General features: G+C 46.9%; 41 protein-coding genes and 1 pseudogene (1 of these 42 cut by a window edge). 5 read left to right on the top strand and 37 right to left on the bottom strand.

Annotated elements, in window-relative coordinates:
* The 5 genes from HMPREF3093_RS08765 to HMPREF3093_RS08745 form a co-directional block, all read right to left on the bottom strand.
* On the bottom strand, positions 1-3468 hold a 3468-nt coding region (locus HMPREF3093_RS08765; protein WP_143227698.1), incomplete at its 3' end, for a CshA/CshB family fibrillar adhesin-related protein.
* A gap of 548 nt (positions 3469-4016) precedes the next feature.
* A complete protein-coding gene (locus tag HMPREF3093_RS08760; protein ID WP_070756595.1) occupies positions 4017-5261 on the bottom strand; it encodes a hypothetical protein in 1245 nt (414 codons plus the stop codon).
* A 185-nt stretch (positions 5262-5446) separates the two neighbouring features.
* Positions 5447-6748, bottom strand: a complete 1302-nt coding sequence (locus tag HMPREF3093_RS08755; protein ID WP_070756594.1) for a pyrimidine-nucleoside phosphorylase — start codon at positions 6746-6748, stop codon at positions 5447-5449.
* Entirely contained in the window at positions 6749-7462 is a 714-nt protein-coding gene (rpiA, locus tag HMPREF3093_RS08750; protein ID WP_070756593.1) for a ribose-5-phosphate isomerase RpiA, read from the bottom strand. It lies immediately after the preceding gene.
* Positions 7463-7987, bottom strand: coding sequence for a flavodoxin domain-containing protein (locus tag HMPREF3093_RS08745; RefSeq protein WP_180363302.1), 525 nt, complete (start codon positions 7985-7987; stop codon positions 7463-7465).
* Between the two features lie 184 nt (positions 7988-8171).
* On the opposite strand from HMPREF3093_RS08745, the gene HMPREF3093_RS08740 reads away from it, so the two are divergent.
* On the top strand, positions 8172-8849 hold the full coding sequence (locus HMPREF3093_RS08740; protein WP_070756590.1) for a CpXC domain-containing protein: 678 nt from the start codon (positions 8172-8174) through the stop codon (positions 8847-8849).
* Between the two features lie 55 nt (positions 8850-8904).
* Here the strand turns inward: HMPREF3093_RS08740 and yaaA are convergent, their stop codons facing one another.
* The 8 genes and pseudogenes from yaaA to HMPREF3093_RS08705 all read right to left on the bottom strand — a co-directional run bounded on the left by yaaA (position 8905) and on the right by HMPREF3093_RS08705 (position 15189).
* Positions 8905-9633, bottom strand: coding sequence for a peroxide stress protein YaaA (yaaA, locus tag HMPREF3093_RS08735; RefSeq protein WP_070756589.1), 729 nt, complete (start codon positions 9631-9633; stop codon positions 8905-8907).
* 107 nt (positions 9634-9740) lie between these two features.
* On the bottom strand, positions 9741-10607 hold the full coding sequence (locus HMPREF3093_RS08730; protein ID WP_070756588.1) for a TPM domain-containing protein: 867 nt from the start codon (positions 10605-10607) through the stop codon (positions 9741-9743).
* A 32-nt stretch (positions 10608-10639) separates the two neighbouring features.
* Positions 10640-11206 carry a LemA family protein gene (locus HMPREF3093_RS08725; RefSeq protein WP_070756587.1) on the bottom strand — a complete coding sequence of 189 codons (567 nt, stop codon included), beginning with the start codon at positions 11204-11206 and terminating at the stop codon, positions 10640-10642.
* Between the two features lie 198 nt (positions 11207-11404).
* Positions 11405-11992 (bottom strand): heavy metal-binding domain-containing protein, encoded by a 588-nt coding sequence (locus tag HMPREF3093_RS08720; protein WP_070756586.1) that lies wholly within the window; start codon positions 11990-11992, stop codon positions 11405-11407.
* 196 nt (positions 11993-12188) lie between these two features.
* Entirely contained in the window at positions 12189-12725 is a 537-nt protein-coding gene (locus HMPREF3093_RS08715; RefSeq protein WP_070756585.1) for a GNAT family N-acetyltransferase, read from the bottom strand.
* Positions 12726-13041: 316 nt separating this feature from the next.
* Positions 13042-13309: pseudogene (locus HMPREF3093_RS09635) on the bottom strand (transposase); the annotation flags it as partial.
* A 147-nt stretch (positions 13310-13456) separates the two neighbouring features.
* Entirely contained in the window at positions 13457-14401 is a 945-nt protein-coding gene (locus HMPREF3093_RS08710; protein WP_070756584.1) for a 2-keto-3-deoxygluconate permease, read from the bottom strand.
* A gap of 38 nt (positions 14402-14439) precedes the next feature.
* Positions 14440-15189, bottom strand: coding sequence for an SDR family NAD(P)-dependent oxidoreductase (locus HMPREF3093_RS08705; RefSeq protein WP_070756583.1), 750 nt, complete (start codon positions 15187-15189; stop codon positions 14440-14442).
* A gap of 311 nt (positions 15190-15500) precedes the next feature.
* Between HMPREF3093_RS08705 and HMPREF3093_RS08700 the strand changes: the two genes are divergently transcribed.
* Positions 15501-16595, top strand: coding sequence for a glycerol dehydrogenase (locus HMPREF3093_RS08700; protein ID WP_070756582.1), 1095 nt, complete (start codon positions 15501-15503; stop codon positions 16593-16595).
* Between the two features lie 48 nt (positions 16596-16643).
* On the opposite strand, the gene nrdF is transcribed toward HMPREF3093_RS08700, so the two are convergent.
* Genes nrdF through nrdI form a run of 3 tightly spaced genes read right to left on the bottom strand, consistent with a single transcriptional unit; the run spans position 16644 to position 20202 of the window.
* Positions 16644-17654, bottom strand: coding sequence for a class 1b ribonucleoside-diphosphate reductase subunit beta (gene nrdF, locus HMPREF3093_RS08695; RefSeq protein ID WP_180363301.1), 1011 nt, complete (start codon positions 17652-17654; stop codon positions 16644-16646).
* A gap of 12 nt (positions 17655-17666) precedes the next feature.
* Entirely contained in the window at positions 17667-19844 is a 2178-nt protein-coding gene (nrdE, locus tag HMPREF3093_RS08690) for a class 1b ribonucleoside-diphosphate reductase subunit alpha (protein ID WP_070756581.1), read from the bottom strand.
* Positions 19837-20202, bottom strand: a complete 366-nt coding sequence (gene nrdI, locus HMPREF3093_RS08685; RefSeq protein ID WP_035363895.1) for a class Ib ribonucleoside-diphosphate reductase assembly flavoprotein NrdI — start codon at positions 20200-20202, stop codon at positions 19837-19839. The genes nrdE and nrdI overlap by 8 nt, the downstream gene beginning before the upstream one ends.
* A gap of 273 nt (positions 20203-20475) precedes the next feature.
* Here nrdI and HMPREF3093_RS08680 point away from each other — a divergent pair, with 273 nt between their 5' ends.
* On the top strand, positions 20476-20952 hold the full coding sequence (locus tag HMPREF3093_RS08680; RefSeq protein WP_070756580.1) for a BlaI/MecI/CopY family transcriptional regulator: 477 nt from the start codon (positions 20476-20478) through the stop codon (positions 20950-20952).
* Between the two features lie 62 nt (positions 20953-21014).
* On the opposite strand, the gene HMPREF3093_RS08675 is transcribed toward HMPREF3093_RS08680, so the two are convergent.
* The 14 genes from HMPREF3093_RS08675 to pepA form a co-directional block, all read right to left on the bottom strand.
* Positions 21015-21836, bottom strand: coding sequence for a class A sortase (locus HMPREF3093_RS08675; protein WP_257244580.1), 822 nt, complete (start codon positions 21834-21836; stop codon positions 21015-21017).
* 75 nt (positions 21837-21911) lie between these two features.
* A complete protein-coding gene (locus tag HMPREF3093_RS08670; RefSeq protein WP_070756599.1) occupies positions 21912-22865 on the bottom strand; it encodes a LacI family DNA-binding transcriptional regulator in 954 nt (317 codons plus the stop codon).
* 159 nt (positions 22866-23024) lie between these two features.
* Positions 23025-23423, bottom strand: coding sequence for a PTS sugar transporter subunit IIA (locus HMPREF3093_RS08665; RefSeq protein WP_070756579.1), 399 nt, complete (start codon positions 23421-23423; stop codon positions 23025-23027).
* Between the two features lie 122 nt (positions 23424-23545).
* Positions 23546-23752, bottom strand: a complete 207-nt coding sequence (locus HMPREF3093_RS08660) for a hypothetical protein (protein WP_070756578.1) — start codon at positions 23750-23752, stop codon at positions 23546-23548.
* Positions 23753-23763: 11 nt separating this feature from the next.
* Positions 23764-24702 (bottom strand): primosomal protein DnaI, encoded by a 939-nt coding sequence (gene dnaI, locus HMPREF3093_RS08655; protein WP_070756577.1) that lies wholly within the window; start codon positions 24700-24702, stop codon positions 23764-23766.
* A gap of 12 nt (positions 24703-24714) precedes the next feature.
* Entirely contained in the window at positions 24715-26181 is a 1467-nt protein-coding gene (locus tag HMPREF3093_RS08650) for a DnaD domain protein (RefSeq protein ID WP_070756576.1), read from the bottom strand.
* Positions 26182-26214: 33 nt separating this feature from the next.
* Complete coding sequence (nrdR, locus tag HMPREF3093_RS08645) at positions 26215-26691, bottom strand: transcriptional regulator NrdR (RefSeq protein ID WP_023390995.1); 477 nt, start codon at positions 26689-26691, stop codon at positions 26215-26217.
* 77 nt (positions 26692-26768) lie between these two features.
* Positions 26769-27356 carry a dephospho-CoA kinase gene (gene coaE / locus HMPREF3093_RS08640; RefSeq protein ID WP_070756575.1) on the bottom strand — a complete coding sequence of 196 codons (588 nt, stop codon included), beginning with the start codon at positions 27354-27356 and terminating at the stop codon, positions 26769-26771.
* Positions 27349-28227, bottom strand: coding sequence for a DNA-formamidopyrimidine glycosylase (mutM, locus tag HMPREF3093_RS08635; protein ID WP_070756574.1), 879 nt, complete (start codon positions 28225-28227; stop codon positions 27349-27351). The genes coaE and mutM overlap by 8 nt, the downstream gene beginning before the upstream one ends.
* 44 nt (positions 28228-28271) lie before the next feature.
* Positions 28272-30914, bottom strand: coding sequence for a DNA polymerase I (gene polA, locus HMPREF3093_RS08630; RefSeq protein ID WP_070756573.1), 2643 nt, complete (start codon positions 30912-30914; stop codon positions 28272-28274).
* 158 nt (positions 30915-31072) lie between these two features.
* Complete coding sequence (gene murC, locus HMPREF3093_RS08625) at positions 31073-32404, bottom strand: UDP-N-acetylmuramate--L-alanine ligase (protein ID WP_070756597.1); 1332 nt, start codon at positions 32402-32404, stop codon at positions 31073-31075.
* 36 nt (positions 32405-32440) lie between these two features.
* The gene (locus HMPREF3093_RS08620) at positions 32441-33289 is read right to left on the bottom strand and encodes a hypothetical protein (protein ID WP_070756572.1); all 849 of its coding nucleotides are present in this window, start codon (positions 33287-33289) and stop codon (positions 32441-32443) included.
* 65 nt (positions 33290-33354) lie between these two features.
* Positions 33355-33984 carry a YtpR family tRNA-binding protein gene (gene ytpR, locus HMPREF3093_RS08615; RefSeq protein WP_070756571.1) on the bottom strand — a complete coding sequence of 210 codons (630 nt, stop codon included), beginning with the start codon at positions 33982-33984 and terminating at the stop codon, positions 33355-33357.
* Between the two features lie 60 nt (positions 33985-34044).
* Positions 34045-35124 carry a glutamyl aminopeptidase gene (pepA, locus tag HMPREF3093_RS08610; RefSeq protein WP_070756570.1) on the bottom strand — a complete coding sequence of 360 codons (1080 nt, stop codon included), beginning with the start codon at positions 35122-35124 and terminating at the stop codon, positions 34045-34047.
* A 205-nt stretch (positions 35125-35329) separates the two neighbouring features.
* On the opposite strand from pepA, the gene HMPREF3093_RS08605 reads away from it, so the two are divergent.
* Positions 35330-35662: a hypothetical protein gene (locus tag HMPREF3093_RS08605; RefSeq protein ID WP_070756569.1), complete on the top strand. Its 333-nt coding sequence runs from the start codon at positions 35330-35332 to the stop codon at positions 35660-35662.
* Between the two features lie 93 nt (positions 35663-35755).
* Here HMPREF3093_RS08605 and pulA read toward each other — a convergent pair whose 3' ends face one another.
* Positions 35756-37687: a type I pullulanase gene (gene pulA, locus HMPREF3093_RS08600; protein ID WP_070756568.1), complete on the bottom strand. Its 1932-nt coding sequence runs from the start codon at positions 37685-37687 to the stop codon at positions 35756-35758.
* Between the two features lie 245 nt (positions 37688-37932).
* Between pulA and HMPREF3093_RS08595 the strand changes: the two genes are divergently transcribed.
* Positions 37933-38442 carry an HXXEE domain-containing protein gene (locus HMPREF3093_RS08595; RefSeq protein WP_070756567.1) on the top strand — a complete coding sequence of 170 codons (510 nt, stop codon included), beginning with the start codon at positions 37933-37935 and terminating at the stop codon, positions 38440-38442.
* A gap of 56 nt (positions 38443-38498) precedes the next feature.
* On the opposite strand, the gene HMPREF3093_RS08590 is transcribed toward HMPREF3093_RS08595, so the two are convergent.
* The 6 genes in view from HMPREF3093_RS08590 to HMPREF3093_RS08565 are tightly spaced (each overlapping or abutting the next) and all read right to left on the bottom strand, a layout consistent with a single transcriptional unit that may run on beyond the window.
* Positions 38499-39566, bottom strand: coding sequence for a hypothetical protein (locus HMPREF3093_RS08590; RefSeq protein ID WP_070756566.1), 1068 nt, complete (start codon positions 39564-39566; stop codon positions 38499-38501).
* Entirely contained in the window at positions 39553-42027 is a 2475-nt protein-coding gene (locus HMPREF3093_RS08585; protein ID WP_070756565.1) for a phosphoenolpyruvate synthase, read from the bottom strand. The genes HMPREF3093_RS08590 and HMPREF3093_RS08585 overlap by 14 nt, the downstream gene beginning before the upstream one ends.
* Positions 42027-42926, bottom strand: a complete 900-nt coding sequence (locus HMPREF3093_RS08580) for a UbiA family prenyltransferase (RefSeq protein WP_070756564.1) — start codon at positions 42924-42926, stop codon at positions 42027-42029. The genes HMPREF3093_RS08585 and HMPREF3093_RS08580 overlap by 1 nt, the downstream gene beginning before the upstream one ends.
* Complete coding sequence (locus tag HMPREF3093_RS08575; protein ID WP_070756563.1) at positions 42919-43782, bottom strand: phosphatidylserine decarboxylase; 864 nt, start codon at positions 43780-43782, stop codon at positions 42919-42921. Before HMPREF3093_RS08575 ends, HMPREF3093_RS08580 begins: the two co-directional genes overlap by 8 nt.
* Positions 43775-44404 carry a CDP-alcohol phosphatidyltransferase family protein gene (locus HMPREF3093_RS08570; RefSeq protein ID WP_070756562.1) on the bottom strand — a complete coding sequence of 210 codons (630 nt, stop codon included), beginning with the start codon at positions 44402-44404 and terminating at the stop codon, positions 43775-43777. The genes HMPREF3093_RS08575 and HMPREF3093_RS08570 overlap by 8 nt, the downstream gene beginning before the upstream one ends.
* Positions 44394-44820: the final stretch of a PEP/pyruvate-binding domain-containing protein gene (locus HMPREF3093_RS08565; RefSeq protein WP_070756561.1), read on the bottom strand. Its footprint extends 2066 nt past the window's final position; only the last 427 of its 2493 coding nucleotides appear in the window; the start codon falls outside the window, past its right edge — the gene reads right to left on this strand; it ends in the stop codon at positions 44394-44396. Before HMPREF3093_RS08565 ends, HMPREF3093_RS08570 begins: the two co-directional genes overlap by 11 nt.

Genomic DNA, 44820 nt, shown 5'->3' with positions numbered 1-44820 from the left:
ACCTACACCTGGAACCTTCTTCGTGCTTGAACCGTCTTCGAAAGTCATTGGTTTCGTGTCATCAAGTGGTACTAATGGGTTCCCTTCAGTAAAGGTTGGTGTGCCCTTTTGTGGTTGCCCTTGTACACCATTGGATTCAGCGTTGGTGCTGGTTGGCGTTACTTGTGTAACGTTTGGCTGATAAACTGCATCTGCCGTAGAACCATTGCTGTCTGTTACGCGAAGGCGTGCAGGAGTAGGAGTCCCATAGAAATCTGGAGCTGGTTGGAAGCTGATTTCACCATTTGGTTTAACTGTATAGGTTCCTTGTACCTTGCCACTCGCGTCGCTAACTGTCAAGGTATTACCTTGTTGAACTTGCCCATCCACAACGAATTGTGGCCCAGCTGGGTTCAATGGAACTGTTTGAGTTTGGTTATTAACAGTTGCTTGACCCGGTGTGAAGTTAAGTTGGCTAGTTTGAAGTTGCCCTTGAAGCCCAGTAGTCTGAGTATCTTGGCCTGTAGGGGTTGCAGCCTTGACATCGGCTTGGTAAGTAGCAGTTACTTCTGTCCCGTTCTTATCCACACGTTTAACCGTTTCAGGATTTGGACGACCAGTATAGCCAGGAAGTGGTTGGAAGGTTACACGACCTGTATTATCCACTGTATATGTCCCAACACCTGGAACTTCCTTAGTTGATTTACCATTGTCAAAGGTTGGTGCAACGGCTTCATCAATTGGCACATGGCTATCACCTGGAGTGAAGACTAGGTTGCCGGATTGCTCAGCCCCTTGAATACCTTCAGAGCTTGCGTTCTGACCTGTTGGTACAACTGGCGTCACCTTCGGTTGGTAAGTCGCTCGGTGAGGTTGCCCAGAAGCATCATTTACTTGTAAATTAACTGGATCTACCGTCCCAACAAATGACTTGTTTGGAGTGAAAGTTACACGACCTGTTGCTGGATCTAAGTTAAAGGTCCCGACTTCCTTACCACCAGAAGTTGCTGGAATACTTGTTCCTGATACAGGGTTACCCTCAGCATCTAAGAAAGTAGCTGGATTGCTAGCCGATGGCTGAACAGGTGTGTTGGCTGGATCCCCATCATTAAAGACGATATCTTTTTCTTGTGGTAAACCTTGTGCGTCGGTTGAAACGTTCTCAGTATGCTTCAATACATTTGGAACATAACGAGCGTCCATAGTATTGAGCGTATCACTTACAGGTGCTTCTGCATTGTTCTTAGCGGTCCAGTTAGTGTCTGATCCGTTGGTATCAAAACGACGAATATTAATCCCTGCTGCTTTACCAGTAAAACCTGCCGCAGGCTCAAAAACAACATTAACGTCAGCGCCATCTGCGGTCACTTTATAGCGTCCTTCTGTCGTAGTGTACCATCCCTCACCATTTGGTGTTAGGATCTGCCCTGTATTATCTAAAACGATTGGTGCTTTGTTGGTGTCAATGGCTGCTTTGGCATTCTCATCGTTTTTGTCTACACCACGAGGAGTAAAGTGAAGGGTCGCTTTATGTTGTTGACCTTGCAAACCAAAAGTCTCCTTCTTCTCACCTTTTGGTGGATAGGTTAAGAGCACTTCTAAGTCCTCTACTTCCCCACTAAATGCTGTTCCAGTAGGTTTTTCAATATCCCCTTGATTCAAGGCAATACGAACACGCATCCCAATCTTGTTAACCTGATCATTTGTCATCGGCGGATGATTTCTAAAATTAACAGTGAAGTCGCCTTCACCCGTTACTTCAGTGAAATCACTGGCTTCATTATCATCAAACTTTCCGTTTTGGTTGAAGTCCATCCAAGCACGAACATATGCCTTGGCATTGCCATTGGCATTTGCGTGGAAACGAACGGAGTAATTTCCGTCACGAAGACGATCTGCTCGGAAAAGATTGTGAGTTTGATTAACTAAATCATCAGGCAAGAGTTGCTTGATACCTTCATCGGCGTGATCTGTAATATCATCGTGAGTCCAGTCACCGCCAGAAGATGTGTCAACATCGGCTTTCACCCTACCTAGATAAGGTTGAGGGCTAGGATTCCCTGTCTCTGCATCGTAGCCAGAAATAGCGTGAACTGCTGTCCCATAAGTTTCAGGAGCATCCCCTTCATCGACAACCATAAAACCTATCATAGCCCCTTGTTGACCGGAAGAAGCAATATAAATTCCCACTTCAGAAGCCCCACGACTCATAACAAGTGGCACCGTATAGCCATTTGAAACATTAGGACCAAAAACCTGGGAACCTAGCCCCCCCGTTTTTTGATCTGGATTAGTATAGGCATGCCAATAAACCTTACTCCCTTCTTCCCCGATATATTGACCATCAGTGTTAGGAAGCATTGCATAATAGGTATCCGTAATTTCGGTCCCATCTGGGCGGACACGTTTCCATTCAGCCAAGTGCTCCCAGCCTTGCCCATTTGTAGTAAATATAGCATACTCACCTGGGTTGGCTTCTTCGCCATCGGCCATAACTACAGTCGCCTTAACTGGCTTGTTAAGATAAGTTGCTTCAACTTTGAAAGTCACCCCATAGTTAGCACCGTTGCGTGGCACTTGTAATTGGGTCAATCGCCCTTTAGTATTGATTCCTTGATCTCTAATAGCTGTCCATTGGTTCTGAGCTGCCCCTATAATTTTAGGACGGTAGTCATCTCCATTGTTCTGCTGATCATTGTATTCAGGCGCATATGTCAGCCATGTATTCTTAGCATTCGGATTGTAGCTAGCCGCATGCTCAGTCCCCTGAACACGATTACGATAGATTTCGGTTGAGTTAAAGGGTTTTAAGTCCGTAACCGTCAATTTAACCCGATATCCTGGCGAAATTTCTTTTTCATAGACGGTTCCTACTTTAAGGGAACCATTGTCCAAATTCGAAATTGAATTAGGGTCAGATAAATCTAGCCAATTGATTTGCTTCATTAAATCAGCTGGTCTCTTATTCTCCGAATCAGCCAAGGTAGGCTTCGATACCGTATTATTAGGATTGCCATCCCGCAAACTATTAGATGTAACATCTCGACGTACTCGGCGAGAACGACTAGTCTGTAATGCTTCCACAGAAGGCACTGGTCGATCTTCATTTGTTGCTTGACTAGAAGCAGAATGAATAGGGCCTTCTGAGGATTCTTGGGGCTTATTCAAACTCTCTTCTTTAAGTTTTTCCCTAGATTCTATTGGATCACTTCCTTGATCCGTTGAAGCAAGACTATCTACTTCTGAGGCTTGATTTAGGTTAACCTCGGGGGCTAGCGATTGATCGCTCGCTTCGGCCACTACTTCGTAATCTACACTACTTGTTACACCGCTATAATCTTGGGCCTCCGCAGTTGCACCATTAGCAAAATAAATACCACAGGCTACTGCTACAGAGGCTGCGCCAAAGCTAAACTTCTTAATCGTATAGCGCGTGATTATCTCGCCCTGTTTTTTATCATTCATCTGGCGATTATTCTTACTAAACATAGACTGACTCCTCTATATAAAATATACGATGAAAGAAACAAACTAACGAGGAAGCTACTCTACATGAGAATCTGCACACCAATGGAACTGGAGCCAAGGTAGTGCCCTTGTTAACTTCTTTCATTCACTCCGCCCATTATTATAGTATATATAGAGAGAGATTGCACGATGTTTTTTAGGAAATTTGCTTCTAATCATTTGACAAGCTTTCCATTGATAAATATGTAGTTTTACAGAAATTTATTGCTTCTGACATAGGCTCTTATTATGGCCTAAGAGACAATGAAATTGCCTATTCTACTTAATAATTAAAGATCATTTTTTGGATTCCTCTATATAAATTAACAAAAAGACTCATTTTATCCACTCATCCCTAGACACTAGCTTAAGACTCTCCTCTATCACACCATTCTATATTAGGGACATACGAACACTATTTTGTCATGGGCCTCTGCTATTATTAGCTAATTGGTGCCACAGACATAGGTTCCTAGGCAAAACAAAAAGCCAGTTTACTATCTAGTAAACTGGCAGCCATAAAAGAAATCCTACTCTTTTGGTGTCTGACTTAATATCTTATTTAATATGGATTGATATTCCTGAGCCGAAAGGCGCTTAAGCTCAGTAATATCTGGTAAGTGTTCCTGACTAGGGCTCAACTCATAATCCACTACATAGTCATAAGAGCGTGTATAGGCAGGATTATTATTGAAAAGGTTAAGGTTGGTATCTTCTACCACCCCCAAGAGAGTCATACGATAGCTCTGTTCCTTAGGATTCACTCGCAAGCTAAAACGCTTGAGCTTTTGGAGAACAGGGCTCGTCTTCAATTGCATTGCCTTAAGAAAATCTACCTTGCCCGTCGCGATATCCGCAATGCGGTTGAGGCCAAATTCTCCTTTACGAATCTTAGCTGATACTTCCCCTTGAAGGTCCAAACCGACCCCTTTCCCCACCAAATCCAGATGGGGATTGAGTTTTAGACTAGGGCCTTTGTCACTTGCTTCCCACTCCATCTTAAGACGATAATCCAGATGTAAGTTACGTGTCTGGTCAAAGAGAAACTCCGGTATTTCAGTCAACTCTGCACTGGTCATCACGGTCCCTTTGAACTCATGAATCTTAGCTTCCGGCAACTGATTCAACTTCTTGCGGTTAGGCTCTAAGAAAAGCAGCTGGAAAGCTTCTTGATCTAAGCCAACTTGCTTAAGCTGTTCCTTGCTAAGTTCGATATAATAGTCATCATAGGCTTCTAAGGCCTTGAGCTGCTCCGTTGTCAAAGACAATTCAGGGAAGAAAGTCATGCTTGCTAATAATTGACTATGCTTAATATAGACATGAGAGAGATTATCATAAGTCATCAAATCTAGTTGATACTTAAGACCTTCGCCTTTATCGCCATAATAGGTTAATTGTATCTTAGCAATACCGCGACTACGGTCCCCCACCGCTTGTACTTGGGCAGTATAAGCCCGATCCTTGACGTAGGTAAAGCCATAACGTACCTGGTAGGTTTTTAACTCATGCATAGCATCAAGGGCGGCCTGCAATAGTTCTTGTTTGGATAGTTGTGGTTCAGCCAAACTCTCAGCAGAAGTGGAGACCATTTCGGATTCAGCTACAGAACTAGCACTCTCAGACGAGGTGGCTAGGCCTTCTACTTGGCTTGTTGAGTCTACTTGCTCAGAATCTGATTGGGCACCTACCACCTCTGCGCTCCCTAGTATAAGCGCTAAGCCTAAGGCTAGCACCCCATAAGAAAAAGGCTTGATTGTTCTTGGTTTAATTGACATTTTGTCACCTCATTTCGTTTCCGAAAATCATACAAATTCATCAGTCAGTTTAACACTCTGACTTGCAAAAGTAAACTAAAACCACCCTAGTTAAGACTTTTTTAGAAAAGCTCGTTATAATTCAACAGCCCTCCACCGTTGGCTGATTTTCCAACTGATGGGGGCTGTTTGATTGGTTGATAAACTTACTCCACAATAACTTTGCGAATTAATTCTGGCACCTGAGCGGAGTCGGCAATCGAAACGGCAGCAGACAAGCGAGCCAAGACCTCGCTCACATCTTCTCGGTTACTGTGTAAAATCGCAAGTGGTTGGCCTTCTTGAATAGGATCACCGACCTTGGCGCAGAGTTCAATCCCTACGGCTGGGTCGATAATATCTTCCTTGGTCTCACGTCCAGCGCCTAACATCATAGCGGCTACCCCAACTTCATCAGCCACCCATTGGCTGACTACACCCGAACTTTGGGCTAGGAATGGAATGTGATAGCGAGCTTGAGGTAACAAGTCTAGCTTATCCACAATTCTCGTATCCCCGCCTTGATTAGCAAGGAAGGTCTTGAAGACTTCCAAGGCACGACCAGAATCGATTTGTTCTTGCAAGAGGGCTTTTCCTTCTTCTAGGCTAGTTACTCGATTTGCTGCTAGCAACATTTGACCGCCTAAAACCAAGCAAAGTTCTGTTAAATCTTCTGGTCCTTGGCCTTGAAGGGTCTGGATGGCTTCTTTGACCTCTAAGGCATTTCCAATCATATAGCCTAATGGCTGGCTCATATCAGAAATAACCGCCAAAGTCTTACGGCCCACTTGGTGTCCAATCTTCACCATGGTATGGGCCAGAGCTTCCGCATCTGCCAAGGTCTTCATGAAGGCCCCTTCGCCTGTCTTAACGTCTAAGACAATGGCATCTGCTCCGGCCGCAATTTTCTTACTCATAATGGAGCTAGCAATCAAGGGAATAGATTGGACGGTACCCGTCACATCCCGCAGGGCATAAAGCTTCTTGTCGGCCGGAGTCAGGTTACCACTCTGTCCAACTACGGCAATCTTGTAGCGATTAACATGATCAATAAAATCTTGGGGTGATAGAGTCACGGAGAAGCCAGGAATGGCCTCTAATTTATCAGTGGTCCCACCCGTATGGCCCAAGCCACGACCACTCATTTTAGCAACTGGCACACCACAGGCAGCTACTAGAGGTGCTAGCACCAGGGTAGTTGTATCGCCCACGCCACCAGTTGAGTGTTTATCGACTTTGACACCATGAATAGCGGATAAATCAATCTCATCCCCTGACTTGACCATGGCCATAGTCAAGTAGCTAGCTTCTTCTTCCGTCATGCCTTGGAAATAGATAGCCATGGCTAAAGCGCTCATCTGATAATCAGGTATTGTGCCATCTGTATAACCGGCAATCAGGAAATTGATTTCTTCCTGACTCAAGGCCAGGCCTGCTTGTTTTTTCTCGATTAGGTCTACTACCCGCATTTAATCCACCTCAATTGTCATTGGCTCGGATTGATCTTTCTGATAAAGGAGGATGCTACCGTCAGCACGTCCCACCAAGAAAGTATCACAAACATCTAGGAAGAGGCCATGTTCGACTACCCCTACCGTATTCTTCAATTCATGGGCTAGTTGGTGAGGATAAGAAATTTGGCCTAGCTTTAAGTCGATAATGTAGTTGCCAGAATCTGTCATATAGAGCGAATCAGACCCAACTTTACGGAAGCTTGGTTCTAGGCCTGCCGCCATCAATTGACGGAAAAGATTCCAGGACCCAAACTGCACCACCTCAACAGGCAAGGGAAAAGCTCCTAAAGTATCGACAACCTTGTCTTCACCTACAACCCAGATAGAACGTTTAGCATTCTTAGCCACAATCTTTTCATGCAAGAGGGCACCACCACCCCCTTTGATGCCATAGAAATCACGGGTCACTTCATCCGCCCCGTCAACGACCAAATCAATATGGTTAACCCGATCTAAATCCATGATGGTAATGCCTAACTTAAGGGCTTGTTCCGCTGTCCGACGAGAAGTAGCCACGCCCACAATTTGTTTGAGGCGGCCATCCGCAATACGAGCACCTAATTCTTCAACAAACCAATAAGCTGTTGAGCCGGTCCCTAAACCGACCACCATACCGTCTTTAACATAATTAGCGGCATAACGGCCGACTAGTTCCTTGGTATCTACCATTTATTTTGCTCCTTTCTGAATAGCACGAACCCGAGCCACCAAAGGCTCCAGAGAAGATTCTTCGGTTACATCATAAGTGGTCCCATATGTCTCCAGCATGGAGCGCTCTACGTCACCCAAACTGACTGTATCTAGGGAATGTTCTTTGGTATCTTCTAGTTGCTTAGCTAAGCGTTGCATAAAGTCAAGGCGCTTATAGACAATTGTTCCGCGAAAATGGAATTCAGTGATGCGCTCCAAGACTTCTGGCTTGAAGGCCGCCGCCATGAGAGGATCAAAGTTAGTTAAGTCTGGATTGGAGAGACCAACCGTGTAGAGAATCCAATACTTGTCAGGCCAAGACTCTATCCATTCTTGATAAACAGGAGCACCTTCTAAACGCCCTTCCAAAATACAGGTTCCCAGAATCATAATCTGACTCTCTGCCAGGAGTGTATCGGTGACCTCATTATGGGCACAGACACGGCAATTAAGCACTTTGGCGATTTGCTCAGCATAGCGTTTGGTCGAGCCATAACGTGACATATAGACCACTAAACAGTTCATTACTTCCATCCCTTTCTGCATACATTATGGGTTGCTCGCGACTGACTTACGGGCACCCTTACATTCCTATTGTACCACATTTTTTCTATTCTAAGTAGCTTGAGATAGATTTCGCATTTTTTTTTGATATAATAAAAGAAAGATTGATGAAGGAGGCTTCACCATGCCTGAACTCCACCTGACTTGTCCTGTCTGTCAGACCCAAGTAGATAAAGACTACCCTACTCACCTTAATAGCAAGACCCAAGCGCCTTTAGTGCTTGATCTCTTCGAAGGTCAACTCTTCCGCTTCGAGTGCCCTACTTGTGGTGCTGAGCGTCAACTCACTTATCAATTTCTCTATCATAATCCACAAGCTGCCTATATGATTTTTCTCTTGCCCCATTATCTGGAAGACAAAGATCGTCTAGAAGACGATTTGGAGCAAATCTTGGAAGGCCTCAACTTCTCCCTAGACCACTACCAACTGCGCTTGGTGACAACCGTTCCTGAATTACTAGAGAAGATTCAAATTCTGGAATCCGGTCATGATGACCGCATCATTGAAGCAGTCAAGATTCTGACAGATGGTCTCTTTGCAACCGAGAAGCCTGATACACCAGTTAAGGCACGCTACTACTATCCTAGCAAAGGTGCTGAGCGCATCCTCTATGTAACGGACCAAGATCAAATCCTGGTCGACTTACACCAGAAGCTCATTGACTTCGTCAAAGGCAAATACCGCAAAATCTTGGAAGAGGACTTACGCGGTGACTTCCACTATATTGGCTACCGCTGGGCGCTAGATTTGTTAGAAGGTAAGAAACCTGAAAGCCAGCTTGCTAGTGACAATGAAAAATAGCCTATACTAGCTAAATAAGCCAGCCCCTAAGGGGCTGGCTTATTCCTTTATTTCTCTATTTTTTAACGTAGACCCAGTCTAGTTCACTGGATAAATCTGCCCGGTAGCTGTAGCCATCAAACTTAGCAGCTTGGAGTGCTTCTAGAGTCTGGACTTGATGCTCTATACAATAAGCTAGTAGCTGCCCGCGCCCTTTCTTAGAAATGGTCGAATGGCGTTTGAGTCGGCCATCCACTTCTTCTAGAAACTGAACCCGTAAGAAAAGTCGCCGCAGGGCTGGACTGAATACTTGTTCAAACTCAGATGATAGAAGGGAAACCAATACTTCATCTTGATTGGCGCTTATAGATGTATCATACTGTGCCTTCCAATAGGCTTTTAGGGGCTTGCCATTAACCTTGAGAGATTTCATGAAATCTAATCTATGCGGCGCAATCGGGGCATTAGCCACAATTAAGCCATAGAGCGCGGTGGCAATCAAGACATGCTGACTAGCGAAGGCTCGAGCCTTATCTGACTTAAGCACCGGCTTGAATTGACGATACATTAGGCCATCGTATAAATCCATGGCAGGGTATGACGCCGCTTTTCCTGCCGCCAAAGCCTGCCAGCGTTCCGTCTCGGTTACAGCTTGAGCGTCAGAAATATCATAAAACTTAGCCAATTCTTCAGTTGATAAATCACCTAATTGCGCCAATACAGCCTGGCTAGCTGGCGCTAACTCAACGAACTTGCCATCAGACAAGCCTGACATCTGCTTGGCACTCGGTATAAGAAATTTCATGCTTATCCTCCTTATCTCTTCTTTCCTACTATATCACAGAAGATAGGTTCAATCTAGCCAAACGAAAAAGGCCAGGACTGAGTCCTAGCCTTAGCTATTTGATTACTTTACCAGCCACTGGAAGCACCGCCGCCGCCGAAGCCGCCACCGCCCCAACCGCCGGAACTGCCACTTGAACTACCACTTGAACCGGAGCCAGAGCCGGAACTATCAGAGCTCCACCAACCGCCTAGGATGCCGCCACTACCGCCGCTACCCCAGAATCCGTCGAAGAAATCATCATCGTCATCGGACCAACGGAAGGCGCCACGGCGACGCCGTAAGAGGCGAATACCGAGTGGTATACCAAAAGGCAAAATAACAAAGAGCGGCCAAGCACTGGCAACAAAACGCCAAGGGCTCTTAGACCAGCGCAAGGCTGTCTCATGCTCAGCACGTGCCGAGTTAGTCACCCCAAGTTGGGTCAGTTGGCTATCCGACAATCCTAGATACTGGATAATCCCCTGTATCTGCAGACGCACTGCTCGATCGTAATCCTTAGCTTTAAGTTCACTCTTGGCAGAATCCAAGATTCGTTTGGCCGCCACATCGGGTAAGGCTTCAGCCGCCTTATTTGAGGTCTCAATCCGCATCTTGCGGTCATTAGGCGCAACCACCAACAATATTCCATTGTTAGTACCAGAGAAACCCACTTGCCATTTTTTAGCTACCTTGTTGGCTAGCTCTTCAATACTGAAACCTTTGAGATCAGCTGGCAGATAAACCCCAATTTGATACTGCTCTGAGGTCTGAGCCAGTTGTCGGTTGACCTGGTCAATATAGGCTAAAGTATCCTGAGACAAGACCTTAGCCTCATCTACAACCGACCGCTCTGGTTTATCAGGTAAGTTGTTAGTCTTAGCGCCACAGCCCACCATAAACAAGAAGACACAGCCTAATAAGAGTAGGAATCCTCGCCATTTTTTAGTTTTCATGGTCATGCCTCCTCATAGGACTTACTGTCGCCTTAACGGCTAGAAGAATTCAAATCTACTGTCGGTGCTACTTGCGCATCACTACTTGCTTGATACAAGTTCACCGGTTGGAAACCGAAGATTCCCGCTACCAAGTTAGTTGGGAAGGAGCGAACCTTAGTATTGTACTTGGTCGCTACTTCGTTGAAAACGCCACGGGAGGTCTTGATACGGTTTTCAGTGCCTTCCAATTCAGTAATAAGATTTTCTACCTGTTGATTGGCCTTCAAATCTGGATAATTCTCTGTTAAAACCAATAAACGGGACACAGCTGATGATAAGTCAGACTGGCCTTGCTCGGCTTCTGACGCATTACCAGAACCAATCTTAGAACGGGCTTCTGCTATTTTCTCGAAGATTTCTGATTCATGACTCATATAGCCCTTCACGCTATTGACTACGTTAGGAATTAAGTCATAGCGGCGTTGCAAATCAACTTGCACGTCCGCCTGGGCTTGAGTAACTGCATTTTGCGATGATACCAGGCTATTATAGGTACCACCTAAGGCAAAGGCGATGACTGCCAGAACAGCAATCACAAATAACCACGTTTTTTTCATATTATGATCCTCCTGTCCTCTGAATCAAGTTCTCATTTCAAGGACAAGATGATTATACCATATGACGGGGCTCAGCGAATAGGACTTAGGTCCTATTCTTTGAGGTTTACCTAAATTTACTATCTTAATGCAAAAATACCCACTAAACCGTAAGGCTCAGTGGGTTGATTTAGCGTCTGAAATGATGGTCTTAGCTGATTAGACTTCCTCCGCGTAGACTGCTGTACCTAGAGCGGTAACACAGAATACATAAGGAAGATAGCTTGTAGCTCCTTGAGTATTGACTGTTTCAGGTTCTAAGGTCACATAATCAAATTTAAGGTTGATAATGGCATTACAGCCAAGATCATAGGCTTGTTCCTTGAGATGGGCCAAAGTCAGGATACGCCCTTCTGCCATAACATCTACTAAACTTTGGGCCGGGTCACCTAAGGCATTGTCTCCACGACCTCCATCCACACCACGCGCGATAGAATGTGCCAAATCACTAGCCACAGGCCCACCATAATGCGTGATACTATAGCCATCAAATCCCTGTCCCGTAGTCACTACAATATTAGCAATTCCTTGCTCCCGTTCTTTTTGTTGGGCAAGTTGTTCAGCAAATTCCTCATCTTGGTCAGCTAAATAGTTCTGAAATTGGTCTAGCAAATGAACTAGGTCCACACTGTCTTCTAGATAGGCACCGGTCAGAGAAAACTTCACTGCGATTCCTTGGTCTTGAAGGAAGGCCTCAAAGGCCTCTTTGTCCAAATTATAGTCACGTGCTATATCTTTAATTTTCATCTGCACTCTACCTTTCTGCTTCATTTTTGGGGGGCCATCAGTCACTTCAAAAAAATATTTCATATTGGAAAGTGGATAGTTTAATTTCACTACTCATGCTCATGGGGCACAAGAAATACGAATCTACCCGCATCCATCCTCGATGACTGAAAGCAAGAGAACCCAACAAACCAAGCGCTCAGTGAGTTCTCATCTATTATTTTCCCCATTCTTCTCTGAGGACTCCATACTTGACGCTATCATAGTAGGTCCCCTGCCAGTAGCGGACTCGACGAATACAGGCTTCTTGTTGCCAACCGAGACCGTGGGCGCAACTCATCATACGGACATTTCCGCTCCAAGTTGTTAGGCCCAAATGTTCTAATTCAGTAAAACAATCGAAAGTATCGGTCGTCCACTTCGCCAAAGCCTTCCGTCCCACACCAGCGTTCCAACGATTGGCATCATAAATGACAATTCCTACTTCCATCCAACGAGTTCGTCGATCTTCCCAAATTCGGGAGACCATTCCCACTGGTTGGCCTTCTACTTGGATACAACGCACACCTTCACTTAAGAGAAAAGCTGCCACGCCACTAGAGGCAAAGTCTTCAAAACTCTCATATGCTTGATATTCTTGAAAATAAGGTGCATCCCAACGCGCCCACTCAGGTTCCGCATCACGAAATCCCAACTCCCAAACGGCTCGCAATTTGTCTTCATCAAAAGAGACTAATTCAATATTATAAGTCATATTCATTCTCCTTCTTATCTTAAACTACCTTTTGTGGGTTCTAGGATGATTGACACACAAAATTGTTACCTTCATTCTACTAGCTGGGAGACAGTTCATCAAGATATAGAGACTAAAGCCAATGCTGGATTTAGCTTGAGCTCCACTCAAAGTCACAATATTCTTATAGCACTTCGGGTTAACCACAATCAAAACCGACCCTTGTAACAGGCGGTTTGCTTTGCGACTGGAAGCCTCTGCTACCGGCCACGGTCTAAAGGCCTACTGTATCTACGAAGTAGCCTCGACACCAAAACTTACGGTTCCCATAACGTCACTTTAAATTTGCCTATCGATCAAATATCATGAGACTATTTTTTCCTTTCAGATACCCCATAAACCTTGCAAACTTCAATGCGGTCTTTGCAGACATTTGTTTCATAGATATTGACGCCCTTGCGCTCGCATAATTCACGAATAATTCTGCCAATCGTTGCCTTGTACTTCCCATATATGTTTTGACATCGATATTGGGGCGCGAACACGATAGGATACTTACATTTCCGACTTGTGTATATTGTCCTTTTTCGTAAGGATACCTCCATGGTTCTTTTGGTGTGGTCGGGAAACCTACACTAAGTTTACCAATTGGGAGGTTATTTTTCTTACCTCGCTATAAGCTCTCCGGAACCACCAGCATTGCTGGTGGTTTTCTTGATACCAAAAGGCCAGCATCTTCTGCTGGCCCTTTCTTAGATTGCTTTGCTGTCAATTCCCTTTTCCTGATTGCGCTTAGCTACCCAAGCGGTCAAAAGTGGCGTTAGAATAGCCGTCACGATAACGGAGGCCGTAATCTGAGTTGTGGCGATTGACTCCAGTCCCTTAAAACTAGCATCCACAGCCGCCAAGGCTACTGGGGTCGCAATGGCACTGGCTGCCGTACTTGAAATGGCTGCACCGGCAATCCCGGACCCGCCTGTAGACCGGTCCACCCAGATAGCGACTGCCCCGCCAAGCGCGGTGGTCAGAATCCCTAAGAGGATACCCGGCAGACCGCCTTCAAGAATTTGGCCGAAGCTCATGTTGGCCCCCAAGCAGAAACCAACAATCATAATAATGGCAGGCACCCCATTGGATAGAGCTTTCTTCATAAAAGGAAAGGCATTCCCAAGGGCAATCCCTAAGACTAGGGGCAAGACCGTCCCAACCAAGTTCCAAATGGAAATATTAGCCAAGCCCGCTGAAGCTAAGGCCGCCATGGTCACCATAGGCCCCACACTGAGGGTAGTAATCCCCACTGCCCCAGCGTCAATTTCATTACCGTAGACATCGACAATGCCGGCATACATAGCATTATTGGCCACAGACATGGCCCCGATGATGGCTAGGGCTGACAGTCCTAGGAAATTATCGCCTAGGAGTTTGGCTACTAAGAGCCCTAGGACAACGGAGACGGCAATCTTGGATAGGATGATAGCTGCCCCGCGTCCTACCGCTTTAGGCGTATTTTTTAAGGAAATGGTCCCCCCAATGAAGAAGAGGAAGGCCCCGACTAGAGGCCCGGCACCCTTTACAATTGGAGTAGTGAAGCCTCCAATTTCTAGGACCTGTGGCAACAGGCTGTTAATGGCACAGCCGATAAACATAGGGATAATAATAATGTCCCCAGGGATTTTGAATTTTTTGGCTTTTTGCATCTTACTAGGCTCCCTTCAGATAGATTGACTTCTAGACATCAACCATCCAAGGTAATGCCGCCGTCGCAGTCGCCAATTTCCCCCGTGATGAAGCTAGCTAAATCGCTAGCAAAGAAGAGAATCATTTGGGCAATTTCAACCGGTTCGGCGCGCTTGCCTAGCGGAATCATGCTGATGACACGTTGGCTCTTTTCAGCGTCTTCAGATAGGACGGTCGTCATTTCAGTCCGGGTGAAGGATGGGCAAACCGCATTACAGTAGATACCGTATTTACCGCCTTCCTTGGCAATGGCTTTGGTTAAGCCATTCAAGCCCGCCTTAGAAGAGGCATAAGCAGCGGTCCCTAAGAGGCCACCCCCTAATTTAGCGGCTACTGAGGAGACGTTGACAATACGCCCCCCGCCCGCTTCCTTGAAATAAGGGAAAATCTGGCTGATGGTAGAGAAGCAGCCGGTCAGATTAATCCGGATAGTGCGTTCCCATTCCTCATAGCTTAATTGATCAAATGGCTTAGCAGAGATGACCCCAGCACAGTTGACTAGAATATCCACGCGTTCAGGTCTAGACAGAATACTTTGCATAGCGGTCTCAATGGCCTCATGGTCACCTAAATCCATGTGGACAAAATCAACGGCTGGACCAAATTCTGCAATGGTTGCCCGAGCTGCTACCTCATTGATATCGGCGATAATGACGGAACCACCGCCTTCGACAATACCGCGAACGACTTCTTTCCCGATCCCATTGGCACCACCTGTGACAATGGCTCTTTTACCTGTAAAGTCCATATTATCAGATCCTTCTTTCTAGGTTTGTCATAGAATTCTATGCTTTAAGTATAGCACTCCTGTCATCAGATTGAAAGCCGATTATATAAAATATGGTATTTTATTGAATTTAAGAATATAGTTTATACTTAGATAGAGATTGCCTATACCTCAGTCATAAAAGGACCTTTCCCCGACAAAAATTAGAAAATTTGTGAATCCTAATCACAACATAATTTTGAAAGGCCTTTCACTTGCTTCACAAGCCTTCCAGTGCTAGACTAAGCTTATAGTGGCCTAGCCACAAATCTAGAAAGAAAAGGTGATGTTTGATGGAAAAAGTATTTGCAAGTCCTTCTCGTTATGTCCAAGGTAAAGGCGTGCTCAAGTCTGGCTTAGACCATATTCTCGCTCTAGGTAAGCGCGCACTCCTACTAGCCGACTCGACTGTTTATGAAATTGCCGGCCGTCAGTTAGAAGAAGACCTCAAAGCTCGCAGTGCCTTTGTTCACTACGAAGCCTTCCATGGAGAAGCTTCAGACGTCGAAATTGACCGCGTTAGCCAAGTGGGTCGTGACCTAGACATTCAAGTCATCCTAGGTTTGGGTGGTGGTAAGACCATTGATACCGCCAAAGCCATTGCTGACAAACTGCAGGTACCGGTGGCTATCTTGCCGACGGTTGCTTCGACCGATGCTCCTACTTCGGCTCTCTCAGTGATTTACTCAGAAGAAGGCGTCTTCGAACGTTACCTCTTCTACAGCAAAAACCCTGAACTAGTCCTCGTAGACACCCAAGTCATTGCCCAAGCACCTGTGCGCCTGCTAGCTTCTGGGATTGCAGATGCCCTAGCTACCTGGGTTGAAGGTCGTGCTGTCATTGAAGCATATGGCGCAACCATGGCCGGTGGCAGTCCAAGTATCGCAGCCGAAGCCATTGCCCGTGCCTGCGAAGCCACCCTCTTTGAAAATGGCCTACAAGCGCTTGCTGCAGCCCATGCCAAGGTCGTGACGCCAGCCCTAGAAGCAGTGGTAGAAGCCAACACCTTACTGAGTGGGATTGGTTTTGAATCTTGTGGGCTGGCTGCTGCTCACGCCATCCACAATGGCTTTACTGCCTTACACGGCGATATTCACAGTCTAACTCACGGGGAAAAGGTAGCCTATGGGACCCTGACCCAATTGGTATTAGAAAATCGTCCTAAAGAAGAATTAGACCGCTACATCCGCTTCTATCAAGCCTTGGGTCTCCCAACTACCTTGGAAGAAGTGAAATTAGCTGGCGTGGCCTATGAAGACCTAGTCAAAGTCGGCGCACTGGCCACCCAAGATGGCGAAACCATTCATCAAATGGCTCAAAAATTCACGCCTAGTGATGTGGCAGATGCCCTCTTAGCCTTAGACGCTTACGTACGGGAGAATTTCTAAACAAGATAAGCCAAAGAAAAAGCTAGGACCGCGGTCCTAGCTTTCTTTTTATAGCCACTTAGAATAGTCTTCGTCATCCATTGCTTCCACTTCACCCAAGAGGTAGCCGTTACCTACTTGTGAGAAGAAGTCATGGTTGGATGTTCCGGTCGAAATCCCGTTCATGACGATTGGATCAACATCTTCTGCTGTATCCGGGAAGAGTGGATCAAAACCTAAGTTTTGAAGCGCCTTATTGGCATTATAGCGAATGAAGACTTTAACTTTTTCAGTCCAACCTACTTGATCATAGAGGGACTGGGTGTACTTAGCTTCATTCTGGTAGAGGTCCATGCAGAGTTCATAGACCCACATCTTGAGCTCCGCTTGCTGGTCTTCTGGCAATTCATTATAGCCCAATTGGAATTTATAACCTGTATAGGTCCCGTGGACGGACTCGTCACGGATAATGAGCTTGATAATTTCTGCCACGTTGGCCAACTTGTTATTACCTAAGTAATAAAGTGGCGTGAAGAAACCCGAGTAGAAGAGGAAGGTCTCCAACATAGTAGAGGCTGCCTTAATCTTGAGGCCGTGGCCTGATTGGTAGATTTCATTGATCTTCTTAGCCTTATACTGGAGTTGCTCGTTAGTGTTAGTCCATTCGAAGATTTCTTCGATTTCAGCCTTAGTGTTTAAGGTGGAGAAGATAGTAGAGTAGGACTTGGCGTGAACAGATTCCATGAACTGGATATTATTCCAGACCGCTTCTTCATGTTGGGTCCGGACAAAATCCTTCATGAGCGCTGCCCCTTCTTCTGATTGAAGAGTATCTAAGAGAGTCAAGCCGCCGAAGGCTTTGGCCACTACGTCACGCTCGGCCATGGATAAGGTCCGCCAGTCATCCAAGTCATTAGAAACCGGAATCCGGGTATCCAACCAGAATTGCTCGGTCAGTTTTTCCCAGGTCAACTTATCAATCATGTCTTCGACCTTGTTCCAGTCGATGGCCTTATAGTAGGCTACTGGCATGTTGTTCTTCTGGGAAAGAATTTGGTTAAAGTATTGTTTGTCTGTCATGTCTGACGCCTCCTAGATCGAGCAGCTTTCGCATTCGTTGCTACCGACTTCGTCGTTATTTTCCGTAAAGGTCCGCACATAGTAGATGGACTTGATGCCCTTCTTCCAAGCATAGTGACGTAAGATGTTAAGGTCACGTGTAGTCATCTTGTTGGTTCGGCCTTCTTTCCACTCATACATGCCTTCTGGCAATTCTGAACGCATGAAGAGGGTTAAGGACATGCCTTGGTCGATATGTTTTTGGGCCGCCGCATAGACGTCGATCACCTTACGCATATCGGTATCGTAGGCTGATTTATAGTATGGCAGGGTCTCATTGGATAGCATTGGCGCTGGATAATAGGTCTTCCCTGTCTTCTTCTCTTGACGTTCTTCGATCAGACGCGTAATTGGGTGCAAACTAGCACTAGTCTCATTGACATAAGAGATAGACCCTGTTGGCGCAATAGCCAGACGGTTTTGGTGGTAGAGGCCGTGAGCCGCTACTTGCTCCTTAAGGGCACGCCAGTCATCTGCTGTTGGCAGTGCCACCTTGCTCATGATGGCAGCCACCTTGTCAGAAGTCACTTGGAAAGGTGCTTGGATATAAGCATCGAAGTACTCACCTGTCGCGTACTTAGAATTCTCGAAGTTGTCAAAACTCTTGCCACGTTCCTTAGCAATCTTGTTGCTAGCTACTAAAGTGTAGTAGTTGAGGGCATAGAAGTAGGCTTCAGTCAATTCAACTGATTCTGGTGAGCCATATTCCATTTGGTTGATGGCGAAGAGGGTATGCAAGCCCATGCCGCCCAAACCAATGGTATGAGCCAAATCATTGCCGTGCTTAACAGTTGGCACTGCTTCAATGTTAGAGTGGTCAGTGACATAGGTCAAGGCCCGGACCGCAGTCTCTACCGATGAAGCAAAGTCAGGTGATTCAATCATGTTTGGAATGTTAGTTGAACCCAAGTTACAGCTAATGTCTGTCCCTAAGACTTCAAACTCTTGACGGTTGTTAATGTGGCTTGGCCGTTGAACTTGAAGGATTTCAGAACAGAGGTTGGACATGGTAATGGTCCCATCAATTGGGTTAGCCCGGTTAGCCGTGTCGATGTTGACGATATATGGGTAGCCTGATTCTTGTTGGAGCTTAGAAATCTCATTTTCCAAGTCACGTGCTGAAATCTTAGATTTGCGGATTTCAGGGTTGTTAACCAAGTTGTCGTATTCTTGCGTAATATCCACATAGGCAAATGGACGGCCATAGATGCGTTCCACATCGTATGGACTGAAGAGGTACATAGGCTCATCTTTGGCAGCTAATTCGTAGAATTTATCTGGTACCACGACCCCTAAAGATAGGGTCTTAACCCGGACCTTCTCATCCGCGTTTTCCTTCTTGGTTGAGAGGAAGGAAACAATATCTGGATGGAAGACATTGAGGTAGACAGCACCGGCCCCGTTACGTTGGCCTAATTGATTAGAATAGCTAAAGCTATCTTCCAAAAGCTTCATTACTGGCACAACCCCGCTAGAGGCGTTCTCAATCTTCTTAATTGGGTCACCAGCAGCTCGTAGGTTGGACAGGTTCACCCCTACCCCACCTCCAATTCGAGACAGTTGTAAGGCAGAGTTGATAGCCCGACCGATTGAGTTCATATCGTCAGAAATTTGGATTAAGAAGCAAGAAACCAACTCTCCACGGCGCTTACGCCCTGAGTTGAGGAAGGTTGGAGTTGCGGGTTGATAGCGTTGGCTGATCATTTCGTCCCGCAAACGTACCGCTAATTCCTGGTCCCCGTCCGCTAAGAAGAGGGCACAAAAAGCAATACGGTCTTCATAGCGCTCTAGGTAGCGAGCCCCATCGTTGGTCCGTAAGGCATATTGGGTATAGAATTTGAAGGCAGACATGAAGGACTTGAAGCGGAACTTCATCTTATAGGTGCTGGAAATCAGCTCCTTGATGAACTCCATTGGGTATTTCTCTATGAATTCCCGTTCGATAAAGTCGTTATCTACCAAGTAGTTAATCTTCTCTTCCAAAGAATAGAAGAAGACCGTGTTAGGGTTAACGTGCTCTAGGAAATAAGCACGCACGGCTTCCCGGTCCTTGTTGAGAGGGATTTTCCCATCAACAGGACGGTTTAATTCATTATTGAGTTTGAAGTAAGTGACTTCAGTCGGACGACTCTTTAAGACTGGTTTATCCAAGTTGTTCCACCTGCTCTTTCAATTTATTAACATCATTTTCGGATCCCTGAAATTCAAATAAGTGCAAGAGGGGCACTTGATAATCTCGGGCTAGATCCTTGGCTGTAAAACCAAATAAGGTATTAAAATTACGGTTCCCACCACCGGCAACGCCCTTAAAATAATGGCGGTTATTGCCTACTTCGATAAATTCATTCACTATCTCGGTTGCTTCCTTCTCATAAGTCGGCACGACTACAATATAGGGTTCCTGGACTTCAGTGAAGACGGAGTCTGGAGTAATCTCCAACAAGGGATAGTCTAATTTATGGACAAACTTACGCGTTTGACCCGTGATGGATAGGTAGACCACTAGCAATTTCAACACCTCCCTGAATAGATTTTTCAACATGTTCTATCTTACCATATTTGGGACGAAAAACAAGCCTTAAGCCCCAACATTTAGTGCACAATTCATCTAGACAACACAAGATATAGTGGTTTGAAAAACAATCACTCGCTTCAAATCCGGTCCAATCGAGCCTTTTAACTAGGGCTCCCCCTATATCTTGTGCTCCTGGCTTGACAAGGGCTTCTGAGCCTACTAGACTAAGAGATGACAAATGTAATTTTTACAGAAAGGAGCCCGCTCATGACTGCCAATCTAAGCCAAAATAAATCAGATATGTATCATATTAGCGAGGCTGAGTGGCGGCTTATGAGACTGGTTTGGACTATGCCCGGTATCACCAGTCGTCAACTCATTGACACACTATCCGCCTCAAGTGATTGGAAGGTTGGGACCATTAAATCCCTGCTCTCGAGACTAATTCAAAAGGGCTATTTAGACAAAGCCGAAGGGATTAGCCCCTATCAGTTTTATGCAACGATTAGCCAGGAAGAGGCCACTCTCCTTCGCCTACAAGCAGCCCTTGATCCTGTTTGTCGAAAAGATCGCGCCCATTTTCTGGCCCGGCTATTAGCCAGCACACCATTAAGCCAAGCTGATTGCCAAGCTATCATAACGCAACTAGAAGAACAAGCCAAGACTGCCCCGGAGACCATCCCCTGTCAGTGTCCTCCTGGAGCTTGCCAATGTCATCATTCAAAAAGCCATCCCAAAGCTTAGTTAGACTATTATTTATCTCCTAAAACAAAACCCCAGACATTCTGTCTGGGGTTTCTACTTGTTTAGTTATTGGTAGGAACTGTCTGTTTGGCTTTGAAGGCATTGACCATATCTTTGGATGCTTCTTCGATAGGTTTAGTTTCCACTAACTTAGCTTGAACAACGACACGCATGGTAAGAGTCGAGTCACAGGTAATCATGGTTAGGATTGGATTGGTTGTAGGTTCAATCAAATCCACACGACTTGGATCCACTTGATCGATGTAATTCACTTCATATTTATAGACCTTGTCTAAGTCTGTCAGATAGACAGCTTGGCCTACCTTGGCATGCATCAAAGGTTCAAAAAGTAAGCCCTTATGAATGGAGTGATGGCTAGCAATAGAATAGTTAGATTCCCCCATCTTCTGGCTAGGAGTCAAAGTCCCTGCACCTAAGAACATCCCTTCATTGGTTACTCCCTTATAAATTGGTAAGTTCATACCAACATCTGGCATGGCCACGCCACCTACAGTCGGAAGATCCTTGGCATTAATTCCATTTGCGATGACATCATAAGGATTAAGTGGTTTGATGACACCAAAGTCATAGTTCACTTCCTTCTTCTCATTTGCTTCAATTTCAGCCCGCTTATTACGGTCCAACTCAGTGACTGCATTCGCCTCCTGACCTTGACGGACCAAATAGTTCTTGATTGGATCTAGCAAGAATAGCACTGCCGCCGCTAAGAAAAGCAAGATTGCCAGAAAAATCCGCCAAGAGAAGCCCCCTTTTCTTTTCTTCCCTTGTTTTTTCTTACTTGCCTTTGAGGCCATATCAGGCTTCTTAGCACTTTTATTTCCTTGACGCATACGCTCAGTGCGCGTCATTCTTTTCTCAGTCATAGTTTATATATCCCCCTCTATCTACTTATGATTCTTAGTTTATCATGTCACTAGCTAAATAGGAAGTAAAGCAACCTACAATCTAGTAGACCCTCTTTCCACCAAATCTGCTTCAAAGTAACAAGCCGTTTCCTTGAGGCTTTCTCCTTCAATTAAGCGCATGAGCTGTTCCACACAGGCAATCCCCATGTCCAAGACTTTCTGCTTCACAGTCGTCAGCTGCGGGCTAGCAATCTGGTCTAAGAAGACCCCATCAAAGCCAATAACCCCAACATCGTCCGGCATGGTTCTTCCCAGTGACTTGAGCCCCCGCTGAATGCCTAAGGCAATGCGATCTGAGGCACAAACGAAGCATGTGTTAGGTTCCAAATGCGCGTCCAGACGCTCAACCAATTCTGCTGCCGCGGTCGAGGAATTCCGAATGCGGTGAATTTGTGCCGTGTGATCTGGATGTTGCGCCAGAGCGTCTTGATAGCCTTGCTCCCGCTGGCGCTCGAAGTATTCCGGCACGTCAATCCCGACAAAGATAATGTGGTCGTAACCTTTTTTAAAGGCATACTCGGTGGCCTTAAATTCAGCCTGCCGGTTATCAGAATCAACAAAAGGCACCCCGTAGGTATTCTCCCCGTAGAGAATAAGCGGCTTGTCGATTTTGCGAATCCATTCATAATCGGACTCTCGCATGCCGGTGATAATATAACCATCACTATTCCCCGTATCAATGGTGTTCTCCGTCATGAGTTGGAGGGAGTATTGGTACTTATCTAAACCTTTGGCAATCCCAGATAAGAGGTTCATATAATAAGGCTCTGTCGCGTCCATTTCTTCCAGAATCAAGACCTTAACAATCAGGGTCCGGTTCTGAGCTAGAGCCTTGGCCGCCATATTAGGTCGATAATTGAGTTCTTCCATGGCCTGATAGACCAATTGCTTGAGTTCATCCGTCACCAGTTGGGGGTGATTGATTACTCGAGAGACCGTCATTTTAGAGACATTGGCCTTCTTGGCCACGTCTTTCAGCGTTGCGATAATGTCCACTCCTCTCCATCGATTTGCCAGTGTATTCTTCCCTATTATACACTAAAATAACCTGCTCTTGCGACTAAAAGCAGGTATTTTTTTAGGAAATTACTATGAATTTACTAGGAAATAAATTTAGGCAATTGAGGTCGCGCATGATAAGGAATCCTAGTCCCGTGCCTGCAGAATCCCCCTAAGCAGACCTTGGCGTCCTATGACCACTAAGTGATCCGCCAGGTCAGTCACTGAACTTGCTGTGGATGCTTGGTCAATGGCCTCTAAAATCATAGCCAAATTCGTTCCTGCCAGGACCGCGACTTGTGGATGCCCCTGAGACAGCAACATGCTGACATTAAAGGGGGTGCCACCTTTAAAATCTGTTAAAAGCAACAAACCTTCTTCCCCATGCCTCTCGACACTGGCAGCGATTTGAGCTTGGTAGTCACTGAGATTGGTGCCTTCCTCAAAAGGCAACCAGTCGATAAGCTCCTGGTCACCAACAATCATCCTACTGGCTGCCGCCATGCCGGAGGCAAAGCCCCCATGCCCTGTCACCAAGACCTTCATCTGACATCCACTCCTTGCTTTTTCTTACTTCTATTGTATGTAACTTGAGTCCATCAGACAAGCCCTGAACATAAGAAAAAAGCCCAGTTCAAGCAGAACAAGGCTAAAAAGAATTGATTGGCTTAATCGCGAGGCTTAATATGTCGCAAATGGGTCAAGGCCAAAGCCAAGAAAAGGCTGTTAACAATCATCGGAAAGGCTAAGACCGTTTGCTTTTCCTTGAAGTAGTAGGCTGCCAGGACAAATAGTTGGACAGCCAAGACGATGACCATAAGGAAGCGGGTCATCCGATAACGCTTGGTCAATTCATTAGGTTCTGGTTGATTCATTGCTTTACTCCTTATCCTTGCCGTTTGAGTTGCCGGCGGTTTGGTCCATCGAGGGTGATTTCACGCGCTAGGTAACGAACCCGCTCCATGATACGGCCTGCCTTGGCTAGGCTAATGCCTTTTTGGTTGTAGGTCAGGACTTCTTCGTATTCTTTGAGAGAGAAGTTGGAAGTGAAGAAAGTCGGTAACGATTCCCGCATACGATACTCTAGAATAATGGCCAAGACTTCGTCTCGCACCCAGCCCGACGGATCAGACTCGGCGCCCATGTCATCTAGCATTAAGACATCCACCTGCTTGACCTTATCCAAGTTGGCTTGGGTGCTATTGTCCCGAATAGAAGCCCGCATATCAGAAGCAAAGGTCGGGAAGTGTAAGAAAGTCACCGTTGCGCCCTCTTCTTCCACCAAATGATTGGCCAAAGCCCCCAATAAATAGGTCTTACCCACCCCATAAGGCCCCGTAATATAGAGACCTTGTGCAGATTTAGGATCTTGGTGATAGGTCTGCATAAATTGCGTCACCGCATTGATTAAGGCCTGACGTTCTGGCGAATCAATGATGTAATCAGCCAAATGAGCCTGGCGGACATCATCTGCCATCATGCGGTTATCTAAATTAGCGGCTTGGCGACGGGCCTTGAGGCTGGCCAAGTAATCGGTGGTTGGTTTGTAGCGGACATCAATAAAATTATGGTTAATGAATAATTCCGGCTGGTAGCCTGGGTTGGTCCCTGCCTGTCCTGCTTCAATAGCCCGACGTTCTAGGCGAAACTCATTGAGTTTGGACAGGGAATTTTGAATCATTTCCCCACTTAATTCTGCCTGATGTTCTTGGAGGAAGGCTTGAATGGCTTCATCCTGGCGGACCAAGGCCACTGCCTGCTCATAAATTTCTTGCAGATGGGGCTGGTTCATAATCTGACGCATGACGTCTTGGATTGTCTCCATAAGATTCCTCCTCTAGTGGTCTAGCTCCTGGGCTGACCCTTTCTTAAATGGATTGACGAAGGTCTGGGTGGCTTGACTAGCAGTTGGGCTAGCATCAGGCTGGGCTTGACTTGAAACCTGCCCTGAATCTTGGCCTTCTTGGCGTTGCTTGGCTAACCACGAAGGCACCACTTCTTGACGCTGTTGGGCGCCAGCCCCCTTGTGGGTCCGGCCATAAGGACGTCCCGACTCCTGGCTAGACTTCTTGGCTTGGGCCTGGCGCTTGTCTTCGATATAGCGAAAGACTTGGTGGACTTCTTTAATCCCCTTTTGCTGCCATTCATCCAGTAATTTTTCGAAATTAGACTTGTAAAGGTGGTCGCGCCCTTCCATGACCAAGAGGTAATAGACAGCTAGGTTGACAATGGCAGGCGACAATTTAACCTTATCCAAAGCAGCTTCTAGGTTATAGCCTTCTTGGTCGCTCCGGATGCCACCCTTAGCTTGCTTGACTTGTTTGAGAAAGGCTAGCGGTGGCAAAATCTCCGCCGTGGCAATAATTTGTGCCTGATTATTGCTATATTGGCCTTGTTCCCGCAAGGTTTGCGCACGAGCTTGAATCTGGTCTTTGAGCTGGCCTGCCTGGTTAGCAGCCGATTCCTTGCTGCTTAGGCTAGCCTTATAACGCTTAGCCAGACTCGGTAATTGATCCATGGCAATTTGTTGCGTCTGGTCTTGGTAGGCCAATTTAATGACTGTCGCCACTTGCTCCTCGTTAAAGCCATAGACTTGATGGAGACTAGCCATTTGCTGGCGCAGTTCCCGCGTGAAGAGTCGGCTATTGACTTGAGCCGCTTCTAGTATATCCAGAACCTGACCATAACGGAAACTATCCTGACTCTCTTGGTCCAAGCTGGCTTCTGCTGGATTAGGGGCGGTCTGCTGACGGTAGGAGCCAGATAAAGCATCCTGGTTCTGAGCGTCTTTGATAGCTTGGTCTGATGGATAGTCGAAGACCTGACTGAAGGACTGGGTTACTTCCACATACTCGCTGGCGTCCATTTCTTCCCATTCAAAGCGGCGCATCAAGCGATAGAAGGCTTGATCCCCAATCTTATTCATCAGCAGAGCCGCATAAAGGGGGTGCTGCAAGAAGCTCCCCACCTCAAGTGGCGCTATGACTTCATAGGACACTAATTGAGTCTGGACATTACCCTGGACCTTTTTAGGTTGATAGGATTTGAGTAAGCCCAAGGCCTCCAAGTAACCGCGGGCTTGATTTAAGTCGGCCGGCGAAACTTGCAGTTGATCAATCAGACTAGCATGCATGACCGCCGGGCTCCAGGTACCGTCCGCTCCTGCGTAATCCGTTAAAGACAGATAGAAGGCTAGCCCCACCGTGCCGATAACAGGCTGATAGCATTGGCGCAGGGTCACCTGCTGTAGCTGGGACAAGGGCGCTTGCTGCCGAACCCGAAAGGGCTGTAAGGGACTTAACATGATGGGACCTCCTTTCTAAAATTGACGCTTGGCTTATTTCTTATCGTTTTTCTCGCTTAAACGATCTTGCAGGGCTTGGAGTTCCTTTAAGAAACTCTCACGCGAATGGAATTGACGATAGACACTGGCAAAGCGAATATAAGCCACTTCATCTAATTCCATCAAGAGTGGAATCACAAATTCCCCAATTTGTTCTGACTCAATTTCCTGGTCGGTAATTTCACGAATCTTGTTTTCGACTTGTTGAGCCAAAGCCTGCATTTGTTCCATGGTAATAGGCCGTTTTTCAGCTGAACGCACAATCCCGCGCAATAGCTTCTCTTGGCTGAATTCTTCCCGGGTACCGTCACGCTTAATGACCAACAAGGGAATCTGTTCGATCCGTTCATAGGTAGAGAAACGATGTTTGCAGTTGAGGCATTCCCGCCGCCGCCGGATTGCCGCCCCACCATCAGCTGGCCGGGAGTCATTAACTTTGGAGTTTTGGTGATGGCATTTTGGACATTCCATAGGGTTCCCTCCTTATCTTCTGGCGCCAGATGGCGCTTTTCCCTTCTATTATAACGAATTCTTATCAGAGGAACAAGCTAGAGACGGCTTAAAGCCTGATCTACCTGGGCAAAGGTCGCCGCTAAGGTTCCCTGATTATCGATGACTAGATCTGCACGTTGGCGTTTGGTTTCAATAGATGCCTGGCTGGCAATGGCTGCCTCCGCTTGGTCCTGGCTCCAGCCATTACGGGCCATTAGCCGCTCGACTTGTAAGTCATGAGGCAGATAAACCACCCAGACCTGATCCATTTTTTGGTCATAGCCTGTCTCATAGAGTAAGGGGATATCGAAAAAGGCAAGCTGTGCTCCCGCTTGGGCCAGACGCTGACTCTCCGCCTCCAAGGCCTCATAAATGAGTGGATGCAAAAGCTGATCCACCTCCTGGCGCAACCGGGCATCTCCGAAGAGACGCTGACCAAAGACTTGGCGGTTAAGGGCACCTGACTCATGAAGAATTCCCCTACCAAATCGCACCACCAAGCGCTCCAGGCCCTCTTGGCCAGGTGCCACTAGCTGACGGGCTATTACATCCGCATCGACAAGTGGATAGGCAAGTTCCTTCAAGTAGTTAGACACGGTGGATTTACCCGTGGCAATCCCTCCTGTTAAACCAATTCTAAGCATGGCATTTCCCTCCTAGCGGATGCTTGAGGCGGGCTGATTGACAATGAGGGCAGAAATGGGTCCCTCTTCCGCCCAATTGGACCTTATGGATTAGGCGGCCACAACGTTCACAGGGCTCATCTACTCGGCCATAGACTGCCAAGGACTCCTGATAGGTTCCCGCTGCTCCCAAGGAATTGCGATAGGTCCGAATGGTAGAACCCCCCGCCAGCACCGCCGCCGCCAAAATCTCAATAATAGCGGCATGCAGGCGTTTGACCTCATGGACGGTAAGGTCGCAGGCCGGTCTTTGCGGATGAATCCGCGCCTTAAAGCAGACTTCATCCACATAAATATTGCCTAAACCAGCCACCAGGGTCTGGTCCAGCAAGAGGGGCTTAAGTGCCCGTTTAGAAGACGCTAACTGAGCCCGAAAATGAGCCAAGTCAAAGGCTTCTTGAGTAGGCTCGGGTCCTAACTTCTTGCTGGCAAAATAGCTTTCTAATTGGTCCTTGGCCATATAAGAGAAACGTCCAAACTTGCGGACATCTTCATAATGGAAATGACTGCCGTCCTTAAAAGTCATGATCAGATGCACATGTTTGGGCTTGGTCTTAGGCTCCTGACCTGGTGGGTAGACATGGCACTTACCTTCCATTCGCAAATGAAAAACTAGCACCTGAGAACCAAAATCCAGCCATAAGTACTTGCCCCGCCGCCCCACTGCTTGGATGGTCTGACCTCGCAAGTAGTCTTGCCACTGAGCCAATGTCTCTTGGGGCCTTAAGTCAATTAGCTTAGGCCAGAAAACTTGAACCTCCGCAATGGTCTTGCCCTCAATCAAACTAGTCAGGCCACGCCGTACCGTTTCTACTTCGGGTAATTCTGGCATAAGTCACTTCCTTTCTAGGCCGGGCTCTCTAAGGAGCCTAGGCCTTATTTTAGTTGATACCAGTTGCTACCACTGGCTGCCTCTACCTTGAGTGGTACTGATAGGCTAACAGCGCCCTCCATAACTTCCGGTACCAAGTCTTCTAAAATGGCGATTTCGTCTTGAGGTGCTTCTAAAATCAACTCATCGTGCACCTGTAAGAGCAGACGCGCCTGGAGGCCGCGTTGACGAATGGCCTGGTCTAAGGCCACCATGGCTACCTTAATAATATCGGCGGCTGTTCCTTGAATTGGCGTATTCATGGCCGTCCGCTCTGCAAAGGAACGCAGGTTAAAGTTGCTGGAATAGATATCTGGTAAGGCACGTCGCCGGCCCCACAAGGTGCTGACATAGCCATCTTTCTTGGCTTGAGCCACAATCTCCTGCATAAAGGTCGAGATACCTGGATATTCGGCCAAGTAGCGGTCGATAAAGGCTTTGGCTTCCTTACGCGGCATGTCCAAGTTCTGGGACAGGCCGTAGTCACTAATACCATAGACAATCCCAAAGTTAACCGCCTTGGCTTGGCGCCGCATGTCACTGTCCACCACCGCATCATCCGAAAGGCCAAAGACTCGTCGTGCAGTCGCCGCATGGATGTCTTGCCCCTCCAAGAAGGCTTGCTTCATGTGCGGATCACCTGAAATATGGGCCAGCACCCGCAACTCGATTTGCGAATAGTCGGCGCCAAAAAGTTGCCAGCCTGGTTCAGACGGCACAAAGGCCTGACGAATCTTGCGACCTTCTTCCATCCGAATGGGAATATTCTGCAAGTTAGGATCCGCACTGGATAAGCGACCGGTCTGGGTCAGGGTTTGGACGAAGCGGGTGTGAATCTTGCCATCGGCTTGAATAAACTTAGGCAAGCCAGCCAAATAGGTTCCCTGAAGCTTAGCTAGCTGGCGATAGGTCAGTAGAGCTGCCACAATGGGATGGGCGTCCTTGAGTTTTTCTAGGACATCGGCTGCTGTCGAGTAGCCGGTCTTGGTCTTCTTAATGACCGGCAAGCCTAAGCGTTCGAAGAGGATTTCACCCAACTGTTTAGGCGAATTAGGATTGAAGGCTTGTCCTGCTAATGTTTGAATTTCGGCCTCTAATTCTTCTAAGCGTGCTAAGAGCAAGTCATTCATCTGATCCAGAGTGTCCACATCAACCGCTACCCCTCTTTTCTCCATATCCGTCAAGACTTGAGCTAGGGGGAATTCCATGTCTTGGTAGAGCTGAGTCATGCCCAGATCATCCAGTTGTTGGGTCAAGGGAGCTACGGCCTGGTCCAAAAGTGAAACCTTGTCGGCCAAGTGTTGAGCCAAACGCTCATTGTCTGGCAGAGCTTGTTTGACACCCTTGCCATAGACTACTTCATCCAACTGGACTTGGATGCCCAAGTCTAGATAGGTGGCCAGGCTAGTTAGATCCTTAATCTTCTCGACATCAACCAGATAGGCCGCCAAGCCCACGTCGAAGGTCACACCCGCCAGTGTCAGGCCTTGATGGTCCAGCAAGATGCTGTCTCGCTTGAGGTCTGCGCTGATCTTAGGAAGATCCCCATCTTCTAACCATTTTCTGAAGGCTGAGCTAGCAAAGGCGACTTGGCCACTTGTGGCATAAGCCTGGTCGCCTTGGGTCCATGCTACCGCCAAGACTGGTGCAAAGTGATAATTCTCGCTGAGCGTCTCCAGATAGAAGGCACCAGCTGCCTTGACATGGTCATCTTCAATTGACTCCAACCAGGTAACAGGATAGCGAGTCGTTTCTTGACTAGCGACGACTTCTGCTCCTTGATGCAGCTGGGCTAGGAAGCTACGGAAATCCATTTGGACATAAAATTCACTTAATTGAGCTAGGTCACGTTGTCCCAGTTGGCAATCATCGAGGGTGATTTCCAGTGGCGCATCTTGGACAATGCGGGCCAGTGACTTACTGAGGCGGGCATTAGCTTCGTCGCGGATAATGTTTTCCTTCATCTTGGAAGGCTTGAGTTGATCCAGGCCTTGATAGAGGCCTTCGACCGTCCCAAATTGATGGAGCAACTTAAGGGCGGTCTTCTCCCCTACCCGCTCAATGCCCGGATAATTATCCGAGCTATCGCCCATCAGTCCCTTGAGGTCAATAATCTGTTCAGGCGTCAGCTGGTACTTGTCCCAAATGCTGGCTGGCGTGTAAGGCTCTAGCTCGCTTACGCCTTTTTTGGTGATATAGACTGTCACCTGGTCGCTGGCTAATTGGGTTAAGTCCTTGTCCCCCGACACAATCATGACCTGGTCGTCTGGATCTGCCACCTTAGCCAGGGTGCCTAGGATATCGTCCGCTTCATAGTGGAGTAATTCGTAGTACTTGATGCCATAGGCATCCAAGAGCACCCGGAAATAAGGCAGTTGTTCGCGGAACTCGCCCGGTGTTTTTTGGCGTCCTGCCTTATATTCTGGGTATTGTTCCGTCCGAAAGGTATGACCAGATTTATCGAACGCCACCAAGACATGGGTGGGCTTAAATTGGTCTAAAACCCCATCCAGCATGCGGTTAAAGCTAAACAAGGCATTAGTATGTAGGCCTGCCTTATTCTTGAATCGTTCGATATCCAAAATGGAGAAGAAGGCCCGATAGGCCAAACTGCTTCCATCAATCAGTAAAATTTTGCGCTGGGTCATGGGGCGCCTCCTTAAGTGTTAATGATAAGCTCCTAGACTCTAATAGCCTGAAGCAAAGTAAATCAGCCAGTCCAGCAGCATCCCTTAGGACAAGCCGCTAAGAATGGCTGATCGTGATGACTTGTATTGAGTGTTAGGTCTTAGCCGCCAAGTGAGTCTTAGAGGACATTTGGATGTAGGCGGGCATATTCTTTTTCAAAGCGTTGGGCAATCTTATCCACATCACCCGCGCCCATAAAGACAATGACATCGTCCTTATACTGCATAAGTGGAGACAGATGCTCGCTTGAAATAATCTCCACCTCTTGGTCAATTAAGGCCGCCAAGTCTTGAATAGTAACTTCCCCACTTTGCTCGCGGGCAGAGTTGAAGATGTCGCAGAGATAGACTTGGTCTGCTAGGTTAAGTGACTCAGCAAATTCGTTAAGCAAGGCTACTGTCCGGCTAAAGGTATGAGGTTGGAAGACTGCGATACAGCGTTTGTCTGGATAGCGTTGCTTGGTTGCATCAATGGTCGCCTTGATTTCGCTTGGATGGTGGGCATAATCGTCAATGATGGTTAAATCCCCCACCGTCTTAACGCTAAATCGACGTTTGACGCCCGTGAAGGTCGCTAGGTTTTGGGCGATGGCATCTGCCGGGAAACCTTCAAGGGTCAAGACTGTAATAACCGCCAAAGCGTTTAAGATATTGTGCTTACCATAGGTCGGCACATGGAAACGTCCTAAGAACTTACCTTCAAAGGTCACATCAAAGTCAGATCCATCTTGTGTCCGTTCAATATTGGTTGCATAAACAGTAGAGTTGCTGTCAAAACCATAGTAGTAAACAGGAACTGGTGCTTCTAATTGGCGTAGATAAGCATCCTCCCCGCAGGCAATCACGGCTTTGGTGGTTTGGCCTGCAAAACTAGTGAAGGCTGAAAAGACATCCTCAATCGAAGTGAAGTAATCAGGGTGGTCAAAATCCACGTTGGTAATAATGGCATAATCTGGTTCATAGGACAGGAAGTGACGACGATACTCGCAGGCTTCTAGACCAAAGTACTTGGCAGACTCCTGCCCACAACCGGTTCCATCCCCAATCAAGTAAGACAGTGGGGCTAAGTGCTTGAGGGTATGCGCCAAAAGACCTGTGGTAGAGGTCTTACCGTGACAGCCTGAAACGGCAATACTGGTATAACCCTTAATCAATTTACCTAAGAAATGATGGTAGCGGTAGATTGGCAAGCCCAATTCGCGTGCCCGCACCAATTCTTCATGGTCATCCCCGAAGGCATTGCCTGCGATGATGGTCAGGCCAGGTTGAATATTGTCAGCCGAGAATTCCATCATAGGCACACCCGCAGCTTCTAAGCCTTGCTGGGTGAAGAAGTACTTCCCTACGTCACTCCCCTGTACCTTATAGCCTTCTCCTACCAGGATAAGCGCGAGAGCACTCATGCCTGAACCTTTGATTCCCACAAAATGATAGGTTGTTGCTTTGTCCATAATCAACCTACACACGTCCTTTCACTCAATTAATTTCTAGTCTTCAAATAATAAATAGCTGTCCTTGTCCTTACGCATACGGGCCAAAATCTCACGAGAGACCCCGACTTCCGTCACAGCTTGCGATTGCGGTGGCTGATAAGGTTTAGGTAGTTCCTTAGGTTGGAAACGTTCTGCCCGCGCCTGTCTTGCCACTTCCTGGCTATCTCGCCCGTTCTCTAAAATAGACTGGAACTTAGCCTGGGCATCTGAAACCTGCCGTTGGCTGCTGGCCTCATGGTGATCTCGCTCTCTTTGGGCGCTAGCTTGCCAAGCTTGGCGTGAGCGCTGAGAAGTCGGCGCTTCTAAAAATTCATCCAGAACCTGGCGGTCTTGCTGTCGACGGCTAGTTTGGCCTGGCTTGGGCCAGTCATTTTGAGGTCGCCGCTCGGCAGGTGCTACATAGGCACGATCCAAACGGTCAGAATGGGTTTGTGGCAGTCTTAGCTCCTCACCCGGTCGATAGCTAGGCGCGGGACTTTCCTCTTCGATTGGCTCTGACATCATGCGTTCCCGCACCAAATCCGAATTAAAGCGCTGATTTGGGCTACTATTGCGGCGCTCACGGTAGGCTACCCGATAGTCAGCCTCTTCCAATGGCTCCTCTGTCGTAGCTGGCGGTGGTGTCTGACTGGCATCAATCATCTTTTGCGGTTGATCCCGCCAAGGTTGCTCGTGATGATAGACAGGGCGATGGCCCCGACTAGTTTCTTGCTTCTCTTCTAGCGCAGACTTGAATTTGTAAGGGGCGCCCTTGCTTGAAGGCGATTGGGATTCCCGGTTAAAACGTCGGTTATCGTAATTTACATTCCGCTTCTGATAAGCAGGTCCTTGGTAGTCCTTCATAAGCCACCGTCCTTTCATCTTCTGGTCTTGCTTGATGCTGCTAGTTTGATCACCTAAATGGCTAACTAGCCTTGGTAGTGGGCGATGACTTGCTCAAGTGGTGTGCCGACTGCTAAGTCATCTTTCAATACCCAGATTCCTGGTTTATTTTCAATGGCATCCAAACCTAGTTCGCGTGTAGAACAAATCATACCATTGCTGTCAACGCCACGTAATTGGCCTGGCCAAATAATCAAGCCATCTGGCATAACGGCACCTGGTTGAGCCACTAGGACCTTTTGGCCGGCTTCAATATTGGCTGCCCCACAGACGATTTGTAGGACGGTGTCAGCCGCTACACGTGTTTGCGTAATATGTAAGTGGTCACTATCTGGATGGTCAACACACTCTTCCACATAACCAACGACCAAGCGTGGTGAAGCATCAAAGCTAACCGCTTGATCGAAGCCTGCAGCTTGAATACGGGCATTGACTTGAGCCACTTGCTCAGAAGTCAAGGTCACTGGACCCTCTCCAGCCAAGTTCAAGTCTGCCACTTCGAAGAGGTTATAGCCCACAATGGCTTGAGATTGATGATGGCGCAGGGCGGTTACCTGACCTTTGCTATCTGGGTCAATCTCGTGTGAAGAAACTGGGCCACTAGTGAGAAGGAGCACGTCACCGACGCCTCCAGGATTATAGAATGCTAACCACATATGATTTCTTTTCTTCCTTTCGTCTACTTATCTGATATATCAATTCTATTTAAGCTGTCCTTAGACATTGGCGCGAATGGTCGCTAAGGTTGTCTTGTCGAAAGTCTCTAGGACTTTGATGACCATTTCCTTGGCTGCCTCATAATCATCCATACGGAAAAGGGTTTGGTGACCGTGAATGTAACGGGCGCAGACCCCAATGACAGCTGAAGGCACCCCATCATTGCTGACATGAGCGGCACCCGCGTCGGTTCCACCTTTGGAGAAGAAGTATTGGTATGGAATCTTGTGGGTTTCCGCTGTATCCAGCAAGAACTCACGCATACCACGGTGGGTGATGTGGCCTGGATCTTGCACCCGCAAGAGGAAGCCACCCCCTAACTGTCCAAACTTGTCCTTGTTACCATCCGTATCATCGGCTGGCGAACAGTCTACGGCAATAAAGGCATCTGGTTGATAGCGATGAACGGCCCCTTTGGCGCCACGCAAACCGCCTTCTTCTTGAGCGTTAGCCCCCGCAATAATGGTGGCCGCTAGCTCTTTGTCCTTGACTGCCCGCATGGCTTCTAACATCACAGCGCAGCCATAGCGGTTATCCCAAGCCTTGCCGATTAGGGCTTGCTTGTTGGCTGTCCAGACAGTTTCTGTCTTAGGTACAATAGAATCACCAGGACGTACGCCATATTCCAAGGCTTCTTCGCGGGAAGTAAAGCCCGCATCAAATAGGATATCTTCAGGCGCCACTGACTTAGCCGACCCATCCTTGCCCCGTAATAAGTGAGGGGCCACAGATGATGAAATGCAGACATAGTCCCCCTTACGGGTTTGAAGGGTATAGCGTTGAGCTGAGATACTATAAGGGTTCCAGCCCCCAATAGGTGTCACCGTTAAGAGACCATTCGAGGTAATCTGACGGACCATAAAGCCCACTTCATCCATATGAGCTGCCAGCATGAGACGTGGTGCTTCTGGATCCTTGGCATACTTAGTCCCATAGAGGTTGCCAATCCCAGACACTTCGATCTTATCAACTAAGGGTGTCAACTCTTCCTGCAAGAAGCGACGAACCTGCCCTTCATTGCCCGAAATCCCTTGTAATTCGGTCAGATGTTTGATTAAGTCAAAGCCTTGTAATGTCATGCCTGTCGCGGTTGCACCGCTACCTCCTTCGCCATTATAAATAGGTAGATTTTACTCTTTTTATTATCTCACGAGCGCTTAGTAAAATCAATGAATTGTACTCGAATTTGTGTTACACTAAGAGTACGGAGCACAAGCCTGTGCGCCCCCACCTACCGCTCCCTGATGGAGCGCGCACCATGCCTATGAAAGAAGGAAAAACACTATGTCATCTACTCCACGTAAAGGCCTCATCGGTGGCCTCCTACTCTTAACCGGCGCCATTGTCGGCGTGGCTGGGACCCTCTTTTACTTGGAATCCCAACCTAAACGCCCGAGCCGGGTCCTAGCCGAAGTTAAGGCTGAATTTGCTAAACAAGGGCCAATTGAAGGCTCTTGGATTCACTACGTTCCGGTTGAATACCCTGAATTAGAAAGCCAACCTCAAGTTTATATCGGGGGCATTAGCCGCTATGAAGGGGAACATTTGGTTCACTATCAATTCGTCTGCGATATTTACACTGGTCAAATTCTAGACCTCTTCCCTGTAGAAGGCTAACTTAAAGAATCTTTGGAGTCGCTCTGGCGGCTCTTTTTTGCATGCTGACAAACAAAAATCCGACCACTTGAGTGGTCGGATTGATTTGTAGGCTTATTCTGCCTTCTCAACGCGTTCCAAGACGGTCACAGACAGGCCTGGCATTTCGTAGTGACCATTAAGGTCGAAGACTTGGCCTTCTTCCAATGGTGCCGTATAGTCGACGATTACCTTGCGGTAGAGACCATGTGGCAGATAAGTAATTGGCATGCGCCAATCATTGGCATTAATCATAACGAAATAAGCAGAATTCTCATCTTCCAATTGGTAGGCAATGACGCCATCATGTAACTGATAGACAGCCAAGGAGTTGAGAATTTCATCATAAGAGTTTTGGCGGAAGAGTGGTAAGCTCTTACGCAACTTGATTAAGCCACGGACATAATCCACCGTGTCTTGATGTTCCGCTACTCGGTTCCAGTCAAATTGGTTGATTTCATCCGGTGCATTGTAGGTATTCTCTATCAGTCTCTTGGTTCTTAAGAATTCTTGACCAGCATGAATGAAGGGAATCCCTTGCGCCAAGAGGACCAAACTGGTCGCCATTAAGGCTCGACGAACACGAACTTCTTCAGAATCATGCGGATGAGTGTAACACAACTTGTCATAAAGGGTTAAGTCATCGTGGGCCTCAACATAGTGGACGACTTGGTCTGGACTAGCATAAGCCGAGTTAGGAATCCCTACTAAGAGGTTCTGAGCCACTAACTTTTCTAAATCAGGACGTCCATTGACATAGCCGCCTTCTTGCTTGTTGAAGTTACCACCTTTGAGGGCATTACGAATGGAATCGTTAAAGTGAGCCACTCCTGGCATACGGTAGGCATTGTGTTGGGCAGCCTTATCTTCATAAGGCAACATAGTCCCCAGGTTCCAACCCTCGCCTAAAACGATAATGGAAGGATCAATTTCATTCAGGGCTTGACGTACGGCCAACATGGTTTCAACGTCATGAATCCCCATTAAGTCGAAGCGGAAGCCATCTAATTTGAATTCTCGTGTCCAGTAAAGGATGGAATCCAAGATATAGCGGCGCATCATATAGCGTTCAGAAGCGGTATCGTTGCCGACCCCCGTCCCATTAGACAAGTTACCTGCCTGGTCATAACGGAAGAAATAACCTGGTACAATCTTCTGGAAGGCTTGCAAGTCAAACTGATAAACGTGATTATAGACCACGTCCATAATGACGCGCAGACCATTGTCGTGGAGGGTCTTAATGGTTTGCTTGAGTTCTAAAATCCGGCTAAGCGGATTATAAGGATCCGTCGCATAGGAGCCTTCTGGCACATTGTAGTTCTTAGGATCATAGCCCCAGTTGTAGGCTGTTGGTTTGGCTTCTGTCTCATCTACTGTCGCGTAATCATAAATTGGTAATAATTGCAAATGGGTAAAGCCCAGCGACTTAAGATAGTCTAAGCCAGTGATTTGGCCATTAGAGGTATGAGTGCCTGCTTCGGCAAGTCCTAAAAACTTACCTTTGGCTGAAATGCCTGAATCTTCCGCTACTGAGAAGTCGCGGACATTGAGTTCGTAGATAATAGCATCGGTCGCCTTGCCAAAAGACGGCATGCGGTCAAAGCCCTCCACTTGAGTGGCTGATGGGTTGACCACCACACTGCGGTCACCATTAACCACTGCCGCAATGGCATAAGGGTCTTGGCTGCGTTTAAGGCCTAATGAACCATGGTCTAATAGGTAAGTGTAGGCAGTTAAGTGCAAGTCCCCTAAAATCTCGATCACCCAAGTACCGCGTTCACCACGTCGCATGACGTGAGCACTAGCTAAGTTGCTATCTGGCTGGTTGGATTCATAAATTTCAACGGTCACACTCTTAGCCGTTGGTGCCCAAACGATAAAACGTGTTGATTGTGGTGTGTAGAAGGCACCTAAAGGTCCGTCATAGGCAAATTCTTGATCAAAATCAACCGTTCTGACTGCTTTGGTAGCCAATCCCACCGCCTGATTTGGATTTAAATCTGTCACAATATTTCTCTCTCTTTCTATGTATACGTATTCTCACGCATAGTGTACCGCAAACGGTGCTCAGAAACAAGTCTTTAGCCTTACATTTTAGCTCATATCTGATGAGAAAACAACTAATCTTATGCGATTCTCATCTTACGACCCAAAATCTCATCTGGCTGTCTATTTTATACATGCAGTATGATTGAAATACTGGTCTTGAAGCGCTATAATGCAAATGTAAAAGCTGAGGGAGGTAGCAAATTATGGAAAATCTTTTGTGGTTGTTTCCCGTGATTTTTATGCTACATGAGATGGAAGAAATCATTGGTTTTGGTCCATGGTTGGACAAAAATCAAGCGATTTTAGACAAGTACCCTAGAATTGATGCTGCCTATGAACACTTTTCCCCTTCAGGCTTTGCAGTGGCAGTCTTAGAGGAGTATCTAGTGGTGATTATCATCACTGGCGCTAGCCTGTATTTTGCTAACTATCTGGTCTGGTTGGGAGCCTTTATAGCCTTCAGCCTGCATCTCCTCATCCACCTGATCCAAAGCATCCTGATCAGAAAATATATTCCTGCCCTAGCTAGCAGTCTAGTGCTGCTTCTCCCCAGCATCTTGATTATCAAGCAAGTAATCGATCAAACGAACTATAGCCTCCTAAGCCTCCTAATCTGGACCTTGCTAGGGCTAATTTTCATGGTGGTGAACTTGGCTTTTGCCCATCAATTGATGCGGTTAGTGACGAAAACCGTTAAATCTCAGAAATCCTAGTCCCTCTATTTAAAACCATGTAAAAAGCTCGCACTTATCTCAAGTGCGAGCTTTTTTTATAGTAAGAGTTGATAGAGTCCATAAGTATGGCTAGTTCCCTGTAAGTCAGCAGCATAGTGACGTGTCAGTGTATGCTGATGTATTAAGGCGCCAACGGCAGAAGCCTCTCTGGCCTGAGCTTGCTTAAAAATTGGATAGCTCAGTGCTGACCCCAAACCCAAATACTGCGGATCTACTCCTAGGTAGAGTATGATGTAGCGTTTGGCTCGATGCTTAATCCAAAGCAATTTGGCTATAGTAAATAAATTTAACTTTTGATAAACCAAGGCTCCATAGTCTGGCATGGTAATCAGAAAACCCACTAGCTTTTCCTCCTGATAGGCCAACTTAACCATAGAAAAATCCAGAATAAAACGATACTTCTCGAAAATAGCACTAAATTGTGCCCCTTGCAAGGAACGGTAAATAGGAAAATCTCGGTAAAGTCGATTCAAGAGTTCAAAGACTTGTAAGGACACCTCAGTCCAATCCGACTTGTGGGGGGATCGAATCTTAATCCCTGCTGCTAAGGCAGCCTCATAACGCTTAGCTAGTTTTGCTTCCTGGGTAGTGGGACTTACCTTAGGATAGAAATTAGACAGATAGCTTTCGATCAGTTTGAATCCCGCTGCCTCCCAGAGCTTGGGGTAATAAGCCGGCTGATGGGGCTCGCCAGTAAAAGGTAAGTCCTCATGGCCAGATAGCTGCATGCGATAGCCTAACCAAAAACTAGCCTGAACAGGGCCAATGAGTTTTTCAGCCCCTAAGTTGCGGGCCTGATTTGCTATGTAAGCTATAAACTGCTTGGCCGTGTCCACATCATCTAAGGACTCAAAATAGCCTAAGAAGCAAGTGCCATCGACTGGATAATAAGTCAGCAAGCCTCGAATCTGAACTTGCTGGTCTTGGTAACCGACAAAGGCTCTCACTTCTATTTCCGGGCTAAGTGGATGGGTCCCACTAATCAGACTTTCTTCCTCTTCAGGTGACTGCATTAAGTGCCCCTTTCCGTAAAGTTTCTGCGGCAAGGCTAGAAAGTCGACTAGCTCCGGCGAATGAGGCTGCACAGCTTTAATGGTCAGCATGGTCCGCCTCCTCCAAAATGGTTACTTGGCCGCTTAAGCCATCCATCTCAATCCAATCCCCACTTTTCAGCAATTGCGTAGCACCCCGCACATTCACAACTGATGGAATGCCTAGCTCACGCGAAATAATGGCTGTATGAGACAGGAGGGATCCTTGCTCAGCGATGACCCCTTGGGCTTGAGTTAAGAGATAGACCCACCCTGGATCTGTCATTCTGGTTACCATAATCTTACCTTGAGCAGATTCAATGGCTTGAACATCGTCCACTACTAGCACTTGGCCCTTAACTAGACCAGACGAGCAACCAATCCCTTGAAGGTGTTCTGCCCGACTCAATTGGCTACGTGCCTGCCCTGAAAATCGCACAAACTTCTCAAATACTTGACCCAAGAAAACATAGCGGCTGAAGTTTGGTAAGGTCCTGTCACCCGCTAGCTTGGCACGTCTTTCTGCAATCAGGTCCGATACTGAGTGTGGCTGTCTGGCCAATTCAAAGATTTCTTCCTTGGTCAGATAGAAGATGTCTTCTTCTGCCTCTAAATAGCCTTGCTTGGCAAGTTGCGCCCCAATGGCTCGAAAAATCATCCGCATCATCCCATAAATCCGTGTCCGATTTAGTCTTGAGCTTTCTCGGTACTTAACACCAGTCATAGCGCGACGGCGTAAAAAGCCCGTCCACCAACTCCTTGGTCGATTGCTTGCAGCACTTGAGGCTTTTAGGTCAGGAGCGTCTTGCTGGCACGTTTGAACCAGCAAGGATAAGAGGCCTTGTGGATGGGTACGGAAGGTCGGTGTTTCTAGTTTCAGTTCTTCGGGTGCCCGGTCACCAAATTCTTGGATAAAATCTAGGATCTTGGCTACTAAGGGATCTTGTCGATTTAAAAAGTCTGCTGCATCTTCATTTTCTAGTGCCTGACGAAGAGCTTGGTTCTTGGGATCCTTGAGCTCCCCGACTAATTCCTGAAGGGCTAGAGCCGGCCGCATACTTTCAATCTGTTCAATACCGGCAATTTCTGCCTGAACATCTTGTCCATGACGCGACTTTTTCAATAAACCCGTATAGACAAAGGCATAAAGATCATTAATCAAGGTAATATCCCAATGTGCTAGAATCTCATCCTTAAGCTGTACAACTAGAGCTATCAACTGCTCTAAATCCGCATCTGGCGAGAAGCGCTCTTGAAAGACTGCTTGAATCCGGATGAATTCCTGTTCTAGCTGGGCCATTTGCTTAGGCGCAGTGAAAAACTCACGCACGATTCGGCCCATAATCTTAAGTCGTTTCCAAGGCGAGAGATGGACCGGCATGGCCGGTACTTCCGTCTCCCTCACACCCAGCATATCTTGCCAGATAGGAATAATCTTTTTAGAGAAAGGCAACAATTGCAGAAGCTGGTACCAACTTTGAATTTGATAGTAGACTCGACTATTGACTGGACAGAGCATATTCTGGAAGGTCGGCTCATAGGCAGCCAATTCAGCTGCCTCCTTGCCCACCAACCTTTGAGCCAAGCCACGGAATATACTCGCATAGGCTTCTTGAATAAAACTGATAGTTAAGGGTGTAGAGAGACCTGGATAGCTCTCCACAATATTACTATTATCCAGAATGATTTGCTTGCCTTGTGGCAAAGTAGTAATGGGACGAGCCTGTAAGATGTAGAGCCGGTCTCCTTGGAAGGTAAACTCCAAATCCAGATAGGGGCCAAAAAGCGCCATGGCTTGCTGGGCTAAGGATTCTAGGTCCCCTAATTGACTAGTTGTTAAACTTGGGGCGCCTGGCTCTTGTTCCGTATAGGATAGCTGATCTGCCGGATGATAAGTCACCATGCTAGTAGGCACCTTATCTTCTACAATTTGATCACCTAATCCCTGTCCCACAACCACAATGTGCTCGTTGAGAATTCCCTTAGGGTTGGCTGTAAAATAAACACCAGATAAATCTCCCTTAATCATGACTTGAACTAGACAGTTCATCTGAGCTTCTGGCAGGCTAATCCCTTGCTTGAAGAGATAGGTCAGAGCGGATACCTGATAGAGGGACAAGAAAGTATGCTCTAGAGACTGGGGTAAGTGGTCGATTGGGACATCTAGCTGGCTTTCAAATTGCCCGGCAAAAGATGAGACGGCACCGTCTTCAATGCTAGCAGACGAACGAACTGCCAAACGCACCTGACCAGATGGGAAAGTTTGCTTGGCCCAGCTCAGCACAGGACTTAAATCTTCCTTAGCAAAACTCTCTTTAGCCCAAGCCAGTAGTTCTTGACTCAGCTGATCTAAACTTAGATTACCCGACTGATAGGCTGTTTCCTGACTAGCCAGGAAATCCATGCTGTCCGCTTGATCAAAACAGTCAAAGGCAAAGACAGCAAAACTAGGTACTGGTAGCCCTGCTTTGGTCATTTCCATAAGGTGGTAGGCTTTCCCTCCCACTTTCTGGAGATCATAGACTTGTTTCATTAGAAGACTCCCATCAAGAGGTAGACAGCTACTGAGACGACCATGGTGGTCTCAGTAATATAGGTATAACGCTCAACTCTTTCCCGGATATTGAAGAGGGTTGGGTCCTTAATGAACTGCTCAAACTGAACCGTCATCCAGATAACATTAAGAACCAAGACCACGACCCCTACATGAGAAATATTCCAGAGCAGAAGGAAGTTGGTCATAATATCCAGAATAGTGACTACTTCGATGAAACGGGTAGCCTTCTTATAACCGAAGAGCTTGGAGTAAGTCACATATTCTGTCTCATCTTTTGGTGCTCGAATCTTACGACAGACTTCCCAAATCAAGCTTGGGAAGTACATGGTGAAGGCCAAGAGGACGGTCGGAACTGACAATAGGGGCAGATTGTATTTATAACATACGAAGGAAATAGTATAGAGATTCAGAATCATCATGACCGGATTATGGGTCACCAAGGCTAAAGGCAATGAATTCTGAATTTTATCTCGCTTAAAGAACCAGAAAGACATCAAGGTTCCGTAGATATAGAGGAAGAGGAACCAAAAGATATTATTCATGAAGAAGATATTCAAAATAACAGAGACCGTGACGATAAAGGCTAAGGCGATAGCTAAATCCTTCTTCTTGACCCGACCTGACGGCAAAGCTCGATGGGGGAAGAGTCGTTGATCGGTCTCATAGTCCTTGAAGTCATCTGCAATACGTAAAATCATCAAGAATACAAAAATGGTGAAAATCCCAATCAATTCTTGATGGTTGAAATTAAAGCTGGTTACCCCGTCATTTAACAAGAGGACAAAATAAATCTCGAAAAACATAATGGCTGCCACGATAAAACGTGACCCCAGAGGAAACATTTCCTTATAATAAATCGCTAAACGCTTAAACATGTTTAATACCTATCCTTTCACCCATTCTGACCTGGCTTTCGATACCTAAGTCTGAGTAATATCTAATATCTTGGTCCAGCTCAATACGATTAGCTGGATATAGTACCACAATAGTGGATCCACCTAAGCCAAAGTAGCCCTTCTCCTGGCCCCTGACTAGATGAGTTTGATGATGGTTATGAATTCGACCGACTAGCAACGCACCAATTTCCATCTGTAGAACTGGCCCCTCTTCTGTCTCAATAAGACAGTAATCCCGGCTATTCTCACGATAAATCAATCGCTGGGCTTGGGCTACTTCCCGCACACTATGCAACCTGCCCTTGATGCTTTTTTGATGGGTAATCACCCCAGATTCAATGGCTAAATAGCGATGCAAGTCTTCGACCCCTAGACGGAATACTAAGGCTAGCCCACCCTGGAAGTCTCGCGTTAGTTGGTCATCTTCCAATAATTCTGACAAATCATATCTTTGGCCCTTTAAGACCAAACTTAAGTCTTCATGAATATCAAAAACTTGTAATTTGGCGTCGGCTACGGCCAACACTTGCCCCTCTGGACAGACAGGGCGTAAGTCTGGCTGAATTTTCCGCTGGAAAAAGGCTGCAAAGTGGGGATAGGTCCCCTCTTGGTAGTCAGCCAGAGACAGGTCATAGGTCTCTAGGAACTTTCTTACCTTAGCTTTTGACCAAGGCAAGTAATCACTTAGGGTCAGCAGATAGGAGATGCTAGGCCGTGTCAACAGAGGGAGGAGCCATCGCCCCCATCTAGTCTGGTAGAGGCGATTAACCAAGCCTTCTTGATAGACCACAGGCTCTATGACCCGACCACTTTGACGCTGGTAGACCTTAACCATAAGGCAATACCCAAAGCCCGATTAGACTAAGAATCGCTAATAAGGCAAAAGCCAGATAAGCCTTCTTGTTAGGCTTAGGAATGGGCTGATTCCAGACGAATAGGCCGCTTAAGAGAAAGGCTAATCCCAACCAAAGCCAAGTATAGAGTCCAGGCGCCAGCCATTGACCTAATAGATAGCTTAAGGGAAAGCACAAGGCGCCATAAGTAACGGGAACCCCGACAAAATATTGCCCACTCCCCTCATCATGCTTGGCCAAGCGATTAAAGTGCCCCAAGCGCGTCACGGCTGCTAGCACATAGATAATAGCTGGCAAGAGATTGGCAGGTCCAAGGGCCAGCTGAGACATGAGAAGAAAAGCTGGCAAGGCAGCAAAGCTAATCATGTCGCAGAGTGAATCAATTTCAATGCCAAAACGTTCCTGTTCAGGTGTCCGTGGTAAGCGTCTAGCCACTACGCCGTCGAAGAGATCACAAATTCCACTAAGGATAAAGGCCATCATGGCCAGCCGGACCTGCCCTTGTAAGATCCAATAGATAGCTACTAAAGCAAAGGTTGCTCCCAAGTAAGTAAGTATGACCGACTTATCATACTCTCCAATCAAATAGTTTTTAATCTTCATGTAGATGAATCTTTCCTTTCTCTGCATCTAGCGTGACTAGCATGCCCGTTTTGAGCCTCTTGCTTGCTTCTTGGACACAAACCAGAGCCGGAATACCACATTCACGGGCCACAATGGAGGCATGACAGAGTACCCCGCCCGTCTCCGTAATCAGGCCTCCCAAGATGCCAAAGACATAGCTCCAACCCGTATCGGTATAAGCTGTCACTAAAATCTCACCCGGTTGAATGCTAGCTATATCTGCCAAGTCTAAAATCACGCGCACTCGCCCCGTGACCTGACCACTGCTAGCAGGCATACCACTCAAGTAAGCCTCTCGACTGCCTTGTGGGAGCGGTTGGAAATTACCTTCTGTTAAATCTCCTAGCGCCTGACATTTATCATAGGACTGGCAATAATGGCGATCTTGGTTGACT

The organism is Abiotrophia sp. HMSC24B09 (assembly GCF_001815865.1).
Lineage (GTDB): Bacteria > Bacillota > Bacilli > Lactobacillales > Aerococcaceae > Abiotrophia.
The sequence above is the reverse complement of the archived record's forward strand: the minus strand, read 5'-3'. Positions and strand labels throughout refer to the sequence as shown.

What these genes read in the sequence shown, in the direction of transcription:
- HMPREF3093_RS08620 (WP_070756572.1), bottom strand. Translation starts at nt 33,289, where the DNA reads ATGAAGGACTACCAAGGACCTGCTTATCAGAAGCGGAATGTAAATTAC.
- HMPREF3093_RS08580 (WP_070756564.1), bottom strand. Translation starts at nt 42,926, where the DNA reads ATGTTTAAGCGTTTAGCGATTTATTATAAGGAAATGTTTCCTCTGGGG.
- HMPREF3093_RS08700 (WP_070756582.1), top strand. Translation starts at nt 15,501, where the DNA reads ATGGAAAAAGTATTTGCAAGTCCTTCTCGTTATGTCCAAGGTAAAGGC.
- HMPREF3093_RS08755 (WP_070756594.1), bottom strand. Translation starts at nt 6,748, where the DNA reads ATGCGGGTAGTAGACCTAATCGAGAAAAAACAAGCAGGCCTGGCCTTG.
- HMPREF3093_RS08715 (WP_070756585.1), bottom strand. Translation starts at nt 12,725, where the DNA reads ATGACTTATAATATTGAATTAGTCTCTTTTGATGAAGACAAATTGCGA.
- nrdF (WP_180363301.1), bottom strand. Translation starts at nt 17,654, where the DNA reads ATGACAGACAAACAATACTTTAACCAAATTCTTTCCCAGAAGAACAAC.
- HMPREF3093_RS08665 (WP_070756579.1), bottom strand. Translation starts at nt 23,423, where the DNA reads ATGAAGGTCTTGGTGACAGGGCATGGGGGCTTTGCCTCCGGCATGGCG.
- HMPREF3093_RS08705 (WP_070756583.1), bottom strand. Translation starts at nt 15,189, where the DNA reads ATGGACTTTACAGGTAAAAGAGCCATTGTCACAGGTGGTGCCAATGGG.
- HMPREF3093_RS08660 (WP_070756578.1), bottom strand. Translation starts at nt 23,752, where the DNA reads ATGAATCAACCAGAACCTAATGAATTGACCAAGCGTTATCGGATGACC.
- HMPREF3093_RS08605 (WP_070756569.1), top strand. Translation starts at nt 35,330, where the DNA reads ATGTCATCTACTCCACGTAAAGGCCTCATCGGTGGCCTCCTACTCTTA.
- HMPREF3093_RS08585 (WP_070756565.1), bottom strand. Translation starts at nt 42,027, where the DNA reads ATGAAACAAGTCTATGATCTCCAGAAAGTGGGAGGGAAAGCCTACCAC.
- murC (WP_070756597.1), bottom strand. Translation starts at nt 32,404, where the DNA reads ATGGACAAAGCAACAACCTATCATTTTGTGGGAATCAAAGGTTCAGGC.
- HMPREF3093_RS08760 (WP_070756595.1), bottom strand. Translation starts at nt 5,261, where the DNA reads ATGTCAATTAAACCAAGAACAATCAAGCCTTTTTCTTATGGGGTGCTA.
- HMPREF3093_RS08730 (WP_070756588.1), bottom strand. Translation starts at nt 10,607, where the DNA reads ATGAAAACTAAAAAATGGCGAGGATTCCTACTCTTATTAGGCTGTGTC.
- HMPREF3093_RS08720 (WP_070756586.1), bottom strand. Translation starts at nt 11,992, where the DNA reads ATGAAAATTAAAGATATAGCACGTGACTATAATTTGGACAAAGAGGCC.
- nrdR (WP_023390995.1), bottom strand. Translation starts at nt 26,691, where the DNA reads ATGGAATGTCCAAAATGCCATCACCAAAACTCCAAAGTTAATGACTCC.
- HMPREF3093_RS08725 (WP_070756587.1), bottom strand. Translation starts at nt 11,206, where the DNA reads ATGAAAAAAACGTGGTTATTTGTGATTGCTGTTCTGGCAGTCATCGCC.
- HMPREF3093_RS08710 (WP_070756584.1), bottom strand. Translation starts at nt 14,401, where the DNA reads ATGCAAAAAGCCAAAAAATTCAAAATCCCTGGGGACATTATTATTATC.
- HMPREF3093_RS08745 (WP_180363302.1), bottom strand. Translation starts at nt 7,987, where the DNA reads ATGTCACGTTATGGCTCGACCAAACGCTATGCTGAGCAAATCGCCAAA.
- HMPREF3093_RS08570 (WP_070756562.1), bottom strand. Translation starts at nt 44,404, where the DNA reads ATGAAGATTAAAAACTATTTGATTGGAGAGTATGATAAGTCGGTCATA.
- HMPREF3093_RS08590 (WP_070756566.1), bottom strand. Translation starts at nt 39,566, where the DNA reads ATGCTGACCATTAAAGCTGTGCAGCCTCATTCGCCGGAGCTAGTCGAC.
- coaE (WP_070756575.1), bottom strand. Translation starts at nt 27,356, where the DNA reads ATGCTTAGAATTGGTTTAACAGGAGGGATTGCCACGGGTAAATCCACC.
- mutM (WP_070756574.1), bottom strand. Translation starts at nt 28,227, where the DNA reads ATGCCAGAATTACCCGAAGTAGAAACGGTACGGCGTGGCCTGACTAGT.
- HMPREF3093_RS08650 (WP_070756576.1), bottom strand. Translation starts at nt 26,181, where the DNA reads ATGTTAAGTCCCTTACAGCCCTTTCGGGTTCGGCAGCAAGCGCCCTTG.
- polA (WP_070756573.1), bottom strand. Translation starts at nt 30,914, where the DNA reads ATGACCCAGCGCAAAATTTTACTGATTGATGGAAGCAGTTTGGCCTAT.
- HMPREF3093_RS08595 (WP_070756567.1), top strand. Translation starts at nt 37,933, where the DNA reads ATGGAAAATCTTTTGTGGTTGTTTCCCGTGATTTTTATGCTACATGAG.
- HMPREF3093_RS08675 (WP_257244580.1), bottom strand. Translation starts at nt 21,836, where the DNA reads ATGACTGAGAAAAGAATGACGCGCACTGAGCGTATGCGTCAAGGAAAT.
- HMPREF3093_RS08575 (WP_070756563.1), bottom strand. Translation starts at nt 43,782, where the DNA reads ATGGTTAAGGTCTACCAGCGTCAAAGTGGTCGGGTCATAGAGCCTGTG.
- HMPREF3093_RS08740 (WP_070756590.1), top strand. Translation starts at nt 8,172, where the DNA reads ATGCCTGAACTCCACCTGACTTGTCCTGTCTGTCAGACCCAAGTAGAT.
- ytpR (WP_070756571.1), bottom strand. Translation starts at nt 33,984, where the DNA reads ATGTGGTTAGCATTCTATAATCCTGGAGGCGTCGGTGACGTGCTCCTT.
- HMPREF3093_RS08680 (WP_070756580.1), top strand. Translation starts at nt 20,476, where the DNA reads ATGACTGCCAATCTAAGCCAAAATAAATCAGATATGTATCATATTAGC.
- rpiA (WP_070756593.1), bottom strand. Translation starts at nt 7,462, where the DNA reads ATGGTAGATACCAAGGAACTAGTCGGCCGTTATGCCGCTAATTATGTT.
- yaaA (WP_070756589.1), bottom strand. Translation starts at nt 9,633, where the DNA reads ATGAAATTTCTTATACCGAGTGCCAAGCAGATGTCAGGCTTGTCTGAT.
- pepA (WP_070756570.1), bottom strand. Translation starts at nt 35,124, where the DNA reads ATGACATTACAAGGCTTTGACTTAATCAAACATCTGACCGAATTACAA.
- dnaI (WP_070756577.1), bottom strand. Translation starts at nt 24,702, where the DNA reads ATGGAGACAATCCAAGACGTCATGCGTCAGATTATGAACCAGCCCCAT.